The following is a 55,561-nucleotide window of genomic DNA, read 5'->3' on the forward strand; positions in this document are numbered from 1 at the left end:
GCGGCGGACGCATAGGGGGAGAGAAGTGTCACCTATGTATCCGGTTCAAAGTGTTACCCATCTATCGGCTGGACACCGGCAGGGCGATGAGGGGCGGCGCCGACATCGATAATAGTTCAACACAAGTTGAACCTTTCTGAATTGCACCTATGTGTTCCAGTATCTACGTTCCGCCGACTTTTCCGCCATCAGTCTCGCGCCGTCGTTTTCGCCCCGCCAAACCCAAGGAATTTCCCGCATGACCGAATACACCCCGCCGAAAGTCTGGAGCTGGAAGAAAGCCAATGGCGGCACGTTCGCCAGCATCAACCGGCCTATTGCCGGTCCGACGCATGACAAGGTGCTGCCGGTCGGCAAGCATCCGCTGCAGCTCTATTCGCTGGCGACGCCGAATGGGGTCAAAGTGACTGTCATGCTGGAGGAGCTTCTGGCGCTCGGCCACAAGGGCGCCGAATACGACGCCTGGCTGATCCGCATCAACGATGGCGACCAGTTCGGCTCGGGCTTTGTCGAGGTCAACCCCAACTCCAAGATCCCGGCGCTGCTCGACCGCAGCGGCAAGACGCCTGTCCGCGTCTTCGAGTCCGGCTCGATCCTGCTTTATCTCGCGGAAAAGTTCGGCGAGTTCCTGCCGACCGAACAGCCGGCGCGCGCGGAAACCTTGTCCTGGCTGTTCTGGCAGATGGGTTCGGCGCCCTATCTCGGCGGCGGCTTCGGCCATTTCTACGCCTATGCGCCCGAAAAAATCGAATACGCCATCGACCGCTTCGCCATGGAGACCAAGCGCCAGTTCGACGTGCTCGACCGGCGGCTGGCGGAGACCGAATACCTCGGCGGCGCCTTCTATTCGATCGCCGACATGGCGGTATGGCCCTGGTATGGCGGCCTGGCGCTCGGCCGCATGTACAATGATTCCGCCGAGTTCCTGTCGGTGCAGGACTACGAGCACGTACAACGCTGGGCCAAGGCGATCGACGCCCGCCCGACCGTGCAACGCGGCCGCATGGTCAACCGCGCCTTCGGCGACCCCGCCATGCAACTGCACGAGCGCCACGACGCCAGCGATTTCGAGACGAAGACGCAGGATAAATTGGTGGTGGCGGAGTGAGCTAATCTCCCCCCTTGAGGGGGAGATGGCCGGCAGGCCAGAGGGGGTCGGCTCGACTGGGCGCGACCTCCTGCGACTGATGAAGGTTAGCGCTCCACGCGCGGCGACCCCCTCTGTCGCCTTCGGCGACATCTCCCCCTCAAGGGGGGAGATTAGCCCATCAATTTCGCCAGCCTCGGCACGCCCTCACCCACGGCGCGTTCATCAGCCAGCGTAAAGCTCATCCGCATCGTGTTGCGGCCCGAACCGTCGGCGTAGAATGCGTTGCCCGGCACGAACGCCACGCGGGCTTCCTTGACCGAGCGGGCGAGCAGTGCCGTGGCGTCCGCACCTTCGGGCAGCGTCAGCCAAACGAACATGCCGCCTTCCGGTCGGCTCCAGCTGACGCCATCCGGCATTTCCGCTTCGAGTGCTGCAAGCAAGCCGTCGCGGCGCTGGCGATAGGCGCCGATCAGCTTTTCCACCTGGCTGTCGTACACGGCCTCGGAGACGCGGTGCATGACCAGCTGGTTGATCGACGGGCTGTGCAGGTCCGACGCCTGCTTCATCAGCACCAGTCGCTCGACGACGCGGCGCGGCGCGCAGACCCAGCCGACGCGCATGCCCGGCGACAGAATCTTTGAGAACGAGCCGCAATAGAGCGTGCGGGCATTGTCGATGCCGCCTGAGCGTTCGCAGTCGAGCGCCAGCATCGGCGGCTGGCCCTCGCCGTCATAGCGCAGCGCGCGATAGGCGGCGTCCTCGATGACGGCAATGTCGAGCTCGCCGACAAGGTCGAGCACCGCCTCGCGCTGCTGGCGGTTCAGCGTCTCGCCGGTCGGGTTGGCGAAATCCGGAACGAGATAAGCGAACTTCACCTTGCCGCCCTCTTTTGCAAAAGTAGAGGGGGCAGCAGCCGCCGCCTGGTAGGCGGCCGGCGTCATGTTGCCGCCATCCGGCGTCAGCCGGTCGTAGCGCGGCTCATAGGCGTTGAAGGCCTGGAGCGCGCCGAGATAGGTCGGCCACGTCACGAGCGCTGTGTCGCCGGGCGACAGGAACAGCTTGCCCAGATAATCCAGCGCCTGCTGCGAGCCGGAGGTGATGAAGATGTTGTGCTCGTCGCAGGCGATGCCAAGCTTGCCCATCTGGCCGGCCAGCCATTTTCTGAGCGGCAGATAGCCTTCGGAGACCTGATACTGAAGTGCTGCGCTCGCCTCCGCGCCGCCCAGCACCGAGGCATAGGCATCGGCGATGGCTTGCGCCGGAAACAAGGCCGGATCGGGGATGCCGCCGGCAAAGGAGATGATGTCGGGCTGGTCGAGCAGTTTGAGCAGCTCGCGGATTTCCGACGCCTTCATGCGCGAGGCGCGCGACGCCAACAGGTCCATCAAACTCACGAGCCCACCTCCCGGGATACGGCATCTGGTCCAGCATGACCGTTCCGGCCCATGCGATTTAGGTCAATCTGACTGACCTATTATCAGGCTCCCTCACCCGCGGGAATAGCCAGACCCTCATTCCGCGTGGCCCAGACGAAAAAGCAAACACATTTCTGCCCTGGACAGGGAAAATTGTTGCGCGCCGAGGGGCGCGGATGCAACCTCATTCCGAGCGGACCGGCATAAAAAGAAAAGCGGTCTCAACAAGGGGGGTTAAAATGACGCTTGAGCTCATCGGGGCCGGATTCGGCCGCACCGGCACATGGTCGACCTTTGCCGCGCTGAACAGGCTGGGCCTTCCCAGCTACCACATGCAGGAAGTCATCCTCAACAAGGCCAACAAGGGCCATCTCGACTTCTGGCGCAAGGTGGCCAACAGCCCGCCCGGCAGCCAGCACGACTGGACCAGAGTCTTTGCCAATTACAAGGCGACGGTCGACAATCCGGGATGCTGCGTGTGGCGCGAATTGATGGCCGCCTATCCCGACGCCAAGGTGCTGCTCACCCTGCATCCGCGCGGCGCCGAGGCCTGGTACGACAGCACCATCGACACCATCCACTTCACCGAGACATTGTGGCAGTTCAAGGTGCTGGAATGGCTGACGCCGTTCGGCCGCAAATTCGGCGACATGTCGCACAGACTGATCTGGGGCCGCACGCTTGCCGGCGTGATGGACGACCGCGCCAAGGCGGTGGCGCGCTACAACGCCTATACCGAGGAGGTGATAGCGGCCGTGCCGCCGGAGAAGCTTCTGGTGTTCAAGGTCAGCGATGGCTGGGCGCCGCTCTGCGGCTTCCTCGGCGTGGCGCTGCCCAACGAGCCTTTCCCCAACCTCAACGACCGCGAAAGCGTGAAGAAGATCATCGGCGACATCATCAAGGGCAGCTACTTCATGCTGGGGCTGTCGGTGGCGGCGGTGCTTGCGGCGGTCGCGGCGCTGTGGTGGTGGCTGGGGTAGCCGCCGGACCGTCAGGATACCGCTACTTGCGCGTGATCCAGCCGAGCAGATCCGGCTCGACGTCTTCGTGGTCGGTCAGGTCGCGAACCAGGGAGGCGGCGAGCGCGCGCCACCGCTTTTCCGGGACATTGTCTTCCATCACCGATTTGATGAAGGCGGCGCGCAGGATGGCGCAATCGAAGGCGGATACATCGAAAAGGCAGTTCTGCCATTTCGGTTTTCCCCGTTCACATCGGGCGCGCGAGCCTGTCGAAGTCTCAGGCGCCAGCGCCCCATACAATGGTCGACGACAGCGGATTCATACTCTTGCCGAACCAAGGTTCAACACAATTCGAATGTACGCTTTTTACCAAGCCATTGCGGTTCGTTGCCCGCTTTTGCGCCGATGCTAGATTTGCCGGGCGGCCTCTCCCCAGATGGCCGCAAATGGCCGGCGCGGCTCTGGCAACATGCTTTCACCGGCATTCGCGTCGGCCATTTCCAGCCCGTGCCAGGCTCAGCCCAGCAGGCGTTCGTATTCGGCCTCGGCCTGGCCGTAGAAGCCGTCGGCGACGGCGATCAGGCCATCCCGGTCGCGGATGACGATCTCGCCGCGCCGCGACCGGATCAGGCCGCGCCCTTCCAGGATCTGCAGGCCGATGGTGACGCCCGGACGCCTGACGCCGAGCATGACGGACAGGAACTCATGCGTGATCTGGATCTGATGGCCGACCACCCTGTCGTCACACATCAGGAGCCATCTGGCCAGCCGATCCTCGAGCTTGGCGCGGGCATTGCTCAGCGCCGTGGATTTGGTCTGGCCGTGCAGATAATGGGCATAGCGCAGCAGGAAGGCGCGAAGCGTCGGGCTTTTCTGCAGCGCTGCCTTGAACGGCTCGGAATCGATGCACACCGCCTCGCCCGGCATCTGCATGTAGCAGTCATGGGGCGCCCAGTCGGCGCCCATCACCAAAGCGGAGCCCGACATGCCTTCGTGGCCGATGATGCCGACCTCGGTGTCCAGGCCCGGCCGGTTCCTCGCCACCACCGAGGCCAAGCCGCTTTCCAGGAAGCATACCGAGACGACCGGCTCGCCCGCCATTTCGAGCGGGGCTTTGAGATCGAGCACACGATGGTGCAAATGCGGCGCAAGCAGTGCGAAGTCGGCCGGGTTCATGCGGCGCAAGAGGCCGCTTTTCTCCTTGCTGACCGACTGGTCCATCGCTCTCTCCCGAAGGGCAAGAGCACATGTAATCTCCCAGCCGTCGGCGCCCTGCCCAAATGCAAACGGTCATTGGACGATAGCTGACTCGGATTCAGCCATTGTACTTCGTACAAAACCGACAAATCAGGGGCGACGCCCCATGGATCAATCCAGCAGCTTTTCCTGGATCAGCGCTTCGGGCGGTCAGCCGCAACCATGCGCGCTTCGCGCACGATGGACAAGCGATCGTTGCCGATCAGCGATGCGATCTCTTGTATCTGCTGCTCGGAGGCCCCGGTTTCCCGCGCCAAGGCCGCGAGCGCCTCGGCGCTCAGACCGGACTGTCTCGGTTGCTCCGCCATGGCTCCAATGCCTCCTGTCGGGGCAGGAGTGCGATGGTCGCTCCCAAGCGTCAGCGCCCATTGATGTGGCCGACGATGCTGCACTGTACGCTTCCGAACAATCGATGGCGAGCGATATATTAGCGACGCTGGATGCGGCCCTAGAACGGCAGCCTTATCTCATCGATCGACCTCGACTCCGTCCAGCCAATGTCCTTCTGGATCTCCGTCGGCAGCGCATTCAGTGCGCGCACGGTCTTCCTGTGCTTGCTGGCGCGCGCCAGGGCAGCGCGAATTCTGCTGAGACTTTCAAACATCGGTTACCTCCATGCAGCAGCAGAGCGCTGCCTCAGGCCCGCTCTTGCACGGCCTCTGTAACCGATCGATTGCGCGGCAACGGTGAAGCGCTTCACAAACCGATGCCCGCCAGAAACATTTGTATACAAATCAATTCAGGGAACGGGAGAGTCGCTAAGGAGGCCGCGCCAGACTGCCCGCGTCCAAAGGGCCGACATCCGCGTCGAGCTTGCGGGACGCTGGACCAAGGGCATGACGGTCTGCAATTTCGAGAAAATGGGCGCGATGCACCATTTCGGCGGTACGGCGAGCGAGCAGACCGACTTCCGCCATAGCGTGGCGATGAAGCTCGACCATGCGAAGCTCTGTGATCTGATCGTCGATGCGCTGGGCCGGTTCGTGTAGGCCAAGGGGTGACTCCCTCTTCCCGGGCAATCGCATGGGATTGCGCCAGCCCCTTATGCGATTGCCCTGCCCTCCTCCGCGCCATCGCCGGCATCGTCGTCCGCCCCCTCGGCTATGGACGAATCCCATCATGCGCAATAAGGATGGGGTCTGCCGTGGCGCTTTCGCGCCGGGGCAGGCGACGTTCGATCAATGACGCTGCGCCGGGCGCCTTTGACGCCCCGCAAAAGTGTCGATACCGGGGGATCTGGTCATGACCGACAACAAGCCGACCGTAGACGTTACCAAGGACTGGCAAGCAACACAGGGCCAGAAGTCCGGGGCCACGCGGCTGCGCCTGTTCGCCGTGCTGTCGTGGGTCATCGCCATTGGCGGCGAGATCGCCGGGATCGTACTGCTCTACAAGCACAAGTTCGACCAGGGAAACCTGCCGCTGCTGATCGGCATCCTGGTCGGCATCGCGATCTTCGCCATCGCCGGCAGCCTGCTCTGGAAGGCGGCCAACCGGAAGGACCCGGCCCGCGAATCCGACACGTTCAGGTTCTTCGTCCAGAACCAGCTCGGCGCGATCATCACGCTGATTGCCTTCCTGCCGCTGGTTATCCTGATCCTCAACGACAAGAACATGGACCCGAAGAGCAAGAAGGTGGCCGGCGGTATCGGCGCCGTGCTGGCCGTGCTGGCGACGCTGATCGGGGTCAGCTACCAGCCGCCATCGGTCGAGCAGTACACGCAGGACATGAACACCTGCGCGGAACAGATCAAGGCGGGGCAGCCGACCACGGCCTGTTCGCCCGAAGTCGCCGCCCAGGCGCAGGCGATCGCCACCGACTCCACCACGGTGGCCGCGGCGACGAAGGACGCGGCGCACCCCAATGGCCAGGATATCGTCTACTGGATCGCGCCGGAAAACGGCGCCGCGAAGTCCGACACCGAGCACGTCTTCCACCTCTGCGCGGCCGTCAGCCCGCTGAAGGACAAGACCGTCAACAGCGGCTCGGTGACCGAAGCCTACGCCCAGAACGCCATCCGCATCACGAAGCAGATCGAGATGGAACAGAAGCAGTGCGGGTTTACCACTACGCCGTGAGGGGCGCGTGGGCTGGCGGACCTAGAGGATCACCGCCAAACCGTCTGAGTTCAACTGGCGTTGGCGCTCTTCCGCAAAAGGAGGTCGTCTGAGCCGCGATCGTCACGGCTTTCCTTGAGGCGCAATGGGATTTGCGGTGGGGGGTGCAACAGCTGGCGCGGGCACTGCCGTGGTGCTCACAGCTGGCAACAGGCCATCACCGATTGCCTTGACGGCCGCGCCGACGATTGCGCCGCCGATGACAGCCACAATTGCGAAATAAGTGAGAACGCGTGACTGTCGCTCCTTGATGTCGGCCACCTGTGTTCGCACCCCCTCGTTCTTGTCGCTCAACGCTTTCAACTCATCTTTCATTCGCTTTTCGAGTGCGTAGAGGGAGTCTACGACGCCAGTGATGTTGTTGATCATGCCGGGGGGAATACCGATCGGGCCTAGCTTGTCCTTGTGTTTAACCGATGGCGCATCAAGGTCGGCGATCCAAAGGAGGAATAGGGGCATTCCGCGCTGCAGATGAATTGTGGCCGGACCTGCGTTGAAAACCGCAAAGATTAATGGGCCCGACCAGCCGGGATCGACGTGGAATCCCGATACATTTACGAGTCCCTTGGACTTGTATGTTGCTTTGATGGAGATGAACCCCATCACGTCAACAGGGATCGTGACCGTCTCCTCGGTCAGCAAGAATGCAAACTGGCCGGGCGGAATGGCGATCGGAGCGTTTTCCGATAAAATCTGCTTGGTGTGCGAATTGGGCGCCGGTTGTTCCAATCCAGGCGTGATATAGATTTCGCTACCGACGCGCATTGTGATGGCATTACAGTCAACCACATCGCGATGATCATGGTCGACGAGCTTCATTAACCCAGATTCGAGCCGTTGACTGCTCCAAAATGCCATTCCCGTTGCTCCTCCCCGTCACGAATCGTTAGGGATATTCAAATCCTTTTTATCACTAGACGACTCGGATGCCACATGGGCATCCGTTAAATGCAAGCAGTGACTTGGCTGCTCCTCTGCTTCGCTTTGTCTCCACGCTATCAATGTAAGTTGGGCACCTGAAGGCACGCCCTGTTCGGGAACCGTCGATAGCATTCGACTAGAAGTAGCAAAATACGCTTGTCTGAAAATCGAACATGCGCTACATATGATGTTCGATTATAAGACGGAGCACTCAAATGGACGTGCGCACGCGTTTCAAGCCGGACGTCGGCTTTCCCGATGAAGATGTTGAAGACCGTATTCGTGAAGCAGTTCGCGACCAGATGGGTATTCAGTCGGTTCTGCGACCGAGAACACGTAGTGCATGTGAGCCTGAGATCGATTCGCTCGTCGTGATCGAAATCATTTGCTCGATCGAAGAGGTTCTGGGCATCAAACTGCCGACCACCTTCGCACCGAAAGGTGGCTACGATAGCGTTGAAGCTTGTGTCGGTGACCTTGTGGCTGAAACGCGCGCCGTCTGGAACGCCTCAGTTAGGGAAGAAGAACACCATGACCGATGACCGCGCCGGATTTGCCTTGCCTCCTTCAGAGCCAGATCGCATGGCTCTCGGCGAACGTCTGCGTTCAGCTCGGGAGTATGTGGGTCTTAAGCAGGACGACGTGGCCAAACATCTGGCGATCCCCCGCAGCGCACTCTCCCATATTGAGGCAGGTCAGCGAAAAGTTGACGCACTTGAGTTGTCGAGAATGGCGAAACTCTATCAGCGACCAGTTAGCTGGTTTACCGGGGAGGATGCTGTCGAAGTTCCTGAGGAAGTCGCTCATGTCGCCAGGGCAGCTGCAGCGCTGTCCACGCAAGATCGTCAGGAATTGGCGCGGTTCGCGGACTTCCTAAGGTCGCGCGCCAAAACAAAGGGCGGGCAGTGATGGTCGATGCGCGTAACTCGATCTTGACCGGAACGAAGGCTGCCAGCGAGCTTCACCGTGACCTCGGGATTCGCAAACGTTTGGAGCGTAGCGGTGGCGGGAGAATTGACGTTTTTGGCGCGATCGGCCACCTCGGCGCGACCTTGATGTTTCAACCGTTGGACAAGCTGCTTGGTGCATACGTACCAGCAGATGAACCGGGTGTGCTGATCACGACAAAACGGCCGTTGCCCGTCCAGCGTTTCACCGGAGCGCATGAGCTTGGGCATCTTTATATGCAGCATGAGCCGAGCTTCGACGACGAAAAAATTCTACGTCGTGCTCCGTTCGCCGTAAGCTCGCCTGCGGATGCACAAGAACAGCAGGCAGACGCGTTCGCCGCCATATTTTTGGCCCCGTCCTGGCTACTTGCCATGATTGTTGCGAAACAGAAATGGTTGCCTCAAGCCCTGTCCGATCCTGCCACCGTTTACCAGCTATCTCTCCGTCTGGGCACAAGCTACAGCGCCACCTGCTATGTCTTGGAAAGGCATAAAGTCATTCGGCGAGATGAGCGCGAGAGGCTTCTTTCGCATCAGCCAAAGGACATAAAGCGTAGCCTGCTGACCGGCTATGAGCCACCGGACTGGAGATCTGACGTATGGCTGCTTACGAACCATGATGAAGGCAGCCTGATCGAAGGAGGACGCAATGACCTTTTCGTTGTGCGTCTTCGCGAAAACAGTGGCGCTGGTTATCTATGGGATTTTGATGCGTTAAAGTCAGCGGGCTTCGCAGTTGTGGCCGACGATCAAGAAGCAATCGATCCAGACCTCGTGGGCGGCCTCCTCACCCGGAAAGTGACGACCCGGTCCAACGATCGCAACCAAGGCGAAGTGACCCTGCAAGAGCGCAGGCCGTGGCTTCCAGGCAAGCCCCTCAACGAGCTTCACTTGCAATACGATCTAAGAGGACCGGAAGCGCCCGGCATGTGGGAGCCTGACCTGCGACGCGTCCTCGAGGCGGCCTGACGTGATCACGATTATCAAGGATCTTCGCTCCAAATTTGGGCCAGCGAGGGATCAGGACCCGCGCCCTACATGCATGGCATTTGCCGCGAGCGACGCACACGCGGTGTCGCGCGGAGCCTGGGTGCCATTGTCCGTGGAATGGGCATACTTCCACGCATTGAAGAGAGAAGGCACCAGGCCGCACGTGGGCGTATACTTCGAAACCATGCTGGAAACTCTACGCGGCGATGGGCAGCCCGTTGAGGCACAATGGCCTTATGACGCTTCAGAGTTCGTGGACTTTACAAATTGGCGGCCGCCAGCGGGTGCCAATCCAATCTTTCGGCAACAAGGTCAGAGGATTACGGCAACGGTTAGAAACCTCATTGCGCAAATAGACCAAGGCCGACCCGTCCTGTTTACAATGAGTATTTCTCACGCCTTTTATCAGCCAGCCCCACACGGGATAATTTCTTCGACAGAGGCCATGGAACCGAAGCGTGTTCATGCCTTGGTTGCGGTGGGTCACGGAACTGTTGGCAGCAAAAGCTATTTGCTTGTTCGCAACTCTTGGGGCGAGGCATGGGGTCTTGCTGGATACGCCTGGATCGACACGTCTTACCTCTCGCCGCGCCTGGTGGGTGCGGCCGTTATGGCAGGAGAAATTTGAAATGTATCTTCCGATTGAGCCGCAACCTACGAATGTTAAAGCTTGGCTTGCTGCGGCAACGGCCGTGGAGAACCTAGGTGGCGAGGCTAACAACGTGGTCATCGACATTGCTGATCCTTTGCTCGAGGACGAGACCGACGCACAAATTATTCGTGTCGTCGACAGCTTCCTTCGGACCCATCACTGCAACGCTCTGAATGGGGTCGCCAACACCATTTTTCCACAAAGCCTATTCGATCAGCATGGCCCGGATCAATTCTACCGCGCCTACCATGACCGCGTTTTTCCTCGAATGAAAACCATCACCCGCGACTGGGGACGATATTTCGAGCGACTGACCAGCTGGAAGAAGCTCGTCAACAATAAGGTAGAAGTGATCAATCCGCTGGACGATCTCGTAACGTTTATGCGCGGGCAGATCAGTTCAGACAAAAAGACATATCGAAATGCCTACGAGATGACCGTTTACGATCCTGGTCGAGACGCCGGGAAAGGATCCAATCGGCAGTGCCTAAGCTTCCTGAGTTTCAAACTGACGAACGACAATCGACTTTTGCTCACGGTAATGTATCGCAACCATGCCTACATCGCTCGTGGGCTTGGCAATTTCATCGGACTTGGTCGGCTCCAAGCGTTTGTGGCCGGCCAAGCCGGCGCGCAAATGGGCTCGCTTACCTGTATCTCCACCCATGCGATGATCGACCACGGAAAATCTAGCAAGGGCGATCAGGGTCAAGGCTGGTCGCGCGCAGAAGCTATTGCTTTGCTCGAAGAGTGTCGAAGTTTAATGGGCTAATCCTTCATCCCGCATGACTCTCTGTCTTCCGAAGTCATATCTTCAAACCAAATTTCACGCCGGTTCAAATCGGTTAGGACAACACCTATTCGCGCCGTCTGGAGTTGACGGAACACGGCGTAACCCTGAAGGATCGCCGACTCCCAGAGCCACATTGGCAGCTTCTCGGCTTCATAGCCCCGAACAAAGCGCTTCACGTCCTTCAAGATATCCAGCCCAAGCTTGGGCGTATTGGCGAAAAAGCGATGCTGCTTAGCGGTCTCGAAAATCCACGTCGTCAAACCTTCTTCGATCAAATTTGCTCGTGCACCGTCCTCGTTCTCGTCCAGGGCCTTTTGGCTCTTTCGTTTGATTTTTAGCAGCGCCCTTGTCGTCGGTGACCACCCAAGGACTGCCGCATAAGCAAGATGGAATACATCGTGGAAGCGGAAGTCATCTTCTGGGAGGTGATTGTCGGTCAGGCGATCGCCTAGTAGGAAACCGCCCGCTTTCTGAAACACAAATCGCGTCCCATTGACCTCGCGCTCGTAAATCAGCACTCGCATCTGCCGCGGAAGCTGTTCGTCAATGTGTAGGCCTTCATCGAGAAGTGGCGGAAACACCCGTTGTGTTGGCCAACGATCTTCGGTCTTTACAACGTTCCGGATGGCGGCCTCGGTTAGTGTAACTTCCGCAGCTCGAGCGACTTCACCCAAAAGCCCAAGGATGTAGCTGAGATCATTGTGCAGGGCTGCTACATCAGTATCTTTGGTTTCCGCGCCCTTCCGCTTCGCCAGATGGCCCGTCCCGCCGGCAAGCCCAAGGAGGGCGGACTCAAGTGTCTCGGTTCGCTGCGTTGCTACCGCGTTGTCAAATGTCGCGAAATTAGGCCCGTGGTGCAATCCTCTGGTCAAATTGACGAGAGATGACCCACCTCGCCGTGCGACAGCAGAAAGGTACCAAAGGACATCGCCCAATTCTTCGACTACGGCGTCCCGGTAGCCAAAGAACCCATCGGTGTCACGACGCTTTTTCTTGACCGCGCTGACCAAACTCCCCACTTCACCAACCAGACCCAGGATTGAGGTCCCGATTTCCCCGAACTCCAGTTGATCGGTTCTTGCCGCATGGTCTTCGAATTGTGCGACAGACATGGAGGCATCGTTTGCGGCCGTCATCTTTCCACACTCCATCTGCTGATTGTGCTGACTGGCAAGCCCAGACATCCTAGGATGCGCCCAAGAGAATCGATTTGGCCTTGGGAGCTGAACAATGCCCGTCTCGTTAACTGCGACTTTCGCGCGCACATGAACACCACCGTCGTTTTCGATACCTACTGGAGATTCGCTGCCGAGCGGCTCTCAATGTTTTATCGCAGATTGGCTGATCCATGGGGCCCTTGGACAAACGATCCGATCCTCCGCGAATTTAGGTTCACTAACACCTATCGCGCGGCCGATCGTGTTAGCCAATATTTGATTAGCGAAGTGCAGTACAGGTCAGAGCGCTCGCAGGAGCCGAAAGAGGTTTTTTTCCGCACAATTCTCTTTAAAATCTTCAACAAGGTCGACACTTGGGAAGCACTGGAACGAGAATTTGGGCTGCTGACTTGGAAAGATTTCGATTTCGAAAGAGCCGATCAGTTGCTGAGTCGTCTCCATGCGAAAGGCAGGAAAATCTACTCCGCTGCCTACATCATGCCGCCCCCCCCATTTGGCAAAACCCGGAAACACAGCAATCATCTGGCGCTACTAAACTTGATGATGACTGACCGATTGCCAGACAGGCTGCGACAGGCACCCGACCTTCAAACCGTTTATGAAACAATTCTAGGCTATCCGGGCCTTGGCCGCTTTCTGGCATTCCAGTATGCGATCGACCTGAATTACTCCACTTTGCTCGATTTCGATGAAAGCGAATTCGTTGTCGCTGGGCCTGGCGCGCTTGACGGCATATCTAAGTGTTTCAAGTCGACCGATGGCCAGTCAGCGGAGGAAATCATCAACTGGGTCACCGAACGGCAATCTGACGAGTTTGCAAGTCGAGGCATAGATTTCGCAGGTCTATTCGGACGACGGCTGCAGCCTATAGATTGTCAGAACCTTTTTTGTGAAATCTCGAAATACTCCAGAGTGGCACACCCGGATGTACAGGGTATCGCCGATCGCAAAAGAATAAAGCAGAGCTATCGTCGCACAGCTTTGAAGCTGCCTCAACCAAGGTTCCCACCGCGTTGGGGTGTCTCTACCAATCCTGCAGATGTCATAGTTAATAAGATCAGGTCAGAGGAACAACTTGAACTGCTCTAGTCTTTTCGGTTGAGGCGCGAAGCGGCCATTCACGGACGCAGGAGACAAAGTCGCCTTTAAGAGCAGCCAGCCTTCGCAGGATCAGCCTTCCCCCAAGACAAACAAGGCCCCTACCGGGGCCTTGCGCATCACCTCAGTGCCGGGCTCCGCCCCCTCACTTCCCCATCAGCTGCTTGGCATTCTCGGCCGTGATCGCGGTGGTCTCCACCGTCACCGTCTTGTCCACCTCGGTGGCGCAATCGAGCAGGATCTTTTTCGACATCTCGATCGCTTCCTTGGCGCCCGTCGGGTAGGTGAAGGTTGCGACCCAGTCGCCCTTGGCCACCGCTTCGATGCCGCCGGCCGGGCCTGGCAGGCCGTCGGTGCCGATGATCTTGACGTCCTTGCCCGCTCCCTTGGCGGCGAGCAGCGCGCCGGCGGCCATCATGTCGTTGGAGGCGTAGAGCACCTTGATGTCGGGGTGTGCCTGCAGCATGGCGGCGAAGGCGACCTGCGCCTTGTCCGGCACCCAGTCGGCGGCCTGCTCGGCGACGATCTGGACCTTCGGGTTGCCTTTCACGCCTTCCTTGAAGCCGTTGAGGCGCTCCACCGCCGGCGTCGAGCTCGGCAGGCCTTGCAGCACGGCCGCCTCGCCGCCATCGGGCAGCAGGGTCTTGGCGGTGTACTTTCCGGCTTCCTCGGCGATCTTGAAATTGTCGCCGCCGATGAAGGCGGTGTAGTCCTTGCCCGGGTCGCCGACCGTCTTGCGGTCAAGCTCGATGACCGGGATGCCGGCATCCATGGCGCGCTTCACCGCCGGCGTCAGCGGTGCGGCCTCGAAGGGCGAGATCAAAAGGATATCGACCTTCTGGGTGATGAAATTGTCGACCTGCGAGGTCTGCGTGTTGACGTTGCCGGCGCCGTCGGCGATCTGCAGCGTGAAGCCAGGCACTTCCTTGGCCGCCGCCTCCAGCTCGTCATTGACGTGCTGGCGGTAGGGCTCGGCATTGTTGGCCTGCGAAAAGCCGATGACGAACTGGCCGTCCTTGGCGCAGGCTTTCACCAGCGGCTCGGCGGCGTAAGCGGAGCCTGCAATGCACAGGCCGGCGCCTGCCAGCAGCACGGCCTTGAGGGTCGATCCTCTTAGTGTCGTTTTCATAACTCACTCTCCTCCTCGTCCGGCCGGGGGCCAGACCTTGGTTTGACGTTCACGTGTTGCCGTCTCCTCCTTGTTTGTTTGTGCATGTCGTCATCGCAAAACCTTTTGCGCGACATGCACTAACGACCCAACCCCTCGCGGCGGCGAACGAGGGATTGAAGCACTGCCGCCAGGACGATGATCGCGGCGGTCGCGAGCAGCTGCATGGCGGGCGTGATATTGTTGAGCTGCAGGATGTTGGCTAGCGCGCCCAGCATGATGGTTCCGGCGACGGTGCCGACCATGGAGCCGGCGCCGCCAAACAGGCTGGTGCCGCCGATGACCACGGCGGCGATGGCCGTCAGCTCATAGCCCATGCCGTCATTGGCGCTGCCGAAATTGAACTGGCCGGCATGGACGATGCCGGCAAGGGCGGCGGCAAAGCCGGTGATGGCGTAGACCGAGATCTTCACCATCGACACCGGCACGCCGGATATGCGCGCGGCGCGCTCATTGCCGCCGACGGCAAAGACATAGCGGCCAAAGCGCGTGGTGTTGAGGACGATGGTGGCGATCGCGGCAAAGACGACGAAGACCAGCGTCGCCACCGGCACGGTGTTGTTGAACAGCCGCTCGCCCAGCACGGCGAACACCGGCGGCGCCAGGCCTGGCCCTTCGCCATAGGAAATGTTGATGTACTGGTTGCCGGAGACGACCAGCGCCAGGCCGCGCGCGGCCTGCAGGCCAGCCAGCGTGACGATGAACGGCTCCAGCCGGAAGCGCGTCGAGATGGTGCCCTGGATGGCGCCGAAGACGATGCCCAAAGCGAGCACGGCGAGGATGGTGGGGATCAGGCCGAAGCCGCCGGAGATCATCATAGAGGCGGTGACGACGCTGGACAGGCCAAGCACTGCGCCGACCGACAGGTCGATGCCGGCGGTGATGATGACGAAGGTCATGCCGATGGCGATGATGCCGGTCTCCGACACCGCGCGCACGATGTTGGCGATGTTGTCGGGGTTGAGGAACAGGATCTCGCCGTGGCGGCGCGGCGAGAAGATGATGCCGCCGATCGCCACCAGCACCAGGCCGATCAGGCTCTGGAAGCGCACGATGAGCGCCAGCGGATCGCGATGCTTTTGCGCTGCTGCTGTGACTGGGCTTGCTGCCACTGGATTGTTGTCCTGAGACATCAGGCCTCCCTGCCGTTAGCCGCGGCCAGCACCGTGTGCTCGTCGACGCCGCCCAAAAATTCCGCCACATTGCGCCCCTGGCGCAGCACCACGATGCGGTCGCACAGACCGATCAGCTCCGGCATCTCGCTGGACGCCACCAGAATGCCCAGCCCTTGCGCCGCGAGTGCCCTGAGCCGCTGGTAGATCTCGCCCTTGGCGCCGACATCGACGCCGCGTGTCGGCTCGTCGAGCAGCAACAGGCGCGGATTGCCGAGGATCTCCTTGGCCAGCACCACCTTCTGCTGGTTGCCGCCAGACAGCGCGCCGACGGCGATATCGGGGTTCTTCGGCCGGATATCGAACTGACCGAAGGATTCCTTCACCGCCTCGGCCTGGCGGCGCGGCGAGACCAGCCAGTTCGGCGAGATTCGGGATATGACCGACATCACCAGGTTGAGGCCGACCGCCATGCGCAGCATCAGGCCCGAGCCCCGGCGGTCGTCGGTGACGAATGCGATGCCGGCGTGGCGGGCAGCACTGATCGAATCCAGTTTCACCGGCTTGCCCGATATGGCGACCTCGCCCTCCCAGCGGCCGGACAGGCCGGTGCCGTAGAGGGCGGACAGCAGCTCGGTGCGCCCTGCCCCCATGATGCCGGCAAGACCGACGATCTCGCCTTCATGGACATCGAGCGAAACGCCTTGCGGCGCCTGCCAGCCGGCGCTGTCGCGGGCGAGCTTGAAGCTGGCGTTCCTCAGGCTGAGCAGCGGCTTGCCCGCGGCCTTGGCGCGTTGCGGATAGAGTTCGTCCAGCGGACGTCCGACCAGCAGCCTGACCAGCTCGGCCTGCGGCGCGTGCGGCTCGGTGATGCCGGCGACACGGCCGTCGCGCATTACCGTCACCCGGTCGGCAATGCCGGGCACTTCCTCCAGCCGGTGCGAGATGTAGACGATGCCGACGCCGGTGGCGGCGAGCTTGCGCATGATATCGAACAGCCGCTCGACTTCGCCGACGGTGAGTGCGGCCGTCGGCTCGTCCATGATCAGCACGCGGGAGGCGTAAGACAGCGCCTTGACGATCGCCACCACCTGGCGCTGGCCGATCGACAGATCCGCCACCATGGCGGCCGGATCGATGGCGATCTCGATGGCTTCCAGCCGCTTCTTGGCCTCGCGGCGCATTGCCGGCACGTCGAGGAAGCCGCCCGGACGCATCAGTTCGCGGCCGAGGAACAGATTGGCGGCGACATCGAGCGACGGCACCAGGTCGAGCTCCTGGAAGATGGTGGCGATGCCGGCCGCTTGCGCCTCACGCGGGTTGTTGAAACGCACGGGTTTGCCGTCGATCTCGATCGTGCCTTCGTCCGGCGTGTAGACGCCCGACAACAGGTTCATCAGCGTCGACTTGCCGGCGCCGTTCTCGCCGAGCAGCGCGTGGATCTCGCCCGCCTTGAGGTCGAAGTCGACACCGCGCAGCGCCTGCACGCCGCCGAAGCGTTTGACGGCGCCGGTCATCACCAGCAGCGGCGCGGTCATGTTAGCCTCGTGTGGGTCGGCCTCCCGCAGGAGGCGCGCGCCCGCAGCGTCGCCTGCAGCCGCACCGAACGCGGCGCGGAACCGGTCGCCGCGATGCGGGCGCTGAGCAGGGCCGCGGCCTGCCTGCCTATCTCGGTGCAGGGCTGCGCGACCAGCGTCAGGCGCGGTTCGAAACAATCGGCCCATTCGAAATCGTCGAAGCCGGCCAGCGACAGATCGCCCGGAATGGTGAGGCCTTTTTCGCGGATGGCGCGGACGGCTCCGATCGTCGTCATGTTGTTGCCGGTGACCAATGCGGTTGGTGGCGACGGCAGCGACAGGATGGCGTGGGTGGATGCGGTCGCCGCCGCCGTGTCGACATTCTCGGCCGAGAGATAGTGCGGCACGCTTTCAAGTCCATTGGCGGCGAGCGAAGCCTGGAACGCCTCGATGCGCTCGCGCGTCGTCGTCAGGCCCGGCTGTCCGGCGATATAGCCGATGCGCTTGTGGCCGAAGGAGGCGACATGGTCGATCAGCGCGCGCATCGACGTTTCGTTCTCGACGCCGATCTGGTCGAAGCGCTCGTCGGCGAAACGGTCGATCAGAACGCATGGCATCTTCTTGTCGGCGAGGTAATCGATGGCGCGCTGCGGCGAGCCCGACGGGGCCAGGATGACGCCGTCGACGCGGCGCTGATGGAAAGCGCGCACCACCTGCAGTTCGCGGTCGGGATCCTCCTGGGTATCCGACAGGAAGACCATCAGCCCGAGCCGTGCGCATTCGGCCTCGACCGCGCAGATGATGTCGGTGAAATAAGGGTTGGAGATCGCCGAGATCGCCAGGCCGACGCTGTTGGTGGTTGAGGCCTTCAGCGAGCGCGCCAGCTCGTTGGGCTGGTAGCCCATGGCGGCAATGGCGTCGTTGATCAGCCTCGCCTTTTCCAGCGAAACGAAGCGCGTGTTGTTGACGACATGCGAGACGGTCGACACCGACACGCCGGCGCGCCGCGCCACTTCAGCCATTGTCGGCAAGACATATCAGCGCCTGCAAGCGCTCCTCCCTTTTGCGTTTCCCGTCCGCTCTGATGGCGGATTTTAAGGGAGCTTAGGGCGATCGAAACGTTTGCGCAATCGATTCGATGCAAATTTTTAGCGGGGCTTATCTCCCCCCCTCGAGGGGGAGGATGTCGCCGAAGGCGACAGAGGGGGTCGCCGCGCGTGAGGCGCCAACCTTCCATCTGCAGCAAGGACGTCGAGCCCAGTCGCACCGACCCCCTCTGGCCTGCTGGCCATCTCCCCCTCAAGGGGGGAGATTCGCAGTTTCAGCAAACTCGGCCACCAGCCCCTCATACGCCTCGAAGGCCGGCAGCGCCTCGTAACTATGCACCGCCGGCGTCGTCGCCCAGGGCAGTTTCTCGCTGGTCCATGTCTCGATGAACGGCGTGAACCAGCCGGGCTCGTCAAGCATGGTGGGGCGCAGATTGACGAACCAGTCGAGCCCTTCGGGGCGCGTGAACATCCAGCTCATGCAATAAGGGCAGAAGTAATGACGCGAGGCGCCGTGCAGCCCGCCGATCACCGGCTCGCCTTGCATGATTTCGAAGCCGTCCGAGGGAATGGCGGCGCTCAGTGAATAGGCGCTGGCCGACATGCGCTGGCAGCCGATGCAATGGCAAGCCATGGTCAAAAGCGGTTTTGCGGAAATCTTTAGCCGCACACGTCCGCAGCGGCATCCGCCTTCGGCCGGCAATTTCAGGGTTGGCACGGCAGTCTCCCACTCTTCGAAGCGCGGTGCTTCAGTCGCCGGTCAGCGCCTTCGTCGTCACCAGCGTGACGCCGGCATCGGTGAAGTCCGCATTGTACCGGGCGATGATCTCGGTCGCGGTCTCGCCTTCAGTGTCCAGCGTCGAATGCGCATCGGACACGACAGTGACGGCGAGGCCTTCGGCCAGGGCGCCCTCAACGGTGCCGGCGATGCAGAAATCGGTTTGCGCTCCGGCAAGCACGACTTCGCCGGCCCCCTGCCCGGCCACCCAGGCGCCAAGCTCGGCATTCGAGAAGGCGTTGCGGACGGTCTTGGAGAATGTCGGCTCGTCCTTGGCCTGGCCGAGTTCCGGCCATACCGGCCAACCCGGCTCGCCCGGCGCCAGCGGATCGCCGGCCGGCCCATCATGCCGCACGAACGCTATCCGGCGCCCCTCGCGCCGCGCCCAGTCGATCAGCGAGCGGGTACGCTCGGCGATACCCGGCGCATCATGGATCGGCGGCTCGACGCGCCCGTCGAACATGTTGGTCTGGAGATCGATGACGATGAGGGGAGCGAGGTTTGGCATGGCGCGAAGATAACGCGGGCGATGGGAGGGTCAAGACGGCGAAGCTGCTGATCTCCCCCTTGGGGAGATTACCTGTACCCTCACCCGAATCCACCCGCGACCACGTAAGCACCAGCCGTGCGTCCATCCTCCAGCCGCATGACGGCCGTAACGATCGAGCCGTAAGCGCCTCGCCACACACTGTGCATTCTTTCATGCTCGCCGGCCGGCACCAGGATGAGACCGTGAAAGCTTGTGCCGCTTCGCTCCATGACAACGGCTTCGCCATTGACGTGAACCTTGAGATCAGCGGTCTCCGCATCGAGTTCAACCGTCACGGCGATCTCGGCCTGGTCTCCTCGCCCCATCGTCTCCGCAACAAGCCTGAGTGCCGGCGGCGGCGCATCGCTGGACTTCGATCCACCATGTTGCGCAAACACATCGCCCGGCAATTCCGGCGTGCGCGGCGGGGCCGTGCGGCGTTGGGTGGCGCGCTCGTAATCGCCGGCGAGCCGCAGCAACTCCGCATCATCATAGGCCTTGCCCGCAAAGGTCAGCCCGACCGGCATGCCGATATCGGCCATCGTTCCCATCGGCACGGTGACGGTCGGGATGCCTAGATGACGCCAGACCAGATTGCCGTTGGCGACCCAGGTGCCGTTGCGCCAGGCGATTGCTGCAGAGGTCTCGTTGACGTCGGCATCGGCCGGGCCGACATCGGCGACCGCCGGCAGCACGACGGCGTCGAGCCTGTGCTCGTCCAGCCAGTCCTCGAAGTCGATGCGCCGCGTCGCCTCCAATCCCTTCAGACCTTCCGCCAGCGTTGGGATATCCAGCAATGGCATCACGCCCTGCTTGGCGCTCGTGACGTAGTCGGCCAGATCGAAACCGTCGTCGCCATAGCGGTCCGGCAGCGCGCCCGGCGGCCGCGGGAAGATTTTTGGCCCGTCGACCGTGGCCAGGTCGGGGATGGCCGGGTCGGCATTGGCGCGCAGGAAATCGTCCCAGCCCCAGATGCAGAGATCCCAGATTTCGCGCTCGGCGAATGCTTCCGGCACCAGCCCGCGTTCGACCATGGTTTTTGTGCCCGGACGGTCGCGCTCATAGTTCGAGACGACGGGGAAATCGACCTCGACCACCTCCGCGCCGAGCTTTTCCAAGTCACGCGCTGCCTGCCGCCAGAGGTCGAGCACCGAGGCGCGGGTCTCGATGGGTTTGAGCACGCCGCCGTCGCGGCCGATATACATTTTCGGCACGCCGAGGCGTTTGCCTTTCAACGAGCCCTCCAAGGCGAGTGTAGTGTAGCTTGGCGGCCTGAGATCAGCGCTTTTCGCGATCGACACCCAGGGCTGCGCGCGCCAGAAATCGCCGCGCGTCTCGGTATCGTCGGCGACGATCACGTCGAGCAGCTCCAGCATGTCGGCAATGCCGCGCGTGTGCGGCACCACCACATCCATGGTCGGCACCAGCGGCCAGTTGCCCCTGACCGAAATGACGCCGCGCGACGGCGTGTAGGCGACAAGTGCATTGTTGGACGCCGGCGCGCGGCCGGAAGACCATGTCTCCTCGCCCAGCCCGAAAGCGGCAAAGCTCGCAGCGGTCGCGGTGCCGGAACCGTTGGACGAGCCGGAAGCGAAGGCGGCGGTCAGATAGTCCGCATTGTAGGGGCTCTCGGCGCGGCCATGGACGCCTCGCTGCATGCCGCCATTCGCCATTGGCGGCATGTTGGTCAGCCCGATCAGCACAGCACCACCGGCCCTCAGCCTGGCAATGGTGAAAGCGTCCTCATTGGCGACGAGATGCTCGAAGGCGGGCGAGCCGGCGGCCACCGTCAGGCCCTTGACCTTATAGCTGTCCTTGGCGGTGTAGGGGATGCCGTCGAGCGGCCCGAGGGAAGCGCCTTTGCGGCGGCGCAGGTCGGAGGCCGCCGCCTCCTCGAACATTGCCGGGTTAAGCACCGGCACGGCATTGAGCGCGATGCCATGGCGGTCGTAATGCGCGATGCGCCTGAGATACGCACCGACCAGCTCGACGCTGGTGACGGTGCCGGCCTCCAGCGCCCGGCGCAGGTCGGCGATCGAGGCTTCGACGATGTGGAGGGGCATGGGATTCTCGAGATGCAGCGGCAAACGAGTCTTCGCATCGTGCGATGCGAGTGTCACGCCTCAAACGGAAGGCGTGACGGCGACGCTGCTGGTCTCCCCCAAGTGGGGAGATGGCCGGCAGGCATAAGTGGCCTCCGAAATTGACTGATGAAAGACAGTTTTGGTGTCCGCTGCTGCATGTCCGTTATATGACACGATCTCGGCGATTTCAGCGGAGTTGCCTGACCTCAGCTCACAGCGTCTTGCTGTCGAACCGGCCTTTTTCCTTCATCATTTCGAGGAAGATCCTGGCCTCGGCGTTTCCGTGGCTTGCCGATGTGGAAAACCACTTGGCAGCTTCCGGATAGTTCGGCTTGCCGTCGATGCCGGTGTAATAAAGCTTGCCAAGGTTGAGTTCTGCTTCGACATTTCCCACCTTGGCTGCCTCCAGCAACCAGAATTCGGCGGATTTGTCATCCTTGGCTATCCCTCTGCCGCGGGCATAGGCAACAGCCAGGTACAGTTCAGACGAAACGTCCCCCTGCTTTGCGGCCTTGAGCCACCACGAAACGGCATCAGCGTCGCTCTGGGTCAGTCCGACGCCCGTCCAATATGCAAGGCCGAGGTTCGCCTGCGCATAAGCGTCTCCCTGGCTCGCCGCCTTCAGCCACCAGGACGATGCTTCGGCATCACTTTTGGCAGTGCCCTTGCCCGTAGCATAGGCATAGGCCAGCGCAGACTGCGCCCGGACATTGTCCTGTTCCGCCGCCTTGACCAACCAGGCGAACGACTGGGCGTCGTCCTTGCCGATGCCTTTTCCCAATTCATACGCATTTGCTAATGAGTATTGCGCTTCCGGCACACCGGCGACCGCGGCCTTCATCCACCATTCGAAGGCCAGGCGGTCATCCTGACCGACGCCGTGGCCAAGCGAATACAGCGTGCCCAACAGAGACTGGGCATTCGGCTCACCCTTGTCGACCGCCTTTCGCACCCACGTCACGGCGAGCTGATCGTCCTTCTCGACGCCTTCACCGAGATAATAGGATCGACCGATGCAGTAGGCAGCTTCGGTACTGCCGCCATCGGCTGCCTTGCGCCACCAGGAGAGAGCTTGCTCATAGCTTTGCGGAACACCTTGGCCCTGCGCGTACAGGGTGCCGATGGCATAGTAACCATTCGCGTTGCCCTTGTCGGCCGACTGTGTGGCAAATTTTAACGCCAGCTGGTCGTTTCTTTCGACACCTCGGCCATGGGAATAGGCCTGGGCGAGCAAGGATGCCGCATCTGCATTTCCTTGCTCGGCTGCTTTGCCCCACCAGTAGGTCGCCTGCCTGTCATTTTGGGCAATACCCTGGCCACGCCAGTACATTAATCCCAGATTGTACTGTGCGTCAGCATTTCCCAGGTCGGCCAGCACGGAGATCTGATGGAATTGCTCGCGATAATCCTTTGCCAGGACAGCCGCTTGAATCTTCTTAATGGCCGACCACTGCACATAATAATTTCGGCCAGGACCGAGCAGCACATAAGCCGCCAGCAACACCAGAACGACGGTAAGGACCCCTCGGCGACGCGACTTGGGCGGGCTGTAGACAGGTGTATCCACTTTGGGCGCCCAGTCGTTGTTGCTCACCGTCCCCAATCCATTTGCAGCCACCAGTAATCCATAGCGCAAGCCAGGCTGTTCTGGAATATCCAAAGCATTTGATGTCGCTACTGCGGTGCGCCGGCGAACAGGATTTCGCCATCGCCGCCAGCCGCCGGCCAATCCCTGATGGTGCGATCGTCGCCGCCGGTGAGCAGCGTGCCGTCGGTGGCGAAGGCAACGGCGTAGATCGGGCCGGTGCGGCTGTCGAACATGGCGGTCTGGCCGCCGGTGCCGACATCCCACAGCCGCGCCGTGCCGTCGAGCGAGCCGGAGGCCAAGCGCTTGCCGTCGGCCGACAGCGCCAGCGTATAGACGGTGCCTTCGTGACCCTCGAAGCGGCGCAATTCCCTAAACGTGTCGAGGTCCCAGAGCTTGATCGTGTAGTCGCCGCTGCCGGTGACGACATGATGGCCGTCGGCGGTGAAGACAGCGCCGTAAGTGCCCTGCTCGTGGCCGTGCCAGCTTCGCAATTGCTTGCCGCTTTCGACGTCCCAGAATTTCAGCGTGCCGTCGATGGAGCCGCTGAGCGCGCGCGTGCCGTCGGGCGAGATTGCGACCGTGCTGATCGGCCAGTCATGTCCGGTCATCACATGCAGCACCGATTTGTTGACGAGATCCCAGACGATGACGTTGCCGGTGTCGTGGCCACTGACGGCGCGCTTGCCGTCCGGGCTGATCGCCAGCTTGCGCACGCCGCCATTCGCGCCCGACGAGAAGACATGCAGCACCGCGCCGTCGGCAAGCTTTCGCAGCACGATCTCGCCATCGTCGCCGGCGGTCAGCGCGGTGGCGCCGTCGGGCATGAACAGCGCCGTGCGCGCCATGTCCTTGTGTTCACCAAGGTTGCGGATCAGCCGCTTGCCGGCGACGTCCCAGAGCTTGATCATATGGTCGGTGCTGGCGCTCATGATGTCGCGGCCATCGGCCGAGACGGCGAGCCAGACGACGGCGTCGCGGTGGCCGTCGGGCTCGGTCGGCAGCGCCGGCGGAGGCGGCGGCAAGGGCGCGACGGTTTGCGGTGGCGCAGGAAGCGCTGCCTGCGGCGGCGTCGCCGGCGCCGGTGGTGGAGCAACTTCCGGTGGCGGGGGTTCTGGAGCAAGGGCGACTTCCGGCGGCTGTGGCGCAGGCGATTGAGCCGGAGGCCCAGATGGTTGGAGCGCCTGCTCCGGCGGCGGTGCTGCTTGCACTGGCGGTGTCGGCGCGGCCGGCGGCGCCGGTGGCGCGCTGGCAATATCCTTCGGCTCGAGGCTCTCGGGTTCGGCCGGGGGTTTCGGGGCGGATATCTCGCCGCCCGGGCCGGTTGCGCGCCATGGGCCGAACCGGTCGGCCAGCAACGCCAGCACGACAAGGGCCGGCAGGACCAGGAAGGCTTGCCGCAGCCGCGGTCTGCCGGGATTTTGCACCTCGGCCGCACGACCGAACAAAGGGGCTCCAGACAAGGGGTTCGGGCCGCGCGGCAACAGGCCGGCAAAGAACAGCAGCGCGCCGATCACGCAGACCGCGCCCGCCACGAACAAGGCAACCAGGCGCACGGAGGCAAAGGAGGCAGCAATGCCCGCATCGCCCTGCTCCAGCAGCTGCACGGCGAAGCAGACCACGCCGATCGCCAGCAAAAGCAGCCCAAATAGCCTGTCAGTGTTCATCACGCCCTCCGCCCAGGGGAGACTAGCAGCGCCATTAGCGGATCGCAAAGCACCGCCCCTTCACGATCGCTGCTGATCAACCCGCAGAAACGTCGTGTCTACGAGCAGATGTTCAGGCGTTGTCCGAGCATATCCCCGGCTGTCCACAATGCAACATTGACTGAGAGCCGCGATGTGTCACTATCACGGCGGGGGATATAGTGGAGAGCGATCGTGAAGAAGATTTATGAGCGGCCCACCTTGGTCAAGAAGGGCAACCTGAAGTCCATCGTGGCTGGCCCGTCGACTCCCATACCGGGCTGATCTCGGCGCTCCACGACCATGTCGTTCAACATCATTTGCGGATGATGTTCGTCGACCGGTGGACATGGGACATAGTCAAATGCTGCGGCGGTGCAGGCTTCCGCAGCATTGTTGCGTGATGACCTCACCTGATCTCCACCCACACTGGCGCATGATCGCTGGCGCCATCCTCGCCGCGCACGTCGCGGTCGATGCCGGCAGCGGCCAGCTTGCGGGCGAGCTTCTTTGACAACAGAATGTGGTCGAGCCTCAAGCCGGCATCGCGCGGCCAGCGGTTGCGGCGATAATCCCAGAATGTGTAGAGCGTTTCCTTCGGATGCTTCTTGCGCAGCGCATCGGTCCAGCCCTGCTCGAGCAGACGCTGGAACGACGCCCGGCTTTCCGGCTGTACCAGCGCGTTGTCGTCATAGGAGCGGGTGGCGTAGATGTCGCGCGGCTCGGGCACGATGTTGTAGTCGCCGACCAGCGCCACCGGCAGGCCGGTGTCGAACAGTTCTGCGGCATGCGCCTCCAGCCTTTCATGCCAGGCCAGCTTGTACTGGAATTTCGGCCCCGGCTGCGGGTTGCCGTTGGGCGCGTAGACACAGGCGATGACGATGCCCGACACCGCCGCCTCGATGTAGCGGCTCTGCTTGTCGGCGGTATCGCCGGGCAGGACGTCACGGGTCAGCACCGGCTCGGATCCTCGCGCCAGTATGGCGACGCCGTTCCAGGTCGGTTCGCCCTTCCACACCGCGCCATAGCCGGCGTCGGCCAGCGCCGTGCGCGGAAACTGCGTGTCGCGCGCCTTCAGCTCCTGCAGGCAGACGACATCTGGCTTGGCTGCCGCCAGCCATGCCAGCAGGTTTTGCAGCCGGCTGTTGACGTTGTTGATATTGAAGGTGGCGATTTTCATTTGGCGATCAGGAAACGATCCGCCCTGTCCACGCCTTCACCGTCCCGGCCAGCGTCTTCAAATGATCGGCGGTCGAAAACCCCGACACGCTCTTGCGCGGCTTCAGGTCGTGGTCGCCATCCTCCAGCCAGATCACCTCGATGGCTTTGGAAAGGCCGTAGGTCGCGACCTCTTCTTTCGTGCCGAACTCGTCGCGGGTGCCCTGGAAGATCAGCGTCGGCGTCTTGAGGTCGGCGAGATGTTTTGTCCTGAGTTGCTCGGGCTTGGCCGGCGGATGAAAGGGATAGCCGAGGCAGATGAGGCCCGAAATCTCGCCCTTGGCGAACATCTCGTCGGCGACCATCGAGGCGACGCGCCCGCCCATCGACTTGCCGCCGATGATGAGCGGACCAGCGACGCCCCTCGCCCTCAGATCGGCGATGGCCTTTATGTATTCCGGGTTGACCGTCTCGGCGCGCGGCGGCGGCTTGCGCTGGCCATAGCGTCGCGCCGCCATATAGTGGAATTCGAAGCGCGCGACCTGGAAGCCGGCGGTGGCGAGCGCCTTGGCGGTGGCGGTCATCGAGGGGGAGTCCATCGATGCGCCGGCGCCGTGGGCAAGCAGGATCGTGACGGGGGCGGTGTAATTGCCGTCGAAGAGGAAGGTGGTCATGGGGTGCGCTGCCGGTAAAGGCCGAGTTCCTTCGCGCCCCCCTCTGTCCTGCCGGACATCTCCCCCTCAAGGGGGGAGATTGGCAGTTTCAGCGCCTCACGGACCTCGCGACGATAGTGATTGGCGAAAGCGATGGCGACATCCAATCTCCCCCCTTGAGGGGGAGATGGCCGGCAGGCCAGAGGGGGGTGCTCAAGCGCTGCCATTGCGCCCTACCCCGCCGTCCGCGTCATCTGCAAATCGACGAACTGTATCCCCTTTTGCGCAGTGCGCGCCCATTCGCTGTCAGCATCGAGTTCGAGATAGCGCACCCAGTGGCGGCGGGCTTCGGTCAGATTGCCGGCGTCGAACTCCAGCCGGGCAAGGTTGAACACCGGATCGGCGTAGCTCTTGTCGAGCGCGATGGCCTTGACCAGATGCCGGCGCGCCGAGGCGATCTTGCCTTCGTCGCTCATCAGCCCGGCGAGGTTGAACCAGGCCTCGGCGAACGCCGGATCGAGCTTGATCGCTCTTGCATAGTCATGCGCCGCGTCGGCCACGCGACCGGCGCCACGCAAGCAATTGGCGCGGTTGAACGCGGCGATGTTGTCGCTCGGATCGATGCTGAGGCAGCGTTGGTAGAGCGCCGCGGCATCGTCGTGCCGGCCCTCCTCTTCCGCGCTTTCAGCCTCGGCGAACAATTCTTCCAGCGTGTCGTCGCCGGCTGCGCTTGCGCTGCCGAGATCGAACAGCAGCTGGCCGTCGAGTTCGCTCTGGCCATCCTCGAGATAGATCTGATCGGGCCGGCCATGCTGCGAGCCGACATTGAGCGATTTGGCGGTGAGCGAAGCGACCGGACCGGAGCGATGCACGGAGCGCGCGATCGCGCCCCAGGATGCACCGCCGGCGACCAGCCCGGCATATTTGCGGGCAAGGATCAGATCGCGGAACGAGTAGGGTTCACAATCGTGCTCGAAGGCGTCAAACAGGCTGAGCAGGTCGAGGTCGGCACCGGACAGTCTGGACTGGTCGACGAGAGACTGCCTGGACAGCGAAGACGCCTCCGGCGCCTTCATCAGACCAAGCAGGCGCAGGAAGCCATTTTCGCTAAGGAGTGTTCGGCCAGCGGAGCCCTCGGCTGCAACCCGGCGCTCGATCTCGGCATCGCCGCCCTTCGCCGTGCCGGCCTTGGCGATCAGCGTTCGGCCGAACACAACATGGCTGGTGCGCCTGGTGACGCCGCGCCGCAACTGGCCGTGCTGACGCTCCACCTCACGGGCCGCGAGCCGCAGCGGAAATGCCGCCAGCGCGCCGATGGCGCCGAAGACGGCGCCCGGGATTATACCGGTCGGCGCCGTCACCCCTTGCTCTTGCCGACGGCCTTGAGCAGATTGGCCTTCAACGGGTTTTCCTTGGCCGCACCCGCCTTACCCTTGGCGGCAGGTTTTTCAGCGTCGTCGGCCTTGCTCTTCGACTTGGCCGGCGGCTTGGCTGATTGCGACAGGCTCGCCTTCAACGCGTCCATGAGGTTGATGACATTGCCACGCTCGGGCGCCGCCGCAATGATCGGCTTATGGCCCTTCAGTTTCTCGCGGATCATCGTCATCAGCGCGATCTCGTAGCGGTCCTCATAATTCTTCGGATCGAAGGTGGTTTCCTTCTGCTTGATCAGCGCTTCGGCCAATTGCAGCATTTCGGGATCCGGCTTGCCAGCCGGGATGTTGCCGAAATATTCAGCCGTGCCGCGCACTTCGTTCGGGTTCCTCAACGTACACACGAACATGCCGTTCTCGCGCGCGCCGATCGTCACCACGCGCTCGCGGCTGGACAGGACAAGGCGGGCAATGGCCAGCTTGCCGGATTTGCGCATTGCCTCGCGCAGCACGGCGAAGGTTTCCTCCGCCATGGCGCCATCCGGCGCCATGTAGTACGGCGCATCCTGATAAATGACGTCGACCTCGTCTTCGTCGACGAAGGCCTCGATGTTCATCGTGTGATTGGATTCGATGCGCACTGCTTCGAGGTCGGCCTCATCGATGATGATGTACTGCTTGTCCTCGTATTCGTAACCCTTGACCAAGTCCGCGCGCTCGACGAGGCCGAGTTCAGGGTCGACCGGCTTCATGTTGATGCGGTTGTGGGTCTTCTTGTGCAATTGGTTGAACGATATGCGCTCGCTGGTCGTCGTTGCCGGATAGAGCCGGACCGGACAGCTGACGAGGCTGAGCTTGAGGTAACCTTTCCAACTTGCCCTGGGCGCCATGATACTCTCCTACGCGGCCACGCACTGACATTTCAGACTGAGCATGATCTTATCCGAAAACCGGTTCCCACGTTTCGGGATCATGCTTACTGCAGCGCTTCGTCCAAAGGACGAATGGTACTGCGGAAATCCTACACCGACCGGGCACGATACAGGCAAATCCCTAGCGAAATCTTCCAGTCGCCCTGAAGGTCCAAGGCCGAGAATAATTCAAATTGTCCGAAGCGTCGATGGACTTGGGTTCCTCGCCCCCATGAAATGGGGAGAAAAACCTTATTTGAAGGCCGGCAAATCCCTCGCGAAATCCTCCATGTCCGCCCAGGGGTCGCCCGAGGTCGCCAACAACCCCGGCAGCGAGGAATAGTTCAGATCCTGCGGCGCATCGATCGTCTCAAGGTCGCTCCAGCTCACCGGCGTCGACGCCGGCAGGTTGGTGCGGGCGCGCAGCGAATAAGGCGCCGCGGAGGTGTGGCCGCGCGCGTTGCGGTGATAGTCGATGAAGATGCGGCGCTTGCGGTTTTCCTTGCCCATTGTGGTGGTGAAAGTGTCGGGCGCGGTGGCCGCCAGGTGCGTGGAGATGGCGCTGGTCGCCTGGTGCAGCTTCTTCCAGTTCTGCTTTTGCGTCACCGGCACGGTTATGTGGATGCCGCTGCCGCCGGATGTCTTGGCGAACGGCACCAGGCCGAACCGCTCCAATTCGCCCTTGATGTGGACGGCGGCCTCGACCACCTCGCGCCAGGCGATGCCCTCACCCGGATCGAGATCGAAAACGATCTGGTCGGGCTTGTCGAGGCTCAAGCGATGCGTGCCCCAGGTGTGGAACTCGACGACGCCGAACTGCGCCAGCGCCAGATAGCCTTTTGCTCCCTCGACCGACAGATAGGATTTGGTTTCACCTTCGGAGTTGGTGGCGTCAAAAGTGACCACCGACGGCGGCATGCCGGTGAAGGCGTGGCGCTGGAAGAAACAGTCCTTCGGCAGGCCCGTCGGGCAGCGCACCAGCGACACCGGGCGGCCCATAATGTGCGGCAGCATGAAATCGCCGACCAGCGCGTAATAGACGGCGATGTCGAGTTTGGTCGGCCCGGTCTTGCCGAACAGCCGCCGCTCCGGATTGGTCACCCAGATGGTGGCGAGATCGGCTTCGGCGATCAGCCGCTTGCGCTTCGGCGACACCGGCGTCGACAGGCCGACATCCCTGAGGCCCCGAAACACACCGTGGCGCAGCGAATTGTCCGCCGTTCGGTTGGCGTAGTGGATGCGGGCCGACAGCATCGGCCGCACCCATTTCATCTCGCGCATGATCTCGCGCGGCACACCCTCGGGGGCTGTCGCGCCGTCGCGCAGCGGCTGCAGCCGGGCCAGCAAGTCGCCCGCCGTAGCGGCATCGAAGCCGGTGCCAACCTTGCCGCGATAGTGCAGTTCGCCATCCGCGAATTCAGCCATGCCGAGTGCCGCCAGTCCTTCGGCCGCGCCGGAAACGGTGTAGCCGGCGATGATGAAATCGCCGGTCTCCAGCGCCTTGACCTTGGTCCAGGTCTTGGTGCGGCCGCTCTGGTAGATGGCGTTGGCGCGCTTGGAAACGACGCCTTCCAGCCCAAGGATCGAGGCCTGATCGTAAAGCCCCTGCCCGTCGCCTTCGACATGGTCGCTCAGCTGGATGGCGGAGTTGGCGCCCTGCCCGGCTAGCAGTTCGGCGAGCAAGGCCTTGCGTCTTGCGAGCGGCGCCTTGCGGAGGTCCCAGCCGTCGAGATGCAGCAGGTCGAAGGCATAGAAATGGAGCTTGCTGCCCGCACCCGCCGACAGCGCATCCTGCAGCAGCGCGAAACGCGAGATGCCCTTCTCGTCCAGTACCATGATTTCGCCGTCGATGATCGCCTGGCTGAGGGGCAGCCGGGCGAATGCCTGCGGCAGGTCGCCGTAGCGCCTCGTCCAGTCGATGCCGCCGCGGGTGATCAGCCTGACCTCGCCATCTCCGACATGCGCCATGGTACGATAGCCGTCGAATTTTATTTCATGCAGCCAGAGTTCACCTGTGTCTTCCACCGGCCCGCCCGGCGGTTTCGGCACCTGCGTGGCGAGCTGCGGCTCGATGCGTGACGGCGGATCGCCCCTGACAGCGCCGGGCAGCGCGCCGGGTTTCAGCGCGCCGGGTTTGGGCGGCAGGCGCGCCGGCCTCTTCGGCGGCGCCACCAACTCCTCGATGCGCCTACCGGACTTCACGCTTTCCGGTTGCGCTTCGAGGATATCGAGCTTGGTGTCGGAAGCGAGGTCGCGCTCCTTGAACAAGAGCCAGTTCTTCTTGTTCTCGTCCTCGCCCGGTTTCGGTTTCAGCCGGGTCAGCATCCAGCCGCCATTGAGCTTTTCGCCGGCCAGCCGGAACTTGAAGGCGCCGGTGCGCAGGCTCTTGTCGACATCGTCCATCGGCGCCCAGGTGCCGGTGTCCCAGACGATCATCGGCCCGCCGCCATATTCGCCTTGCGGAATGACGCCCTCGAAGTCGATATATTCGAGCGGATGGTCCTCGGTCTCGACGGCAAGGCGCTTGTCGGCCGGGTTGAGCGAGGGCCCGCGCGGCACCGCCCAGCTTTTCAGCACGCCACCGACCTGCAGGCGCAAATCGTAATGGTCGGCGGTGGCGTGATGTTTATGGACGACGAAGCGGTTGCCGTCGCCTGAAATGAGCCCGCCCGCCGGTTCCGGCGTCTTCGTAAATTCGCGCTTGGCGCGATAGGCCTTGAGTGTTGGCGGGGTTGGCATGGGTCAGGCGGGAGCGGCGGCGGCGGACGAACCTTTCCGGCGCCGCGTTCCTGCACAGTGCTGTCCCGCCAACATTTCAAATTTCCCAGCGCGGTGCGAAGAATGTGGAGATCACGCTCAATCGTCTGAGGCGGGCGTCAGGTCTAGCTCGGCCGGGGACAGCCCTTGCTGGAGCTGGCTCAGCCGGAACTCGTCGACCCAGTAGGCCTCGCCGTCGACCAGCACGCGGGCCGAGTAGACGCCGCCGGAAAAGCTTTGCGCGGTGACGTAGACCTTGTGGCGGTCGAGCGCCTTGCGCACCGCGGCGCGCTTGGAATTCTGGCTGGTGACGGAACTGGCCATGGCTCACTCATACACAAGACCGCAAGACATGGCGGCGGCATAAGGATGCTGGAGATCGGCCGCTCTGTCAATTTTGACCGCCTGCTTCTGGCAGCGCTACGATCCGACGGCAGCAAAAAACCGCTGCGCCTCGGCAGCGGACTTTGCAATGGCGACGACAATATTCGGTTAGTGGTCCGAAGGAATTATGAGCGCGGTGACGCGCGAGAGCTGCTGACGCCGGTTCAGCGTCGGCTTCTCGTAGATCTTCTTCATTGGTATCCCATGGCCCCCAATGGCCGCCGGCAAAGGCGCTTGCGGCTGGGTTTTGTCAAGGGAAGCGCTGTTCTTCCGCCGAACAGCTATGGAAACTGGAGGAGCGGCCGCTATAGTTTTCCTCAGCCCCAAGGAGAACGGCAATGACCCTCAGCACCCGCAAACTCGGCAGCCAGGGGCTGCAGGTCTCGGTGATCGGCCTCGGCTGCATGGGCATGAGCCAGTCCTACGGCCCTGCCGACGAGGCGGAATCGATCGCCACCCTGCACCGAGCCATCGAACTCGGCTGTACCTTCCTCGACACGGCGGAAGTCTACGGCGCCTATGCCAATGAAGAACTGCTCGGGCGGGCGCTGAAGGGCCGGCGCGATGAGGTGACCCTTGCCACCAAATTCGGCTTCCGCATCGAAAACGGCAGACAGGTCGGCACGGAGCGTGACAGCCGGCCCGACCATATCCGCGAGGCGCTGGAGGGCTCGCTGAAGCGGCTCGGCACCGACCATATCGACCTTTACTACCAGCATCGCGTCGATCCGGCGGTGCCGATGGAAGACGTCGCCGGCACGGTCGGCCGGCTGGTTGCCGATGGCAAGGTGCGCTTCTTCGGCCTGTCGGAAGCGGGCGCGGCGAATATCGGCCGTGCGCATGCCGTGCACCCTGTCTCGGCGCTGCAGAGCGAGTATTCGCTTTGGGAGCGCAATCTGGAGCCGGAGATCATCCCGCTGCTCAAAAAGCTCGGCATCGGCCTGGTGCCGTTCGCGCCGCTCGGCCGCGGTTTCCTCGCCGGCGACGTCAAGCGCGCCGAGGATTATCCGGAAGGCGATTTCCGCCGCGGCGACCCCCGCTACCAGGGCGCCAACTACGACGCTAATATCGCGGCTGCGGCTGCGGTGCAGGAGGTGGCCGCGGCCAAAGGGGCAAAGCCCGCACAGATCGCGCTGGCCTGGGTGCTCGGCAAGGGCGACGGTTTCGGCATTGACATCGTGCCGATCCCGGGGACAAAGCGGCGCAAGTATCTCGAAGAAAATGTTGCTGCGGCCGCGATCACGCTCGACGCGGCCGAGATAGCGGCGCTCGATGCAGCCCTTGCGCCGGGCAAGGTCTCAGGGCCGCGCTACAATGAGCGGGTGATGACGACGATCGACAGGTAGAGGCGTCTAAGCTGCCAATCTCCCCCCTCGTGGGGGAGATGCCTGGCAAGGCAGAGGGGGCGCGAAGGATCGCCCGCATCAAGTATTCTGCGTAGAGGTTAGCTCAAAGATGTAAGTGAAATTGGCCAATGTCGGCGGGACAGCGCCCCCCTCTGTCCTGCCGGACATCTCCCCCACAAGGGGGGAGATTAGCAGTTTCAGCCCCTCGCCTCACCTTGCGTAATCGATTTTCCTTGGCTAGCATCCTCGGGTCGGCGCCGTGCGGAGGAGAACGTTGCGGCGGACCGGCTGGAGCGCCTCGCGTCCCCTCGGGGCGTTCACAGGACACTCCATTTTTGAATTGACGCAAGGACCGTCCCGAGCCGCTCCCGGTTTCGGGCTCCTGCGTTCATGTGGAGGATATCTGATGAACAGACGCGAATTCCTGTTGTCGACGGTGGCGACCGGCGCCATGGCGCTGGCCGCGCCCATGGCCTTTGCCGCCGACAAACTGACCATATTGGGCTCGGTGCCCAATCTCGGCTTTCCGTTCTTTGTGCACATGCTGAACGAGATAAAGGCGGAGGCGCAGGCGCAAGGCGTCAACCTGACCGAGAGCGACGGCCAGAACTCGGCGCCGAAGCAAACCGCCGACATCGAGGCCGCACTTGTGCAGAAGGTCAACGCCATCGTGATTTCGCCGCTTGACGTCAACGCGCTGGCGCCGGCGATCGAGGAAGCGGTCAAGGCCGGGGTTCCCGTGGTCACCATCGACCGCCGCGTCGACGGCGTCGAGGGCATTCTGGCCCATGTCGGCGCCGACAATGTCAAGGGCGGCGAGGCCGAGGCGCAGGCCATGGTGGCGGCGTTCCCCAACGGCGCCAAGCTGTTCCATTTGCAGGGCCAACCGGGTGCCGGACCCGCGATCGACCGCAACAAAGGCGTCCACAATGTGCTCGATCCGCTCAAGGACAAGTACCAGATCATCTTCGAGCAGACCGCTAATTTCGCCCGCGCCGAAGCGCTGTCGGTGACCGAGGCCGGGCTTGCCGCCAACGGCAAGCCGGACGCCATCATCTGCGCCAATGACGACATGGCGCTCGGCGCGCTCGAAGCCTGTGCCGCCCGCAACTTCACCGACGTCAAGATCTACGGCTTCGACGCACTGCCGGAAGCGCTGGTCGCTGTGCGCGACGGCAAGCTCGCCGGCACGGTCGAACAGTTCCCCGGCGAACAGTCGCGCACGGCGGTGCAGATCGCGGTCGCCTTCGCCAGGGACAAGACCGAGCCGAAGGAGAAGCTGGTGCTGTTGACGCCGATCGTCATCGGCAAGGACAATCTCGACAAGGCGGAGAGGTTGAACGAGACGAAGTAGCTGATTGGCGAAGCCGGCGGGACAGCACCCCCCTCTGGCCTGCCGGCCATCTCCCCCTCAAGGAGGGAGATTAAGCACTCGACCGCTTTCGCCAACCTCCAGCGTTGCAGGAAAATGCGCCGACGGTGACACTGCCAATCTCCCCCCTTGAGGGGGAGATGTCCGGCAGGACAGAGGGGGTGTTCAAGCGCAAACGTTGAGGAATTGCATCGAGGGAATAGCTATTGTCCGCCGTTGAACCCGCCGCATCATCGCCCCCGCTCCTTTCCGTCGAAGGCGTGACCAAGCATTTTTCCGGCGTCACCGCGCTCAGCGACGTTTCGCTCGAGGTGCGGCCCAGTGAGATCCTTGGCCTGCTCGGCGAGAACGGCGCCGGCAAGTCGACGCTGTTGAAAATCCTGTCCGGCGTGATGCCGCCGTCGAGCGGCCGCATCGTCTTCGACGGCGCCGACTACGCGCCGTCCGGTCCGCAGGATGCCAAGCGGCATGGGATCGTCACCATCTATCAGGAACTGAGCCTGATCCCGACGCTGACGGTTGCGGAAAACATTTTCATCGGCCGCGCGCCGCTCGGTCCGCTCGGGCTGGTCAGCTGGCGCAGGATGGAGGACGCGTCGCGCGCGATCATCGCCCGCGTCGGCCTCGACATCGATCCGGCGACGCCGGTGTCGTCGCTCTCGGTCGCCGAACAGCAGCTGGTCGAAATCGCCCGCGCTCTGTCGCTGGAAAGCCGCCTGATCATCATGGACGAGCCGACCTCGGCGCTGACCGAGACTGAGGTGCAGAAGCTTATGTCGATCATGGACAGGCTGCGCAAGGACGGCGTGGCGATCATGTTCGTCACCCATCGGCTGGAAGAAGCGTCGGCGATCTGCGACCGGATGACGGTGTTGCGCGACGGCAGGCTGGCCGGCCATCTCGACCGTGACGGCCAGCCGATCCAGATTCCAAAAATCATCGAGAAGATGGTCGGCCGCGCCGCCTCCGAGCTCTACGCGCGGCCGACGCAGCGCGATGTCGCCGGCGAGGTCAGGCTCTCGGTGCGCGGGCTGCGGACGGTACGCGACCCATTGGCGCCGCACGCCATCGTGCTCGAAGGCGTCAACCTCGATCTGAAGGCCGGCGAAATCCTCGGCGTTGCCGGGCTCGTCGGTTCCGGCCGCACCGAGCTTGCCCGCGCCATTTTCGGCGCCGACCGCATCGCGGCCGGCACGATTGCGCTCGACGGCAAGCCGATCGCCCCGGCTTCGCCCGCCGACGCCATCAAACTCGGCATCGGCCTGGTGCCGGAAGACCGCAAGCACCAGGCGATTTTTGCAGCACTTGGCATTCTCAACAATTTCTCCATCGCCTCGCTCGGCCGCTACAGCAATGGGGCCGGCTTCATGGCCGAACGGCGCGAGCGCGAGGCGCTGGCCGGCTATCGCAAGGCACTGTCGATCCGCATGGCCTCGCCCGAGCAGGCGATCGAGGGCCTGTCCGGCGGCAATCAGCAAAAGGTGATCCTGGCCCGCTGGCTGGCGCGCGACCCGAAAGTACTGATCGTCGACGAGCCGACGCGCGGCGTCGATGTCGGCGCCAAGGCCGAAGTGCACCAGATCCTGGTCCAGTTGGCTGCGCGCGGCATCGCCATCATGATGATCTCGTCGGAACTGCCGGAGGTGCTGGCAGTGTCGGATCGCATCGTTACGATGCGGCGCGGCCGTATCACCGGCGAAATGCCGGGCATCGAAGCGACCGAGGAAAAACTGATGGAACTGATGGCGCTCGACCGCAAGCAGGACGCAACGCAATGACCAGCACCACCGAACAGACCCAGCGCAGCGGCATCAACATCGCGCGGCTTCTGATGAGTTTTGGGCCGCTGATGTTCCTGGCGGTGTTGATCGTCATCTTCACCGTGCTGAAGCCGAGCTTCATCGATCCAATCAACCTGTTCAACATTTTGAGGCAGATCTCGATCACCGGGCTGATCGCGCTCGGCATGACCTTCGTCATCCTCACTGCCGGCATCGACCTGTCGGTCGGCTCACTGCTCGCCTTCTGCGGTATGGTGGCCGCGGTGGTGGCCAAGGGCGGCACCGCCAACACGCTGTCGCTGTCGACCACGGGCACGCAAGGATATGGCTGGTTCGCCGCCTTGCTTGCCGCCGTCATCGTCGGGGCGCTGGCCGGCGGCGTCCAGGGCTTTGCCATCACCAGGCTGAAAGTGCCGCCCTTCGTCGTCACGCTGGGTGGGCTCACCGTGTTTCGCGGCCTGACGCTGACCATCTCCAATGGCGGACCGATCTCCGGTTTCGACGCCTCGATGCGCTGGTTCGGCACCGGGCTCATCGGACCGGTGCCGGTGCCGGCGATCATCTTCGCGGCGGCGGCCATCCTGTGCCACATCGTGCTGCGCTATACGCGCTACGGCCGCGCCGTCTATGCCGTCGGCGGCAATGCCGAGGCCGCACGCCTGTCGGGCCTGCGCGTCGACCGCATTCTGATCTCGGTCTATGTCATCGTCGGCTTCTTCGCCGGGCTGGCGGCCTTCGTTTTGTCAGCACGGCTCAACTCCTCCGAAGCCGTAGCCGGCATCGGTTACGAACTTACGGTGATTTCCGCCGTCGTCATCGGCGGCACCTCGCTATTCGGTGGCATCGGCTCGGTCGGCGGCACGGTGGTGGGCGCTGCACTGATCGGCGTGCTGCAGAACGGGCTGCAGTTCAATAATGTCTCGTCCTACACACAAAGCATCGTCATTGGCCTGATCCTGATCCTGGCCGTGGCCTTCGATCGTTGGCTGAAGTCGCGGGTGAGGCGGTGAGGATTTAGGCCATGGTTCAGATCAGGGCGATGACCGAGAAAGATATAGCGGCGGTGTCGCGGCTGTTGGGGGAATCCTGGCGGCGCACCTATTCGGCAATTATGGGGCCAGAGACCACTGCGCGGCTCTCGGACGACAAGCATGCGCCCGAGCGGCTGGCAGAGGAACTTGGGGACGACAACAAGATGTCGTTCGTGGCCGAACGGCCGGACGGTTCGATCGCCGGCTACGCGATGGCGGCGATGGACGATCGTGGCGATGTCCTGCTCGACCGGCTGCACATCGACAAGACAGAGTTCGGCAGCGGGGTCGCCACCGACCTGCTGCACGCGGTGCTTGTCGCGCATGCCGGCATCCCCAGCATTGCGCTGGAAGTGATCGAGGGCAACGACCGGGCGATCGCCTTCTATCGCAAGCACGGTTTCGAAGTGGTCGAGCGCCGCACGGCCGCGCACGGCGTTGGCGGCCACGCCTCGCTCATCATGCGCCGGCTGCTGTCGAGGGCGTGAAGTGAATGGGAAACCGCAGTAGTCAGGGCCCTACTGCCCTAACCCCTGCGCCGCCACCGCCTGTGGACCGTCCTCGTCGTCCGGCATATCGAGGAGTTCGATCAGCCGCGCCACCTTCGTTCCCGGCAAGGGGCGGCCCTCGTTGACCAGCGCCTCGTCGGCACCGAGCCAGGCGAACGCCTCGCGCAGTTCTTGAAGGGTGGCGCCGGTCAGCGCGATGTCGGCTATGACCGCCTCGTCTACCGGCCCCAACACCGAAATGATGTCGTCGCGTGTCATGGTCACCTCCATGCTAAGTGCCGGCAGGTCGTCGAGTTGACGCCGGGATCCGGCCATCCAGTCAACGGATTGCGAGCGAAAGCCGCCGACAAAGCAGAATCTGGGTCTTCTTTTCGACTAAGCAAGGTGAACGCGCGCCTTTTGCCGTCAAGCAGCCGAGTGCCGATCGATGCTGTAGAGATGCACGGGATAGCCGGGACCGATGGCGTCGCGCACCCGGTCCGTCCAGGCGAGGACCGCCGGATAAGCCGACAGCGCAAAGCCACAGTCTTCGGCACGGTGGCCGTAGGCATAGACAGCAATGTCGGCGATGGTGAGCGTGTCGCCGACAAGGAACGGCGTGTCGTTCAGGCTGCGCTCCAGCGCTGCCAGCGTGCGGGCGCCGGCTTCGCGCTTGGCCGGAACCATCGCCTGGTTGCGCTCCAGCCTTCCGGCCAGCGTCCAGAAGCGCAGGGAGCCGATGACCGGCTCGACATGGTACTGTTCGAAGAACAGCCATTGCATAATTTTCGCGTTGACATAGCGATCCGCCGGCAGCAAGGGCGTGCCTTCGGCGAGATAAATGAGGATCGCATTCGATTCGGCGATCGCACGGCCATCCTCGAGTTCGAGCACAGGAACGGCGCCGGCCGGGTTGAGCTTCAGGAAAGCGTCGGTGTGGCTCTCGCCCTCGAAAATCGACACCAGGCGGCTTTCATAGGGAATGTTGAGCAGGCCGAGCACGACCCTCGCCTTCCAACCGTTTTGCGACGGCAAATAATCATGAAGCGTGAGCATGGCTGTCCTTTCGCTGCGGTCGACGCCTGATTTGCACGGTGCCACGATCCCAGCCACCCGAATCCTGCAATGTGTACGCGCAGAAACAGATAAACTATACGCATGTAGAGTTTTATTGACTTCGCTGTATGTGCGATTTACCCGATAAACACTTGCGTCGGATAACTGCGCGGGCAAGCAATCAGTTTGCGTGTGAGAGGAATCGCAAGCATGAGCCTTTCGCGCCGCAGCGAAATCGCCGCCGAGGCCGCGGGGCCAACGATTGCCGCCGGCGAGATCCTGGTCGAGATCATGGCGACGGAACTGGGTTTCGGCTTCCTCGAGCCGCAAACGCTCGTCGGGCCATTCCCCAGTGGTGCGCCGGCGATCTTCATCGACCAGGTTGCGCGGCTGGGGGGCGGCGCCGGCATTATCGGCTGCGTCGGCCGCGACGATTTCGGCACGCTCAACCTGGACAGGCTGAAGCGCGACGGGGTCGACGTCTCCGCCGTCGATATCAGCGACCGCTTCCCGACGGGATGCGCCTTCGTGCGCTATCGGCCCGATGGTATCAGGGACTTCGTCTACAACATCGCCGAATCCGCCGCCGGGCAGATCCACCTGACCACTGCTGCGCGCCTGCTGGCGGACAGGGCCGGCCATCTGCATATCATGGGATCGACGCTGTCGGTGGCAGGGCTGAAGGAGATCGTCAGCTACGCAGTGCAGGCGGTTCGTGCCCGCGGCGGCTCGACCTCATTCGACCCGAATGTGCGCAAGGAGCTGATCGACGGCTCCGACGGCGCACTGTTTTCCGCACTCATCGACGATGCCGACCTGCTGCTGCCGTCCGGCGACGAATTGCTGGCCGCGGCTGGCGTCGATGACGAGCATCAGGCGGTGGCGGCGCTGTTTGCCAGGGGCGTCGGCGAGATCGTGCTGAAGCGCGGTGCTGACGGCTCTTCCTGGTTCGGCGCCGACGGCGCCAGGATCGACTGCGCCGGTTTTCAGGTCGAGGAAGTCGACCCCACGGGCGCCGGCGATTGTTTCGGCGCCACCTACCTGACCTGCCGCCGCCAGGGGATGGAGCCCGGCAAGGCGCTGCTTTGTGCCAATGCCGCCGGCGCCCGCAACGTCGCCCGGCGCGGCCCGATGGAAGGCACCGCCGGCTTCGATGCGCTTGACCAATTCATCAAGGGAACAGCGAGACGGACATGAGCGCCAACCCGCTTGCAGGCCTCGCCAGCGCGCGCAAAAACGGCTCGCCCTACGGCATCACCTCGATCTGCTCCGCGCATCCGCTGGTGATCCAGACGGCGATCAGGCGCGCCGTTGCCGACAGGGAGAAAAACCTGCTGATTGAGGCAACCTGCAATCAGGTCAACCAGTTCGGCGGCTATACCGGAATGACCCCGGCGCTGTTCGTCGCCTTCGTGCTGGAGATCGCCTGCCGCGAGGGGCTGGAAGCCTCGCGCATCATCTTCGGCGGCGACCATCTGGGACCGAACCCGTGGCGCGCAGAGCCGGCGGCGCAGGCGATGGACAAGGCCGAGGCCATGGTCGGCGCCTATATCGCGGCCGGCTTCACCAAGATCCATCTCGACGCATCGATGGGCTGCGCCGGCGAGCCGGCGGCGCTTGACGACGAGACCATCGCCACCCGGGCGGCGCGGCTGGCAAAGGCGGCCGAAACGGGCGCGCACGCCGCAGGCAGCACCTTGCCGGTCTACATCATCGGCACCGAAGTTCCCGCCCCCGGCGGCGTCGACCATGCGATCAGCGAGTTGAAGCCGACCGAGGCGGCGGCGGCGCGGCGCACGATCGAGGTTCACCGGGAGATCTTTGCCCGCGAAGGCCTGACCGAGGCGTTCGGCCGCGTCATGGCCGTGGTGGTGCAGCCGGGCCTGGAATTCGGCAGCCAGAACGTCGTCGCCTACGCGCCCGAGAAATCCAAGGGCCTGACCGGCTTGCTCGATGAGCAGCCGTCGCTCGTCTACGAGGCGCATTCGACCGACTACCAGAGCCGTGCGGCTTTGACCGCGCTGGTCGCAAACGGCTTTCCCATCCTCAAGGTCGGCCCCGGCCTGACCTTCGCCTTGCGCGAGGCGCTTTACGGGCTCGACCTGATAGCATCCGAAATGATCACGGATTATGGCGACCGGTCGCTCGCCCGGACCATGGAAGGCGCGATGCTGGCAGCACCCGGCCATTGGCACAGCCACTATCACGGCAACGAAGCAGAGCTCTATGTGCAGCGGCATTACAGCTACAGCGACCGCATCCGCTATTATTGGAGCAACTCCACCGCTGTCGCGGCCCTCGAGCGCCTGCGCAAGGCGCTGGACGGGGTCGCCATTCCCGAAACGCTGATGCGGCAATTCCTGCCGGCGCTGCCGGCCGAACTCGGGCCGGCGGGCAATCCCGAGGCTATCCTTCTCGAAGCTGTCGATCAGGTGCTGGCCGACTATGACGCGGCCTGCCGTGGGACCTGAGGCATTGCGCCGGGTTGATCTTTGCCTCAGCCCAGTGTCTCTGACGTTTCCATGAAACCAGCCATGTTCTTTCTCCTGTTCGCGGCCTCCCTGCTGGCGTCGCCGGCACGCGCCGACTGGAAGCCGGTCGAAAAGGTCGAGACCTACGCCATCGCAGGGCGGACCGGCCCGGAACTCTATGCCGCGATCGGCGAAGCCGGCCCCTTGCTCGGCAAGGGTCGGGTCCTTGCGCACACCAATTTCAAGCTGACCTGGACCAGGGACTACAGGCCGCAAGGCGACGCCTGCGTGCTCAAATCGGCGCGCCCGAAACTGATCATCACCTACACCTTGCCGAAGCCGGCCGAACCGTTGCCGGCTTCCGTCCAGAAGAACTGGACGGTGTTCATCGCCGGGCTCGCCGCCCACGAGAGAGTGCATGGCGCAGCCATCGCCGAGATGGTGCGCAAGATCGAGGCGGTGAGCGTCGGCCTGACCGTTACTGATGACCCCGCCTGCAGCAAGATCAGAACCGAGCTGACGAGGCAACTCGCCCAGATCTCGCTGGCTCAGCGGCAGGCGAGCCGCGACTTCGACCGGGTCGAATTCGGCCCCGGCGGAAACCTGCAGAAGCTGGTGCTGGCTTTTGTGAATGGGGGGTAGTTTGCCGGCGAACCGGTCATTGCGCCGGTGTTCCGAATGACAAGAGCACCGGCCGCATGGCCGCTTTACAGGCAGGCTTGGTAGCGCTACCGTCTGATCGTCACGCGACCTGTTGGGGGAATGGGAGACGGTCGCGAGGGGGGAGAGGAGCGGTTTCCTTCGGGGCGTCGCAAGAAGCATTCGGGAGGAGATCGATGGCGTCTGTCGCGATCGGCGATGTTTACAAATCGTTCGGGACCGTCGAGGTCCTGCATGGCGTCAGTGTGGATATCGACGACGGCGAATTCGTCACGCTGGTCGGCCCGTCGGGTTGCGGAAAATCGACCCTTCTCAGGATGATCGCCGGCCTGGAAAAGATTTCTCGGGGCGAGATCGCGATCGGGGATCGGGTCGTCAACAACGTTGCGCCGAAAGAGCGCGACGTTGCCATGGTGTTCCAGAACTACGCGCTCTACCCGCACATGACGGTCGCCGAGAACATGGCGTTCTCGCTCATGCTCAAAGGTGTTTCGAAGGCCGATTGCGCTACCAGCATTCAGCGCGCCGCCGAAATCCTCGGGCTGGTGCCATTGCTGACGCGATATCCGCGCCAGCTTTCCGGCGGCCAGCGCCAGCGCGTCGCCATGGGCCGGGCGATCGTGCGCGATCCACAGGTTTTCCTGTTCGACGAACCGCTCTCCAATCTCGACGCCAAGCTCAGGGTGCAGATGCGCGCCGAGATCAAGGAACTGCACCAGCGGCTCAAGACGACCACAGTCTATGTCACCCACGACCAGATCGAGGCCATGACCATGGCCGACAAGATCGTCGTCATGCATGACGGCATCGTCGAACAGATCGGACCGCCGCTGGAGCTCTACGACAGGCCAAACAATCTCTTCGTCGCCAGTTTCATCGGCTCGCCCGCCATGAACCTGATCAAGGGCGAGATCGTCACCGACGGGTCTCCGTCCTTTCGCGGCGCCGGGGGAATTTCCGTGCCGCTGGCCGGCGCGCCGGCCGTTGGCAACGGTCATCCGGTGGTGCTGGGAATACGGCCCGAGCATTTGCGGCTATCGTCAGACCAAGTCATTCCAGTCACCGTCGCGGTGGTCGAGCCGACCGGGTCGGAAGTGCAGATCATCGGCCGCACCGCCGGCGGCGACGAGATCGTCGCTAATTTCCGCGAACGCCATGCCTTCACACCGGGCGAAACCATACGGCTCTCTGCCGCGCCTGGCCTGATTCATCTCTTTGACGGCAAGACCGGAACACGATTTGAAACGCGTAACGGATGGTAAGGACCGCATAGCAAGGAAGATAAACCGGAGGAGACGACCATGAAATTCACGAGACGCGATGTAATCCGCACGACCGCAGGTGCCGCGGCGGGAGCTCTGGGAAGCCGGTTCGTCGGCTCGCCGGCTTTTGCCCAGGAGGGCTTGAAATACAAGCCCGAGGAAGGCGCAAAGCTGCGGCTGCTGCGCTGGTCGCCCTTCGTCAAGGGCGATGAGGATCAATGGCTGGCCAACACCAAGCGCTTCACCGAGGCGACAGGTGTCGAGGTTCGTGTCGACAAGGAAAGCTGGGAGGACATTCGCCCCAAGGCAGCGGTCGCCGCCAATGTCGGTTCCGGCCCGGACCTCATGTTCGTCTGGTTCGACGACCCGCATCAATATCCCGACAAGCTGCACGACGTGACCGAGCTCGGCGAGTATCTGGGCTCGAAATATGGCGGCTGGCACGACGGACCAAAGCAATATGCGACGCGGGACGGCAAGTTCGTCGGCCTGCCGCTGGCCACGATCGGCAATGCCATCGTCTATCGCGAAAGCTGGGTGAAGGAGGCCGGCTTCTCCGAATTTCCGAAGGACACGGCAGGCTTCCTCGAGCTTTGCAAGGCGTTGCAGGCGAAGGGACATCCGGCCGGCTTCACGCACGGCCACGGCGTCGGCGACGGCAACAATTACGCGCACTGGCTGCTGTGGAGCCATGGCGGCCAGATGGTCGACGAGAGCGGCAAGGTGGCGATCAACAGCCCCGAGACGCTAAAGGCGATCGAATACGCGCAGGAACTCTACAAGACCTTCATTCCCGGGACCGAAAGCTGGCTCGACGTCAATAACAACCGCGCCTTCCTGGCCGGCGAACTCGGCGTCATCGCCAACGGCATTTCCGCCTACAATACGGCCAAGATCAACAAGGACAACGATCCGAAGCTGGCTGAGATCGCCAAGGACATCCGCACCACCAACCTGCCGATCGGTCCCGTCGGGAAATCGGTCGAACTGTTCCAGGTGACCACCGCCGTCATCTTCAACTACACGCCCTACCCCAATGCGGCCAAGGCCTATCTGCAGTTCATGTTCGAGGATCCGCAGATGACCGACTGGATCACCTCCTCGGCGGGCTATTGCTGCCAGACGCTGAAGGCCTTCGACAACAATCCGGTGTGGACGGCCGACCCGAACAATGCCGCCTATGCCAAGGCCTCGGCGACGCTGCGCCCCAACGGCTATGCCGGGCCGCTCGGCTATGCCTCGGCGGCGACCATGGCCGACTATGTCCTGGTCGACATGTTCGCCAAGGCGGTGACCGGCCAGGCGACGCCGCAGGAGGCGATGGAGGAGGCGGAGAAGCGCGCCAACCGCTACTACCGCGTTTGATCACGGCACCGCCGGGCAGCGTCTAGTGCGCTGCCCGGCCCGTCGCACAATCCCATGGCGGCCGTTGACGCCGTGACCTGATTCCCCGATGAGGAGCCCTCCATGGCCGTGCCGTCCGTTGCCGCCCAGCCGCGTCCGTCGATGCTTTCGCGGATCTCCGAAAGCCGCAACGCGCTGGGCTTCGGCTTCATGCTGCCGGCGGCGGCGCTGCTGCTGGTCTTCCTGACCTATCCGCTCGGGCTGGGCGTCTGGCTCGGTTTCACCGATGCCCGGATCGGCCGCCCCGGCATCTTCATCGGCGTCGAGAATTATCAGTACCTTTGGAGTGACAACGTCTTCTGGCTCTCCGTCTTCAACACGCTGCTCTACACGGTCAGCGCCTCGATCCTGAAGTTCGTGCTCGGCCTGTGGCTGGCGCTCATCCTCAATGAAAACCTGCCGTTCAAATCGTTCTTCCGCGCGATAGTCCTGCTGCCCTGGGTGGTGCCCACTGTACTGTCAGCCATTGCCTTCTGGTGGATCTACGATTCGCAGTTCTCCATCCTGTCCTGGGCGCTGCAGCAAATGGGCCTGATCGACCACCGCATCAATTTCCTCGGCGATCCGGAGAATGCGCGCGCTTCGGTTATCGCCGCCAACGTCTGGCGCGGCATTCCTTTCGTCGCCATCACGCTGCTCGCCGGCCTGCAGACCATTCCGCAGTCGCTCTACGAGGCGGCCACGCTCGACGGCGCCAGTCGCTGGCAGTTGTTTCGTTATGTGACGCTGCCGCTGCTGACGCCGATCATCGCCATCACCATGACCTTCTCGGTGCTGTTCACCTTCACCGATTTTCAGCTGATCTACGTGCTGACCCGCGGCGGACCGGTGAATGCCACGCATCTGATGGCGACATTGTCTTTCCAGCGCGGCATTTCCGGCGGCCAGCTTGGCGAGGGCGCGGCCATCGCGGTGGCCATGATCCCGTTCCTGCTGGCGGCGATCCTGTTCAGCTATTTCGGCCTGCAACGCCGCAAATGGCAACAAGGCGGCGGAGACTGACATGGTCAAGACGGCCGCGACAAGGAAGGCGAAACGTGGGGATATCGACGAAGGCGGCATGGGCTACCTGCAGAGCCTGCCGCGCCGCGTGGTGACGGTCTATCTGCCGCTGCTGGTGTTCGTCTTCGTGCTGTTGTTTCCGTTTTACTGGATGACGATCACGGCGGTTAAGCCCAATCTCGAGATGACCGACTATGCGCAGTTCAATCCGTTCTGGGTGGTGCATCCGACATTGGAGCATATCCGCTATCTCCTGTTCGAAACCTCCTATCCGGGCTGGCTGCTCAACACGATCATCATCTCGACCGCCGCTACTTTCCTGTCGCTGCTGGCGTCGGTGTTCGCCGCCTATGCGATCGAGCGGCTGCGGTTTTCCGGGGCGCGGCAGGTCGGCCTCGGCATCTTCCTCGCCTATCTGGTGCCGCCCTCGATCCTGTTCATTCCGCTGTCGGTAATGGTGTTCAACCTCGGGCTCTACGACACGCCCTTCGCGCTCATCCTTACCTATCCGACCTTCCTGGTGCCGTTCTGCACGTGGCTGTTGATGGGTTACTTCCGCTCCATCCCGTTCGAACTGGAAGAATGCGCGCTGATAGACGGAGCGAGCCGGTGGCAGATCCTCACCAAGATCGTGCTGCCGCTGTCGGTGCCCGGCCTGATCTCCGCCGGCATATTCGCCTTCACCCTGTCATGGAACGAGTTCATCTATGCGCTGACATTCATCCAGTCCTCGGAAAACAAGACCGTGCCGGTGGGTGTGCTGACCGAGTTGGTGCGCTCCGACGTCTACGAATGGGGGGCGCTGATGGCGGGAGCGCTGATCGGCTCGCTGCCGGTGGTGGTGCTCTATTCGTTCTTCGTCGAGCACTATGTCTCGTCGATGACCGGCGCGGTGAAGGAGTGACGCGCCGGCTCACGCGAGGCGACCGCGCGGTCAGATCGCGCCGATGATGCCGCCGTCGACGCGGATGTTCTGGCCGGTGATGTAGCCCGCACCTTCGGAAGCGAGGAAGGCGATGGTCGCGGCAATTTCCTCCGAGGTGCCGTAGCGCTGCATCGGCACGCTGTCGCGGCGCTCCTCGGTGGCCGGCAGGCTGTCGATCCAGCCGGGCAGCACATTGTTCATGCGCACATTGTCGGCGGCGTAGGTGTTGGCGAAGATCTTGGTGTAGGCGGCAAGGCCGGCGCGGAATACGGCCGAGGTCGGGAACATCGGGCTCGGCTCGACCACCCAGGCGGTCGAGATGTTGATGATGGCGCCGGCCCTCTGCTTGACCATCTGCGGCGCCACGATGCGCACCGGCCGGATGACGTTCATCAGATAGACGTCGAGACCGGTGTGCCACTGCTCGTCGGTGATTTCGAGGATCGGCGCGCGTGGCCCGTGGCCACCGCTGTTGACCAGCACGTCGATGCGGCCAAAGCGCTCGAGCGTCAGATCCGCGAGCCGCTGCAGATCGTCATTCGACTGGTTGGAGCCGGTGGCGCCGAGGCCGCCAAGCTCCTTGGCCAGAGCCTCGCCCTTGCCGGAGGACGACAGGATCGCGACCTTGAACCCGTCCGCCGCCAGCCGCTTGGCCGCCGCCGCGCCCATGCCGCTGCCACCCGCGACGACGACTGCCACTTTTTCTACACTCATTTTTCTCTCCTTGGGGTTTTGCGGCGTGTGTCTCGCGACTTCAAAGGATGATATAGCCGGTCTTGCCATCTGGTTCGAACCAGAAAGCCTGAAATCAAGCTGTAGAAAAACTCCTGCATGCCTGAAGCCTTCCTGAGCCTGCCACCATTGAATGCGCTGCGTGCCTTCGAAGCCGCCGCGCGTCATCTCAACTTCCGCATCGCCGCCGAAGAGCTGAACGTGACGCAAGGGGCGGTGGCGCAGCATATACGCGGGCTGGAGGCCGATCTCGGCACAAAACTCTTCGACCGGCTGCCGCGCGGCCTGGCGCTGACCGATGAGGGCCGCGCCTATATGCCCAACATCCGCCGCGCCTTCGAGCTGATCTCGGAGGCCACCTTGCTGCTGCGGCCCGAACCGGCGCGGCTGACGATCAGCGTCACGCCGAGCTTTGCCACCAAATGGCTGATCCCCAAACTGCCGGAGTTCGTCGCCCACAACCCGCTGGTCGATTTGCGAATCCTGGCCAGCGAAAGCCTGTCGAGTTTTCAGGCCGACGGCGTCGACATTGCGGTCAGGCAAGGCCGCCTGCCCTTCGGCGCCGGCCTGATGGTGGATCTTTTGTTTCCACAGCAGATCGTCGCCATCTGCAGCCCTGCCCTGCTGCCGACCGGCGCGAACGAGATCGCGCCGACCGACATCCAGCACCACGTCCTGCTGCACGACGCGCACAATCTATGGCCGGAATTCATGGAAAAGGCGCTCGGCCTGAGGATGGCCGCCGAGGCCAAACGCATGCGCTTCAACCAGACAGGCCTCGCGATCGACGCCGCCATTGCCGGCCAGGGCATCGCGCTGGCCAGCCGGTTTCTCGTATCCGCCGACATTGCCGCCGGCCGGCTGGTGCAGCCGATCAACGCGGAGATGCGTGGGACGCACGATTTCTATGTCGTGATGCCGCGCAAGCAACGGCACCCAGAACCGACGCAAGCCGTGCGGCGATGGCTGCTGGATGAGGGCGATGCGGCGCGGCTGTGATGGATAGCCGATCTCCCCTTTTACCGCCGCCGCGCAATGTCGGCCGCCACCGCCTTCGCCTCCCTGCCGATTTCTCGTAGCAGACCGGTGACCGGATTGTAGAAGCCGACGAGGTAGAGGCCGAGTTGAGAGGCGCGGGCGTTGACGCCACTGCGCTCCGGCTGCAATTCCACGGGCAGAAACTTTTCGTAGCCCGGGCGATAGCCGGTGGCGAGGATGACGGCGTCGAAATTTTCCTGCCTGCCGTCGGTGAACGCAGCGCCGCGCTCGGTGAAGCCCGCTATGTCGGGTGCGATCTTGATGGCGCCTTTGGTGATGGCGTCGACCGTGCCGACGTCGATGACCGGGATGCGGCCGACTTCGTCGATCTGCTGCAGGATGCCCTGCTTCGGCCTGACGATGCCGTATTTCTCGAGCTTGCCCAGCGCGAAATCGAGGATGATCGGGAACATCCAGTCGTTCAGCGCCTGCGGCATCGGCCGGCTGGCGATGCCGACCATCTGGATCGGCACGCCGAACAGCTGGCGCGGCACGATGTGGACGCCCTTGCGCACCGAAATGGTCGGACGCGCGCCACTTTCCGCCAAGTCGAGCGCGATCTCGGCGCCGGTGTTGCCCATGCCGACGATCAGCACCGAGCGGCCGGCAAAGGGCGCCGCTTGCGTATAGTCGGCGCTGTGCAGCACCTCGCCCTTGAAAGCCTCGATAGCAGGGAGCCGGGGGACGATCGGCTCGGCATTGTTACCGCTGGCGATGACGACATGGCGCGCCTTGATGTTGTCCGATCCTGTCTCGACCAGAAAACCGCCGTCCCCGAGGCGAATGGCTTTCACCGTCACGCCGAAGCGCGGGCGCAGATCGAATTTTTCCGCGTAGTCGTCGAGATAGCGGACCACCATTTCGCGCGGCACGTAGCGCGGATAATTTTTGGGAAAGGGCAGGAACGGCAGCGAAGAGAACGACTTGACCGTATGCAGATGCAGCCGCCGATAGTGCCGCCGCCAGGCGGGCGCGATCTCCTGCGATTTTTCGAGCAGGATGAAATCCACTCCTGCCCGCTTCAGGCAGGCACCGACCGCAAGGCCGGCGGGCCCGGCGCCGACAATAACGACAGTGGTGTCCAAGCGATTCTCCTCCCGCTAGCTCCTTAGGCTACGCGTAGAAGCGCAGGCGGGACAAGGCGCGCCTCACCTTCTCCCCTTGTTGGAGAAGGTGGATCGGCGCGCTAGCGCCGAGACGCCTTCGCATCGCGGCCCGCACGCTGCGCATCCTGTCCGGTCTCGGCTCACCCCCGGTGACGAATGTCTATCCCGGCAATCGCCCATGCTGTCGGACGGGCTGCCTGTCGCCGGCCGCACCGCGGTCGAAGAGCTCTACGTGCATGGCGGCATGGGCCAATCGGCATGCATGCCGCCCCCGCCATCGCGCGCTGGCTGGAAGAGGCCGTGGTTCGGGCGATGGCAATCCGAAGCAGACATGGCTCCGGCCACAGCGATTTGCGGGATGGGAAGGGTGAGACTGCGCGACGTCGTGTCGATGTAGCCCGCCATCGGCCCGAAGGGAGGGCTGGCGTTGCTCCCTAGCCGATATGCTCGGCGCGCAGCTTCTTCTTTATCTGCTCCAGGCCTGCCTCGCCGCCCGTCGCCAGTTCATCGGCGATCCTTGCCAGCTTGTCATCGGCGTTGCGGTATTTGCTGCCCCAGGCGCCGAGCGTCGCCAGCACCGGCAACAGGTCGATGCCCGCCTCGGTCAGCTTATAGATCGCCTTGAGCTTGTGCGTGGGGTCGTCGCTTCTGGTGACAATGCCCTCATCCTGCAAGGTCTGCAGCCGCTCGGCCAGCGTGCGCGACGAGATGCCTTCGCCTGATAGCAGAAACTCCCGGAAGTGCCTTTTTCCCGCTAAAATCATGTCGCGGATGATCAGCAGCGTCCAGCGGTCACCGAGCAATTCGAGCGACAGGCTGATGGGGCAGCCGGATCTTTCCCTGGTCGACATTCTCAATGCTTCCATTTCTAAATCACTTTACGATTGACATCATTTTTCTCTCGTGTCAATGGTTCCGAAAGTAAAGCAATCACCAACGCCGCCTGACCTGGCGCTGGTGACACCAGAGCACAATCAGGAGAACAACGATGAGAAAACTGATCCTGCAGATGCAGATGTCGGTCGACGGTTTTGTCGGCGCGGCCGGCGATGAGCACTGGCAGCTCTGGGAATGGGGCGCCAACTGCCCGTGGGACGACGACTTGAAGCAGGATTTCAACGCGGTGTTCGCCGGCATCGATACCATTCTGCTCAGCCGCAAGATGGCCGAAGAAGGCTATCTAACCCATTGGGGCAATGCGGCAAAAAACTATCCGCGCGATTCCTTCTACGCCTTTGCGCAGCGCATCGTCGAGGCGCGCAAGGTGGTGCTGAGCGACAAGCTCGCGGCATCGCGGTGGGAGCGCACGACGCTTGCCAGCGGCGACCTGCCGCGCGAGGTCAAGGCGCTGAAAGCTGAAGGTGAAGGCGACATGGCGGTATTCGGCGGCGCCGGCTTTGCCTCGGCGCTGATTGCAGCGGGGTTGGTCGATGAGTTCCAGCTGTTCATCAATCCGGCCGCGCTGGGCGACGGCGAGCGGATTTTCGACCGTGGCGGCTTCCGGAAATTGCGCCTGCTCGGCTCTAAAGCCTATGCCTGCGGAATGGTGGTGAACCGCTACGCGCCGGCAATGTGAAGCAGTTCAGCGATTGAATCCGTGGACCGCTTCAACTCTTTGTTTTTACGAGAACTCCGGACGGATCACCGCAACCCGCTCCTCGTGAACCTGCGCTAGAAATTGATCTCGACCGAAGCGGCACTTCGCTTTGCCGGCCCGTGAAACACCGCCTCGATGTTGTTGCCGTCGGGGTCGAGCAGGAAGGCGGCGTAGTAGCCGGGGTGGTAGGGCCGCTCACCCGGCGCGCCATTGTCGGCGCCGCCGGCATCGAGGCCGGCCTTGTAGAAGGCATCGACCATGGCGTTGTCCCTGGCCTGGAGGGCCAGATGATGGCGCCCGGTCAGCTGTCCCTTCGCCGCCCGGCTGTCGAGGCTTGAGATGAACAGTTCGTCGGCCCAGAAATAGTCCTCGGCCTCGCCGCCGATCGGAATGCCGAGCACCTTGAAGACGGCTTCATAGAAGCGCCGGCTCGCCTTGAGGTCCCTGACCACCAGCTGGACGTGGTCGATGAGGCGGCCGCGATGCAGTTCCATGAGCGATATCTCCCGTCGCGAGACCACAAAGCTAGCGCCGCGGAGCGGCTCGTCAATTCGGCAGTCTATTTGTCGGCGCGCTTGGCAGCCTTACACCTGCTTTTGTCATATCCGGATGGACTTCCACGCAGACCGGATAAAAAATGCAACCGGATTGTCGGATTCGAAATCCCGCCAACGTCCTTCGGACGCAAGCGGCGCAACGGAGCTGGAGCGAGTGGCGCCGCATCGAAACCGATCTCGGGAGAAGAGCATGAACAGTTCCTACCGTTGGGTGATCGTCGCGTGCGGCGCGCTGATGACCTGTGTGGCGCTCGGCGCGATGTTTTCGCTGGCGATCTTTCTCGAGCCGATGGCGCTCGACACCAACTGGTCGCGAACCGGCATTTCCAGCGCCATGACGCTGAATTTCTTGGTGATGGGCGCAGGCGGTTTCGCCTGGGGCGCCATCTATGACCGTGTCGGCGCCCGCCCGGTGGTTTTTGCCGGCGCGGTGCTGCTCGGCCTGTCGCTGGTGGTGGCGAGCCGAGCCCAATCGCTGCTAGTCTTCCAGCTGAGCTATGGCGTCATCGTCGGGCTGGCGGCCAGCGCCTTCTTCGCGCCGATGATCGCGCTGACCACCGCCTGGTTCGAGACCCATCGCAGCCTGGCCGTGTCGCTGGTCTCGGCCGGCATGGGCGTGGCGCCGATGACCATTTCGCCCTTCGCACGCTGGCTGATCACGGCCTATGACTGGCGTACCGCCATGTTCGACATCGGGATCATGGCCTGGGTGCTGTTGCTGCCGGCCGTCTTCCTGGTGCGCCAGCCGTCGGCGGCGGTCGCGGCAGCGGATGGCAGCGCGCCCGCGCCTGCCGCGGCCCCCGGCATGTCAGTCGGCCAGGCGTTGCGCTCGCCGCAATTCCTGGTGCTGGGCATGACCTTCTTCGCCTGTTGCGCGGCGCATTCGGGGCCGATCTTCCACATGGTGAGCTATGCCATGTCGTGCGGCGTGGCGCCGATGGCAGCCGTGTCGATCTACAGCGTCGAGGGCCTTGCCGGCCTTGGCGGGCGCGTGCTCTACGGCGTGCTCGGCGACAGGTTGGGCGCCAAGCCGGTGCTGATCGTGGGCCTCGCCATCCAGGCGGTGGTGATCGCCGCCTATCTCGCCGTCGGCAATCTCGAGCAGTTCTATCTCCTGGCGATCATCTTCGGCGCCACATATGGCGGCGTCATGCCGCTCTATGCGGTTCTGGCGCGCGACTATTTCGGGCCACGCATCATCGGCACGATACTTGGCGCCGCGACCCTGTTGTCCAGCCTCGGCATGTCGTTCGGCCCGCTCGCCGGCGGCATGATCTTCGACGCCTATGCCAGCTATTCCTGGCTGTTCATCGGCTCGGCGCTGATCGGCCTCGGTGCTGCCGGCATCGCCATCGCCTTCCCGCCGCAGCCCGGCCGAGAGAGGCTGCAGGCGGCATGAGCGAAATTTCCCCTCGAGGGGAAATACTCATCACCCTGTCCCCGTTCCCGAGCGCAGCTCTTCCCTGCCCTCGTCGTCGCGGCTGAGCCTGGCGTCCGAGATCAGCACCACCGGGCATTGGCAGCGCTGCAGCACGCCGGTGGTCGTCTCGCCGAAGAAGAGTTCCTCGCCAGGGCGCCGCGCCACGCCCATGACGATCAGCGCCGCCCCCCTGCCGGACTGGCGGGCAATGGCATCGGCGGCGGCGGCCCGGCTGCGGATGGCCGTCTCGATCTCGACGCCATAGCGGTCGGCTAGTGCGACGGTATCCTTCAGCACCGCCTCCCTGCGGCGATGCGAGACAGTGTCGCGCGGTTCGTCGCGGCCGACGCGCGCGACATAAAGTATCTTGACCCGCGCACCCGTGACCGCTGCAATCGCCAGCGCCATTTCGGCACCCCGGCGGGCGATCGCGGTGCCGTTGACCGGAACCAGAATCTTCCCGCCTTCAGGTCCTAGCCTTGGCATCTGGCGGCCGGCGCCGGTCGCCTTCAGCACCAGGCATAGCGGGCCCTCGAAGGCGCCGGCGATCTCGTTGATGCGGCGGGCAAACCCACCTTTCGACGTGACCGCGCGGCCGAGCCCGATCAGCAGCAGCCCATAGCCTTTGCGCGCCTCCTTGGCAACCGTTTCGGCCGAAAGCTCGGCCTCGTGGCGCCGCGTGACAGGCGCCGCGCGGGTCAGTTCCTCGTCCGAACTCCTGGCGGCCTCGCGGCTGTCCTCGGCACCCTTTTCGATCGGCTCGAGCTTCGCATCCGTGCCGGGCTCGGCCTCCTCCCCCTCGCCTCGGGCATGCAGCACCGTCGTCGGCCTGCCGGCGCCCACGACTCCTGCGAGGTAAGCGGCAAAGCGGCCGACAACGCCCTCATCGGTCACCACCAGCAGTCGTTCCAGATTGGCGATGAAGCCGCGTTGGTCGATCTCCTCGCGCTCCAGACGCTTCTTCTCGTTCTCGCCCATCGGCAAGCGGCCGAGTGCCCAACGCAAGGTCGGCGGCATGGCGAGCGTGGTGATGACGGCCATGGTCACGATCATGGTGAAAAGATTGTGCGACAGAACGCCGATCGACAGGCCAATAGAGGCGACGATGACTTCGGTCGAGCCGCGCGCGTTCATGCCGCAACCGACGGCGATGCCTTCCTTGCGGCTCATGCCGGCAAGCTCGGCGCCGATGAAGGCGCCGGCGAATTTGCCGAAGCTGGCGATCAGCACCAAAGCGGCCGTGAGTAGCGCAAGCTCGTGGTCGACAAGCACGGTGAGATCCGCCGAAAGGCCGGCGACGCCGAAGAAAACCGGCATGAACAGCGCCATGATGACGCCGCGCAATTGCCCTTCGATATGACGCGACAGGATCGGCGATTCCCCAACCAGTATGCCGGCGACGAAGGCGCCGAGCACGGTGTGGACGCCGATCAGATCGGTGATCAGCGCCATTGCGCCCATGATGGCGAGAATGACGGTGACGACGGCGTATTCGCTGCGGAACGTATCGTTGGTCCAGCGGATGGCGTCGAAGACGATGCGGCGGCCAATCGTGAAGGAAAACCCCATGAAGGCGGCGACGCCGACAATGGTGAAGGCAAGGCTGCCGAGCTCGATGCGCCCCTTGGTTGCGATGCCGATGGTGATGGCGATGATCACCCAGCCGATCGTGTCCTCGATGATGGCCGACGAGACGATGATCTGACCGAGATCGCGGCGCATGAAGTTCATCTCGCGCACCACCATGGCGACGATCTTGACCGAGGAGATCGACAGCGCCGTGCCGAGGAAGAGACCGGCGACAATGCGCTCGGTTCCGTCGGCCAGCAGCGAGGCCGGCATGAACTGCGCGGCGGTGAAGCCGAGCGCGAAAGGCACGGCGACGCCCGCGGCGGAGATGGAAAAGCACGCATGGCCGACCCTGCGCACCAGCCGCAGATCCGTCTCCATCCCGGTGAGCAACAGAAGCATCAACACGCCGAGCTGGGCGATGGCGCTGATCATGCTCTTTTGGGTGGCGTCGCCTGAAAAGATCACGCGTTCTGCTTCCGGCAATAGCCAACCGAGCAGCGATGGCCCGAGCAGGATGCCGCCGATGAGCTGACCCATCACCGCCGGCTGGCCGAGACGCTCCAGCAACTCGCCGATGCC

55 protein-coding genes (1 of these 55 cut by a window edge) are annotated in these 55,561 nt (G+C 63.1%); 27 read left to right on the top strand and 28 right to left on the bottom strand.

Annotation, left to right across the window (positions count from 1 at the left end; all coding sequences use genetic code 11):
* Positions 1-238 precede the first annotated feature (238 nt).
* On the top strand, positions 239-1,108 hold the full coding sequence (yghU, locus tag NKI32_RS13500; RefSeq protein ID WP_027048808.1) for a glutathione-dependent disulfide-bond oxidoreductase: 870 nt from the start codon (positions 239-241) through the stop codon (positions 1,106-1,108).
* 152 nt (positions 1,109-1,260) lie between these two features.
* On the opposite strand, the gene NKI32_RS13505 is transcribed toward yghU, so the two are convergent.
* A complete protein-coding gene (locus NKI32_RS13505; RefSeq protein ID WP_353002907.1) occupies positions 1,261-2,475 on the bottom strand; it encodes an aminotransferase-like domain-containing protein in 1,215 nt (404 codons plus the stop codon).
* Positions 2,476-2,744: 269 nt separating this feature from the next.
* Here NKI32_RS13505 and NKI32_RS13510 point away from each other — a divergent pair, with 269 nt between their 5' ends.
* Positions 2,745-3,485 (top strand): sulfotransferase family protein, encoded by a 741-nt coding sequence (locus tag NKI32_RS13510; protein WP_023751902.1) that lies wholly within the window; start codon positions 2,745-2,747, stop codon positions 3,483-3,485.
* A 496-nt stretch (positions 3,486-3,981) separates the two neighbouring features.
* Here NKI32_RS13510 and NKI32_RS13515 read toward each other — a convergent pair whose 3' ends face one another.
* The 3 genes from NKI32_RS13515 to NKI32_RS13525 form a co-directional block, all read right to left on the bottom strand.
* Positions 3,982-4,686, bottom strand: a complete 705-nt coding sequence (locus tag NKI32_RS13515; protein ID WP_023751900.1) for a Crp/Fnr family transcriptional regulator — start codon at positions 4,684-4,686, stop codon at positions 3,982-3,984.
* Between the two features lie 170 nt (positions 4,687-4,856).
* Positions 4,857-5,030 carry a hypothetical protein gene (locus NKI32_RS13520; protein ID WP_353002820.1) on the bottom strand — a complete coding sequence of 58 codons (174 nt, stop codon included), beginning with the start codon at positions 5,028-5,030 and terminating at the stop codon, positions 4,857-4,859.
* A 140-nt stretch (positions 5,031-5,170) separates the two neighbouring features.
* Positions 5,171-5,326 (bottom strand): DUF1127 domain-containing protein, encoded by a 156-nt coding sequence (locus NKI32_RS13525; protein WP_023671409.1) that lies wholly within the window; start codon positions 5,324-5,326, stop codon positions 5,171-5,173.
* Between the two features lie 232 nt (positions 5,327-5,558).
* Between NKI32_RS13525 and NKI32_RS13530 the strand changes: the two genes are divergently transcribed.
* Positions 5,559-5,711 (top strand): hypothetical protein, encoded by a 153-nt coding sequence (locus tag NKI32_RS13530; RefSeq protein WP_023751899.1) that lies wholly within the window; start codon positions 5,559-5,561, stop codon positions 5,709-5,711.
* A 253-nt stretch (positions 5,712-5,964) separates the two neighbouring features.
* Positions 5,965-6,801 (top strand): SLC5/6 family protein, encoded by an 837-nt coding sequence (locus NKI32_RS13535; RefSeq protein ID WP_353002821.1) that lies wholly within the window; start codon positions 5,965-5,967, stop codon positions 6,799-6,801.
* 102 nt (positions 6,802-6,903) lie between these two features.
* Here the strand turns inward: NKI32_RS13535 and NKI32_RS13540 are convergent, their stop codons facing one another.
* Complete coding sequence (locus tag NKI32_RS13540; RefSeq protein ID WP_023705090.1) at positions 6,904-7,698, bottom strand: dCTP deaminase domain-containing protein; 795 nt, start codon at positions 7,696-7,698, stop codon at positions 6,904-6,906.
* 278 nt (positions 7,699-7,976) lie between these two features.
* Here NKI32_RS13540 and NKI32_RS13545 point away from each other — a divergent pair, with 278 nt between their 5' ends.
* The 5 genes from NKI32_RS13545 to NKI32_RS13565 all read left to right on the top strand — a co-directional run bounded on the left by NKI32_RS13545 (position 7,977) and on the right by NKI32_RS13565 (position 11,125).
* The gene (locus tag NKI32_RS13545; protein ID WP_023705091.1) at positions 7,977-8,303 is read left to right on the top strand and encodes an acyl carrier protein; all 327 of its coding nucleotides are present in this window, start codon (positions 7,977-7,979) and stop codon (positions 8,301-8,303) included.
* A complete protein-coding gene (locus NKI32_RS13550) occupies positions 8,293-8,670 on the top strand; it encodes a helix-turn-helix domain-containing protein (protein WP_023705092.1) in 378 nt (125 codons plus the stop codon). The genes NKI32_RS13545 and NKI32_RS13550 overlap by 11 nt, the downstream gene beginning before the upstream one ends.
* Positions 8,670-9,680, top strand: coding sequence for an ImmA/IrrE family metallo-endopeptidase (locus NKI32_RS13555; RefSeq protein WP_023708939.1), 1,011 nt, complete (start codon positions 8,670-8,672; stop codon positions 9,678-9,680). Before NKI32_RS13550 ends, NKI32_RS13555 begins: the two co-directional genes overlap by 1 nt.
* Before the next feature lie 73 nt (positions 9,681-9,753).
* Positions 9,754-10,329: a C1 family peptidase gene (locus NKI32_RS13560; RefSeq protein WP_084565928.1), complete on the top strand. Its 576-nt coding sequence runs from the start codon at positions 9,754-9,756 to the stop codon at positions 10,327-10,329.
* Between the two features lies 1 nt (position 10,330).
* The gene (locus NKI32_RS13565) at positions 10,331-11,125 is read left to right on the top strand and encodes a thymidylate synthase family protein (protein WP_023705095.1); all 795 of its coding nucleotides are present in this window, start codon (positions 10,331-10,333) and stop codon (positions 11,123-11,125) included.
* Here the strand turns inward: NKI32_RS13565 and NKI32_RS13570 are convergent.
* Positions 11,122-12,282 carry a nucleoside triphosphate pyrophosphohydrolase family protein gene (locus tag NKI32_RS13570; RefSeq protein ID WP_031196971.1) on the bottom strand — a complete coding sequence of 387 codons (1,161 nt, stop codon included), beginning with the start codon at positions 12,280-12,282 and terminating at the stop codon, positions 11,122-11,124. The genes NKI32_RS13565 and NKI32_RS13570 overlap by 4 nt on opposite strands.
* Before the next feature lie 129 nt (positions 12,283-12,411).
* On the opposite strand from NKI32_RS13570, the gene NKI32_RS13575 reads away from it, so the two are divergent.
* Positions 12,412-13,413, top strand: a complete 1,002-nt coding sequence (locus NKI32_RS13575; protein ID WP_023705097.1) for a nucleotide kinase domain-containing protein — start codon at positions 12,412-12,414, stop codon at positions 13,411-13,413.
* 154 nt (positions 13,414-13,567) lie between these two features.
* Here the strand turns inward: NKI32_RS13575 and NKI32_RS13580 are convergent, their stop codons facing one another.
* The 9 genes from NKI32_RS13580 to NKI32_RS13620 all read right to left on the bottom strand — a co-directional run bounded on the left by NKI32_RS13580 (position 13,568) and on the right by NKI32_RS13620 (position 24,908).
* Complete coding sequence (locus tag NKI32_RS13580; protein ID WP_023689831.1) at positions 13,568-14,551, bottom strand: substrate-binding domain-containing protein; 984 nt, start codon at positions 14,549-14,551, stop codon at positions 13,568-13,570.
* Between the two features lie 119 nt (positions 14,552-14,670).
* On the bottom strand, positions 14,671-15,723 hold the full coding sequence (locus tag NKI32_RS13585) for an ABC transporter permease (protein WP_352911340.1): 1,053 nt from the start codon (positions 15,721-15,723) through the stop codon (positions 14,671-14,673).
* Positions 15,723-17,240, bottom strand: a complete 1,518-nt coding sequence (locus tag NKI32_RS13590; RefSeq protein ID WP_023671399.1) for a sugar ABC transporter ATP-binding protein — start codon at positions 17,238-17,240, stop codon at positions 15,723-15,725. Before NKI32_RS13590 ends, NKI32_RS13585 begins: the two co-directional genes overlap by 1 nt.
* The gene (locus NKI32_RS13595) at positions 17,237-18,250 is read right to left on the bottom strand and encodes a LacI family DNA-binding transcriptional regulator (protein ID WP_023743918.1); all 1,014 of its coding nucleotides are present in this window, start codon (positions 18,248-18,250) and stop codon (positions 17,237-17,239) included. The genes NKI32_RS13590 and NKI32_RS13595 overlap by 4 nt, the downstream gene beginning before the upstream one ends.
* A gap of 268 nt (positions 18,251-18,518) precedes the next feature.
* Positions 18,519-18,983 (bottom strand): GFA family protein, encoded by a 465-nt coding sequence (locus tag NKI32_RS13600; protein WP_023834497.1) that lies wholly within the window; start codon positions 18,981-18,983, stop codon positions 18,519-18,521.
* Positions 18,984-19,014: 31 nt separating this feature from the next.
* Positions 19,015-19,551, bottom strand: a complete 537-nt coding sequence (locus tag NKI32_RS13605; protein WP_353002822.1) for an isochorismatase family protein — start codon at positions 19,549-19,551, stop codon at positions 19,015-19,017.
* A gap of 80 nt (positions 19,552-19,631) precedes the next feature.
* Positions 19,632-21,635: an amidase gene (locus tag NKI32_RS13610; RefSeq protein ID WP_353002823.1), complete on the bottom strand. Its 2,004-nt coding sequence runs from the start codon at positions 21,633-21,635 to the stop codon at positions 19,632-19,634.
* A gap of 232 nt (positions 21,636-21,867) precedes the next feature.
* Complete coding sequence (locus NKI32_RS13615; RefSeq protein WP_155929541.1) at positions 21,868-23,250, bottom strand: SEL1-like repeat protein; 1,383 nt, start codon at positions 23,248-23,250, stop codon at positions 21,868-21,870.
* 80 nt (positions 23,251-23,330) lie between these two features.
* The gene (locus tag NKI32_RS13620) at positions 23,331-24,908 is read right to left on the bottom strand and encodes a WD40 repeat domain-containing protein (protein WP_353002824.1); all 1,578 of its coding nucleotides are present in this window, start codon (positions 24,906-24,908) and stop codon (positions 23,331-23,333) included.
* A gap of 213 nt (positions 24,909-25,121) precedes the next feature.
* On the opposite strand from NKI32_RS13620, the gene NKI32_RS13625 reads away from it, so the two are divergent.
* Positions 25,122-25,211, top strand: coding sequence for a putative RiPP precursor (locus tag NKI32_RS13625; RefSeq protein WP_353002825.1), 90 nt, complete (start codon positions 25,122-25,124; stop codon positions 25,209-25,211).
* Positions 25,212-25,335: 124 nt separating this feature from the next.
* Here NKI32_RS13625 and NKI32_RS13630 read toward each other — a convergent pair whose 3' ends face one another.
* The 6 genes from NKI32_RS13630 to NKI32_RS13655 all read right to left on the bottom strand — a co-directional run bounded on the left by NKI32_RS13630 (position 25,336) and on the right by NKI32_RS13655 (position 32,102).
* Entirely contained in the window at positions 25,336-26,106 is a 771-nt protein-coding gene (locus tag NKI32_RS13630) for an exodeoxyribonuclease III (protein WP_353002826.1), read from the bottom strand.
* 7 nt (positions 26,107-26,113) lie between these two features.
* On the bottom strand, positions 26,114-26,758 hold the full coding sequence (locus NKI32_RS13635) for an alpha/beta hydrolase family protein (RefSeq protein ID WP_352515046.1): 645 nt from the start codon (positions 26,756-26,758) through the stop codon (positions 26,114-26,116).
* A 212-nt stretch (positions 26,759-26,970) separates the two neighbouring features.
* Positions 26,971-28,098 carry a tetratricopeptide repeat protein gene (locus NKI32_RS13640; RefSeq protein WP_353002827.1) on the bottom strand — a complete coding sequence of 376 codons (1,128 nt, stop codon included), beginning with the start codon at positions 28,096-28,098 and terminating at the stop codon, positions 26,971-26,973.
* Positions 28,095-29,000 (bottom strand): non-homologous end joining protein Ku, encoded by a 906-nt coding sequence (gene ku, locus NKI32_RS13645; protein ID WP_023685883.1) that lies wholly within the window; start codon positions 28,998-29,000, stop codon positions 28,095-28,097. The genes NKI32_RS13640 and ku overlap by 4 nt, the downstream gene beginning before the upstream one ends.
* Positions 29,001-29,273: 273 nt before the next feature.
* The gene (gene ligD, locus NKI32_RS13650; protein ID WP_353002828.1) at positions 29,274-31,760 is read right to left on the bottom strand and encodes a DNA ligase D; all 2,487 of its coding nucleotides are present in this window, start codon (positions 31,758-31,760) and stop codon (positions 29,274-29,276) included.
* Between the two features lie 117 nt (positions 31,761-31,877).
* Complete coding sequence (locus tag NKI32_RS13655) at positions 31,878-32,102, bottom strand: hypothetical protein (protein ID WP_023673483.1); 225 nt, start codon at positions 32,100-32,102, stop codon at positions 31,878-31,880.
* A 45-nt stretch (positions 32,103-32,147) separates the two neighbouring features.
* Between NKI32_RS13655 and NKI32_RS13660 the strand changes: the two genes are divergently transcribed.
* The 6 genes from NKI32_RS13660 (at position 32,148) to NKI32_RS13685 (ending at position 38,180) form a co-directional block, all read left to right on the top strand.
* Positions 32,148-32,504: a hypothetical protein gene (locus tag NKI32_RS13660; protein ID WP_155921580.1), complete on the top strand. Its 357-nt coding sequence runs from the start codon at positions 32,148-32,150 to the stop codon at positions 32,502-32,504.
* Positions 32,501-33,508, top strand: a complete 1,008-nt coding sequence (locus NKI32_RS13665; protein ID WP_023827246.1) for an aldo/keto reductase — start codon at positions 32,501-32,503, stop codon at positions 33,506-33,508. The genes NKI32_RS13660 and NKI32_RS13665 overlap by 4 nt, the downstream gene beginning before the upstream one ends.
* Positions 33,509-33,914: 406 nt before the next feature.
* Positions 33,915-34,862, top strand: coding sequence for a substrate-binding domain-containing protein (locus NKI32_RS13670; RefSeq protein WP_023730393.1), 948 nt, complete (start codon positions 33,915-33,917; stop codon positions 34,860-34,862).
* Positions 34,863-35,086: 224 nt separating this feature from the next.
* Entirely contained in the window at positions 35,087-36,658 is a 1,572-nt protein-coding gene (locus tag NKI32_RS13675; RefSeq protein ID WP_353002829.1) for a sugar ABC transporter ATP-binding protein, read from the top strand.
* Positions 36,655-37,671, top strand: coding sequence for an ABC transporter permease (locus NKI32_RS13680; protein ID WP_023685887.1), 1,017 nt, complete (start codon positions 36,655-36,657; stop codon positions 37,669-37,671). The genes NKI32_RS13675 and NKI32_RS13680 overlap by 4 nt, the downstream gene beginning before the upstream one ends.
* Positions 37,672-37,682: 11 nt before the next feature.
* Positions 37,683-38,180: a GNAT family N-acetyltransferase gene (locus NKI32_RS13685; RefSeq protein ID WP_353002830.1), complete on the top strand. Its 498-nt coding sequence runs from the start codon at positions 37,683-37,685 to the stop codon at positions 38,178-38,180.
* A 30-nt stretch (positions 38,181-38,210) separates the two neighbouring features.
* On the opposite strand, the gene NKI32_RS13690 is transcribed toward NKI32_RS13685, so the two are convergent.
* Together NKI32_RS13690 and NKI32_RS13695 are read right to left on the bottom strand one after the other, a co-directional pair.
* Positions 38,211-38,459 carry a hypothetical protein gene (locus NKI32_RS13690; RefSeq protein ID WP_031201948.1) on the bottom strand — a complete coding sequence of 83 codons (249 nt, stop codon included), beginning with the start codon at positions 38,457-38,459 and terminating at the stop codon, positions 38,211-38,213.
* Between the two features lie 147 nt (positions 38,460-38,606).
* A complete protein-coding gene (locus NKI32_RS13695; protein WP_023754611.1) occupies positions 38,607-39,236 on the bottom strand; it encodes a glutathione S-transferase family protein in 630 nt (209 codons plus the stop codon).
* Between the two features lie 210 nt (positions 39,237-39,446).
* Between NKI32_RS13695 and NKI32_RS13700 the strand changes: the two genes are divergently transcribed.
* The 7 genes from NKI32_RS13700 (at position 39,447) to NKI32_RS13730 (ending at position 46,939) form a co-directional block, all read left to right on the top strand.
* A complete protein-coding gene (locus NKI32_RS13700; RefSeq protein WP_353002831.1) occupies positions 39,447-40,433 on the top strand; it encodes a tagatose kinase in 987 nt (328 codons plus the stop codon).
* Positions 40,430-41,707, top strand: a complete 1,278-nt coding sequence (locus tag NKI32_RS13705; protein WP_353002832.1) for a D-tagatose-bisphosphate aldolase, class II, non-catalytic subunit — start codon at positions 40,430-40,432, stop codon at positions 41,705-41,707. Before NKI32_RS13700 ends, NKI32_RS13705 begins: the two co-directional genes overlap by 4 nt.
* Before the next feature lie 51 nt (positions 41,708-41,758).
* Positions 41,759-42,349, top strand: a complete 591-nt coding sequence (locus tag NKI32_RS13710; RefSeq protein WP_502897950.1) for a DUF922 domain-containing Zn-dependent protease — start codon at positions 41,759-41,761, stop codon at positions 42,347-42,349.
* Positions 42,350-42,543: 194 nt separating this feature from the next.
* A complete protein-coding gene (locus tag NKI32_RS13715; RefSeq protein WP_353002834.1) occupies positions 42,544-43,629 on the top strand; it encodes an ABC transporter ATP-binding protein in 1,086 nt (361 codons plus the stop codon).
* Positions 43,630-43,668: 39 nt separating this feature from the next.
* Complete coding sequence (locus NKI32_RS13720; protein WP_023828768.1) at positions 43,669-44,994, top strand: ABC transporter substrate-binding protein; 1,326 nt, start codon at positions 43,669-43,671, stop codon at positions 44,992-44,994.
* Between the two features lie 141 nt (positions 44,995-45,135).
* Positions 45,136-46,035: a carbohydrate ABC transporter permease gene (locus NKI32_RS13725; protein WP_502897954.1), complete on the top strand. Its 900-nt coding sequence runs from the start codon at positions 45,136-45,138 to the stop codon at positions 46,033-46,035.
* 1 nt (position 46,036) lies between these two features.
* Complete coding sequence (locus NKI32_RS13730; protein WP_023673469.1) at positions 46,037-46,939, top strand: carbohydrate ABC transporter permease; 903 nt, start codon at positions 46,037-46,039, stop codon at positions 46,937-46,939.
* A 30-nt stretch (positions 46,940-46,969) separates the two neighbouring features.
* Here NKI32_RS13730 and NKI32_RS13735 read toward each other — a convergent pair whose 3' ends face one another.
* Positions 46,970-47,674: an SDR family oxidoreductase gene (locus NKI32_RS13735; protein ID WP_353002836.1), complete on the bottom strand. Its 705-nt coding sequence runs from the start codon at positions 47,672-47,674 to the stop codon at positions 46,970-46,972.
* Positions 47,675-47,791: 117 nt separating this feature from the next.
* Between NKI32_RS13735 and gcvA the strand changes: the two genes are divergently transcribed.
* A complete protein-coding gene (gene gcvA / locus NKI32_RS13740) occupies positions 47,792-48,691 on the top strand; it encodes a transcriptional regulator GcvA (RefSeq protein WP_023733984.1) in 900 nt (299 codons plus the stop codon).
* Between the two features lie 20 nt (positions 48,692-48,711).
* Here gcvA and NKI32_RS13745 read toward each other — a convergent pair whose 3' ends face one another.
* Both NKI32_RS13745 and NKI32_RS13750 read right to left on the bottom strand, forming a co-directional pair.
* Positions 48,712-49,815 (bottom strand): flavin-containing monooxygenase, encoded by a 1,104-nt coding sequence (locus tag NKI32_RS13745; protein WP_023708708.1) that lies wholly within the window; start codon positions 49,813-49,815, stop codon positions 48,712-48,714.
* Between the two features lie 455 nt (positions 49,816-50,270).
* The gene (locus NKI32_RS13750) at positions 50,271-50,687 is read right to left on the bottom strand and encodes a winged helix-turn-helix transcriptional regulator (RefSeq protein ID WP_353002837.1); all 417 of its coding nucleotides are present in this window, start codon (positions 50,685-50,687) and stop codon (positions 50,271-50,273) included.
* Positions 50,688-50,824: 137 nt separating this feature from the next.
* On the opposite strand from NKI32_RS13750, the gene NKI32_RS13755 reads away from it, so the two are divergent.
* On the top strand, positions 50,825-51,412 hold the full coding sequence (locus NKI32_RS13755; RefSeq protein WP_353002838.1) for a dihydrofolate reductase family protein: 588 nt from the start codon (positions 50,825-50,827) through the stop codon (positions 51,410-51,412).
* 95 nt (positions 51,413-51,507) lie between these two features.
* Here NKI32_RS13755 and NKI32_RS13760 read toward each other — a convergent pair whose 3' ends face one another.
* Positions 51,508-51,936: a VOC family protein gene (locus tag NKI32_RS13760; protein ID WP_353002908.1), complete on the bottom strand. Its 429-nt coding sequence runs from the start codon at positions 51,934-51,936 to the stop codon at positions 51,508-51,510.
* Positions 51,937-52,180: 244 nt separating this feature from the next.
* Between NKI32_RS13760 and NKI32_RS13765 the strand changes: the two genes are divergently transcribed.
* Positions 52,181-53,389, top strand: a complete 1,209-nt coding sequence (locus NKI32_RS13765; RefSeq protein ID WP_023708705.1) for an MFS transporter — start codon at positions 52,181-52,183, stop codon at positions 53,387-53,389.
* Between the two features lie 30 nt (positions 53,390-53,419).
* On the opposite strand, the gene NKI32_RS13770 is transcribed toward NKI32_RS13765, so the two are convergent.
* Positions 53,420-55,561, bottom strand: the 3' portion of a protein-coding gene (locus NKI32_RS13770; RefSeq protein ID WP_353002839.1) for a cation:proton antiporter domain-containing protein. 153 nt of this gene lie beyond the right edge of the window; the window shows 2,142 of its 2,295 coding nt (coding positions 154-2,295); its start codon lies off the right edge, out of view; it ends in the stop codon at positions 53,420-53,422.

Origin of the sequence: Mesorhizobium sp. M0761 (assembly GCF_040320205.1) — a bacterium.
GTDB lineage: Bacteria > Pseudomonadota > Alphaproteobacteria > Rhizobiales > Rhizobiaceae > Mesorhizobium.

Bases quoted from the DNA above. Each gene is read 5' to 3' on its own strand.
- yghU (WP_027048808.1), top strand. From the start codon at position 239: ATGACCGAATACACCCCGCCGAAAGTCTGGAGCTGGAAGAAAGCCAAT.
- NKI32_RS13505 (WP_353002907.1), bottom strand. From the start codon at position 2,475: ATGGACCTGTTGGCGTCGCGCGCCTCGCGCATGAAGGCGTCGGAAATC.
- NKI32_RS13510 (WP_023751902.1), top strand. From the start codon at position 2,745: ATGACGCTTGAGCTCATCGGGGCCGGATTCGGCCGCACCGGCACATGG.
- NKI32_RS13515 (WP_023751900.1), bottom strand. From the start codon at position 4,686: ATGGACCAGTCGGTCAGCAAGGAGAAAAGCGGCCTCTTGCGCCGCATG.
- NKI32_RS13520 (WP_353002820.1), bottom strand. From the start codon at position 5,030: ATGGCGGAGCAACCGAGACAGTCCGGTCTGAGCGCCGAGGCGCTCGCG.
- NKI32_RS13525 (WP_023671409.1), bottom strand. From the start codon at position 5,326: ATGTTTGAAAGTCTCAGCAGAATTCGCGCTGCCCTGGCGCGCGCCAGC.
- NKI32_RS13530 (WP_023751899.1), top strand. From the start codon at position 5,559: ATGACGGTCTGCAATTTCGAGAAAATGGGCGCGATGCACCATTTCGGC.
- NKI32_RS13535 (WP_353002821.1), top strand. From the start codon at position 5,965: ATGACCGACAACAAGCCGACCGTAGACGTTACCAAGGACTGGCAAGCA.
- NKI32_RS13540 (WP_023705090.1), bottom strand. From the start codon at position 7,698: ATGGCATTTTGGAGCAGTCAACGGCTCGAATCTGGGTTAATGAAGCTC.
- NKI32_RS13545 (WP_023705091.1), top strand. From the start codon at position 7,977: ATGGACGTGCGCACGCGTTTCAAGCCGGACGTCGGCTTTCCCGATGAA.
- NKI32_RS13550 (WP_023705092.1), top strand. From the start codon at position 8,293: ATGACCGATGACCGCGCCGGATTTGCCTTGCCTCCTTCAGAGCCAGAT.
- NKI32_RS13555 (WP_023708939.1), top strand. From the start codon at position 8,670: ATGGTCGATGCGCGTAACTCGATCTTGACCGGAACGAAGGCTGCCAGC.
- NKI32_RS13560 (WP_084565928.1), top strand. From the start codon at position 9,754: ATGGCATTTGCCGCGAGCGACGCACACGCGGTGTCGCGCGGAGCCTGG.
- NKI32_RS13565 (WP_023705095.1), top strand. From the start codon at position 10,331: ATGTATCTTCCGATTGAGCCGCAACCTACGAATGTTAAAGCTTGGCTT.
- NKI32_RS13570 (WP_031196971.1), bottom strand. From the start codon at position 12,282: ATGACGGCCGCAAACGATGCCTCCATGTCTGTCGCACAATTCGAAGAC.
- NKI32_RS13575 (WP_023705097.1), top strand. From the start codon at position 12,412: ATGAACACCACCGTCGTTTTCGATACCTACTGGAGATTCGCTGCCGAG.
- NKI32_RS13580 (WP_023689831.1), bottom strand. From the start codon at position 14,551: ATGAAAACGACACTAAGAGGATCGACCCTCAAGGCCGTGCTGCTGGCA.
- NKI32_RS13585 (WP_352911340.1), bottom strand. From the start codon at position 15,723: ATGTCTCAGGACAACAATCCAGTGGCAGCAAGCCCAGTCACAGCAGCA.
- NKI32_RS13590 (WP_023671399.1), bottom strand. From the start codon at position 17,240: ATGACCGCGCCGCTGCTGGTGATGACCGGCGCCGTCAAACGCTTCGGC.
- NKI32_RS13605 (WP_353002822.1), bottom strand. From the start codon at position 19,551: ATGCCAAACCTCGCTCCCCTCATCGTCATCGATCTCCAGACCAACATG.
- NKI32_RS13610 (WP_353002823.1), bottom strand. From the start codon at position 21,635: ATGCCCCTCCACATCGTCGAAGCCTCGATCGCCGACCTGCGCCGGGCG.
- NKI32_RS13620 (WP_353002824.1), bottom strand. From the start codon at position 24,908: ATGAACACTGACAGGCTATTTGGGCTGCTTTTGCTGGCGATCGGCGTG.
- NKI32_RS13630 (WP_353002826.1), bottom strand. From the start codon at position 26,106: ATGAAAATCGCCACCTTCAATATCAACAACGTCAACAGCCGGCTGCAA.
- NKI32_RS13635 (WP_352515046.1), bottom strand. From the start codon at position 26,758: ATGACCACCTTCCTCTTCGACGGCAATTACACCGCCCCCGTCACGATC.
- ku (WP_023685883.1), bottom strand. From the start codon at position 29,000: ATGGCGCCCAGGGCAAGTTGGAAAGGTTACCTCAAGCTCAGCCTCGTC.
- ligD (WP_353002828.1), bottom strand. From the start codon at position 31,760: ATGCCAACCCCGCCAACACTCAAGGCCTATCGCGCCAAGCGCGAATTT.
- NKI32_RS13655 (WP_023673483.1), bottom strand. From the start codon at position 32,102: ATGGCCAGTTCCGTCACCAGCCAGAATTCCAAGCGCGCCGCGGTGCGC.
- NKI32_RS13660 (WP_155921580.1), top strand. From the start codon at position 32,148: ATGCTGGAGATCGGCCGCTCTGTCAATTTTGACCGCCTGCTTCTGGCA.
- NKI32_RS13665 (WP_023827246.1), top strand. From the start codon at position 32,501: ATGACCCTCAGCACCCGCAAACTCGGCAGCCAGGGGCTGCAGGTCTCG.
- NKI32_RS13670 (WP_023730393.1), top strand. From the start codon at position 33,915: ATGAACAGACGCGAATTCCTGTTGTCGACGGTGGCGACCGGCGCCATG.
- NKI32_RS13680 (WP_023685887.1), top strand. From the start codon at position 36,655: ATGACCAGCACCACCGAACAGACCCAGCGCAGCGGCATCAACATCGCG.
- NKI32_RS13685 (WP_353002830.1), top strand. From the start codon at position 37,683: ATGGTTCAGATCAGGGCGATGACCGAGAAAGATATAGCGGCGGTGTCG.
- NKI32_RS13690 (WP_031201948.1), bottom strand. From the start codon at position 38,459: ATGACACGCGACGACATCATTTCGGTGTTGGGGCCGGTAGACGAGGCG.
- NKI32_RS13695 (WP_023754611.1), bottom strand. From the start codon at position 39,236: ATGCTCACGCTTCATGATTATTTGCCGTCGCAAAACGGTTGGAAGGCG.
- NKI32_RS13700 (WP_353002831.1), top strand. From the start codon at position 39,447: ATGAGCCTTTCGCGCCGCAGCGAAATCGCCGCCGAGGCCGCGGGGCCA.
- NKI32_RS13705 (WP_353002832.1), top strand. From the start codon at position 40,430: ATGAGCGCCAACCCGCTTGCAGGCCTCGCCAGCGCGCGCAAAAACGGC.
- NKI32_RS13710 (WP_502897950.1), top strand. From the start codon at position 41,759: ATGAAACCAGCCATGTTCTTTCTCCTGTTCGCGGCCTCCCTGCTGGCG.
- NKI32_RS13715 (WP_353002834.1), top strand. From the start codon at position 42,544: ATGGCGTCTGTCGCGATCGGCGATGTTTACAAATCGTTCGGGACCGTC.
- NKI32_RS13720 (WP_023828768.1), top strand. From the start codon at position 43,669: ATGAAATTCACGAGACGCGATGTAATCCGCACGACCGCAGGTGCCGCG.
- NKI32_RS13725 (WP_502897954.1), top strand. From the start codon at position 45,136: ATGCTTTCGCGGATCTCCGAAAGCCGCAACGCGCTGGGCTTCGGCTTC.
- NKI32_RS13730 (WP_023673469.1), top strand. From the start codon at position 46,037: ATGGTCAAGACGGCCGCGACAAGGAAGGCGAAACGTGGGGATATCGAC.
- NKI32_RS13735 (WP_353002836.1), bottom strand. From the start codon at position 47,674: ATGAGTGTAGAAAAAGTGGCAGTCGTCGTCGCGGGTGGCAGCGGCATG.
- gcvA (WP_023733984.1), top strand. From the start codon at position 47,792: ATGCCTGAAGCCTTCCTGAGCCTGCCACCATTGAATGCGCTGCGTGCC.
- NKI32_RS13750 (WP_353002837.1), bottom strand. From the start codon at position 50,687: ATGTCGACCAGGGAAAGATCCGGCTGCCCCATCAGCCTGTCGCTCGAA.
- NKI32_RS13755 (WP_353002838.1), top strand. From the start codon at position 50,825: ATGAGAAAACTGATCCTGCAGATGCAGATGTCGGTCGACGGTTTTGTC.
- NKI32_RS13765 (WP_023708705.1), top strand. From the start codon at position 52,181: ATGAACAGTTCCTACCGTTGGGTGATCGTCGCGTGCGGCGCGCTGATG.